The organism is Psychroserpens sp., from assembly GCF_047633235.1.
Lineage (GTDB): Bacteria > Bacteroidota > Bacteroidia > Flavobacteriales > Flavobacteriaceae > Psychroserpens.
This window is the reverse complement of record NZ_JBLIET010000024.1, coordinates 1-51,026: the sequence shown is the minus strand read 5'-3', so window position 1 is coordinate 51,026 and position 51,026 is coordinate 1. Positions and strand designations below refer to the sequence as shown.

The window sequence follows — 51,026 nt, the reverse complement described above, 5'->3', positions numbered from 1 at the left end:
ATAATCAATAAAATTGGTATTTAGTTTTCAAGGAGTATTCTCAACCTTCTTCATGAATCCCATTATCTCTCAAGGTATCGGTCATAAAATGATGTAATTCGTGCATTTGTGTCATTCCGGTTTTTTTGCCTAAGCGACCACCAAAATAGAGTGCGAGCCATATTTCAATCATGAAAAGCGTGAAAAACAATGGTAAGGTATAACTGTCGCCTAAAGATCAGTTGACATAGGTCAAAATTCCACTTCCTATAAATAATCCAGCCACAACAAAATGAAAAAACATAAATAGTGTCCAGATGGTTGGATTGGGGCCAAAAAGGCCATAAATAATGCTGCCTTTGTTCTCGTTTTGGTTAATCTCTAAGTGCAACTGAGGTGACCAATAATGCTGTTGTTATTCTGGGATTTTAATAGATATATGATTATCAATACGGGATACAATAAAATCTTTTTGAGTCGTCTCAGTATCTTCAAAAAAATCTAAAATAGAGGTATTGTTTTCCTTTAGATGAAACTTAAAACGCGGTCTTAATATGATTTTATGGGTTGAGACATTGTAATTTCATAAGAACATTTTAAATTACTGTTTTTTGATTAAACTCTCAAAAGCTACGCATTCAAACTTTTAAAAAAAAGTGTTATTGAGTTCTTTCACTACTATTTAAGGCAAAAATAATAGTGCATCCAACATATTGTTTACCTTTGCACCCGCTTACAGGATATGTAACGCAAATAAAATAAAGAAGTTATGGGTAGTATAGTTGCAATAGTTGGTCGTCCAAATGTAGGGAAATCAACTTTATTTAATCGCTTAATTCAACGTAGAGAAGCCATTGTTGACGCAGTAAGTGGTGTAACAAGAGACAGACACTATGGTAAAAGTGACTGGAACGGAAAAGAATTTTCTTTAATAGATACTGGTGGATATGTCAAAGGAAGTGATGACGTATTTGAGGCAGAAATCGATAAACAAGTAGAATTGGCTATCGATGAAGCAGATGCTATCATTTTTATGGTAGATGTTGAGACCGGTGTTACAGGAATGGATGAAGATGTCGCCCGATTACTTCGTAAAGTTGACAAACCAATATTTTTAGTTGTAAATAAAGTTGATAACGGTAAACGTAATGAAGACGCAGTAGAATTCTACGCATTGGGTCTTGGAGAATATTTTACAATTGCCAGTATTAATGGAAGCGGAACAGGAGATTTACTAGACGCTCTAGTTAAAGCTTTACCAGAAATAGAAGAAGAGGAAGAAAAAGACGATTTGCCAAGATTTGCGGTCGTTGGTCGTCCTAATGCTGGAAAATCATCATTTATTAATGCGCTAATTGGTAAAGAGCGTTACATCGTAACAGATGTTGCAGGTACAACTAGGGATTCTATAGATACGACTTATAACCGCTTCGGTTTCGAATTTAATTTAGTAGATACAGCAGGAATTAGACGTAAATCTAAGGTAAAAGAAGATTTAGAGTTCTATTCTGTAATGCGAAGTGTACGAGCTATTGAGCATTGTGACGTATGTCTTGTTATTTTAGATGCCACTCGAGGATTTGATGGTCAAGTACAAAATATATTCTGGCTAGCACAACGTAATCGTAAAGGTATCGTAGTACTTGTCAATAAATGGGATTTGGTAGAAAAGGAAACCCAGACCATGAAGGAGTATGAAAAGGTGATCAGAAAAGAAATGGAACCTTTTACAGATGTCCCAATTGTGTTTATTTCAGTATTAACTAAACAGCGTATTTATAAAGCGATTGAAACAGCTGTTGAAGTATATCAAAATAGAACTAAAAAAATCAAAACAAGTAAGCTTAACGAAGTTTTATTACCGGTTATTGAGAATTATCCACCACCAGCATATAAAGGTAAATTCGTAAAGATTAAATACATCATGCAGTTGCCTACTCCACAGCCACAGTTTGCATTCTTTTGCAACTTGCCACAGTACGTGAGAGACCCATATAAACGTTTCTTAGAGAATAATCTAAGAGAGTTGTTTGACTTTAAAGGAGTTCCTATTAGCATTTACATGCGTAAAAAATAAATATTTATTTTTATTAAACTTATTGTCTTCGGAAATGTGCCACATCCAATAGTTTGACTATTGGATGTTTGCTTTTGTGAGTATAACAACCTGTTAAAACTGAACGCGTAAGACATAATCTTACACAAGAAGACTGAGCTCAAAGACTAGGAGTGAGTGGACAATAATCCATTAAGGCTATTGAAAAAACTAAGTTTGTGCTTTTAACAGTCTTGGCCATAAAAATGATTAAACTTCTTTATACAACTTGTCTAAGAATTCTCTTTTCTAAAAGAAGGAGAGTAGTTTTAAATTTTATGAAATAATTAAGAAATTTCATACGAAAACTAAAGTATATTCGTTTTGTAATAAAACAGCACTAATCATCAATCAATCAGCTAAATGAATAAATTATTTTATGTCTTCATACTCCTAAGTGTGTCCCTTTCATTCTCACAATCCAAGACATTTAAAATTTCTGGAAAAATACTTTCCCAAGACAATAAAGAGCCTTTAGAAGCGGCAACGGTTTATTTGGAGCGCTTAAAAGATAGTAGTCTAGTAACGTATACAATTTCTGACAAAGAAGGTTTGTTTGAAATCTCAGAGGAAACTTACGACGAAAAACTCAATTTATATATAGACTATGTAGGTTATAGAACCTATTTCAAGCAGATTACAATTAACAAAGGTATCATAGATATTGGCACTATAGCCTTAAGGATTAGTAATGCTTTAGATGAAGTCGTCATAAAATCAAGATCACCAATTACCTTTAAAAAAGACACACTGGAGTTCAACGTAAAATCTTTTAAAACCAAGAAGGATGCTAACGTTGAAGATTTATTAAAGCAGTTACCTGGAGTAGAGGTGGATGAAGCAGGTAAAATCACTGTAAATGGTAAAGATGTAAGTAAAATATTAGTTAATGGGAAGCCCTTTTTTGGTGACGATCCAACAATAACGACGCGTAACCTCACAAAGGATATTATAGAGAAAGTTCAAATCACAGATACCAAAACGAAGTCTGAGGCTTTCTCAGGAGAAGAAGGCGATACAGAGAATAAAACTATTAATCTTACTATTAAAGAAGAAAATAATAAAGGCGTTTTTGGTAGGGTTTCAGGAGGTGCAGGGACAGATGAGCGTTACGAACTCGCTGGTATGGTCAACGTTTTTGATAACGATAGACGTGTAAGTGTTCTCGCTGGTGGAAATAATACCAATTCCCCAGGATTTAGTTTTGGAGAAATTCAAGAAATGTTTGGAGGTGGTTATAGTATGAGTATGAATAGTAGTGGTGCATTTACAATTGACGGTAGATCATTTGGTAATGGAGAAGGCATAACGACATCCCAAAATGTAGGTGCTAACTATGCAGATGTTCTTAGTGATAAAGTAGAAATCAATGCCGATTATTTTTACTCTGGTAGTAACTCAGATAACGAAACCATGACAGCACGTGAAAATATCTTACCAGATTCGCGATTCTTTTCAGATTCGCGATCAAAATCTTTAAGTAATGGAGAAAACCATAGTGCTAATCTTGGTTTTGATATAGAAATTGATTCTACGTTTTTAATTAATATCAATCCTTCGTTAAAATGGTCAACATCTAATAGAACGTTTTCCGAAGATGAAGAAACACGTAATGAAGATAATGAATTGACCAATCAATCTACAACGGCATCATTTTCTGAAAGCGATGCAAAGAATTTTGATAACGAATTAGATATCACAAAACGATTTGGTAATAACGGTGCATTCTTAAAGTTTAAAATAGATACCGAATATAATACAAGCGTATCCAATGATTTTTTAACCTCAGAGACTAACTTTTTAAATTCTTCAAATGAGGATATTATTCGAGATCAATTCACCGATTCTGAAAATAATAACCGCAGTTTTAATGCATCAGCAACTTACAGATTACCTCTAATAGCAAAAGAGTTATTCTTAGATTTTGAATATAACTTTAGAGACGATAATCGTACTAATTTACGAAGTACGTTTGATCGTGATGAGGTGACTAATCAATTTACCGATTTTAATCTCGATTTAAGTACAGACTTTGAGTATCAAAATAAAGAAAATTCACCATCCTTGAAATTATCATATCGTAAAGAAAAATGGTCCACCAGTTTTACGACCAAATATGTATTTAGAACACTCGAAAATAAAGACTTTTTACGACCAGAATTAGATATAAAACGAAACTTTGAGGCTATAGAATTACGCTCTTATTTTAATTACCGCTTTAGCGAGAAAGCATCTATGTACACGGGTTACTCCCTAAATAATAGACCACCAAGCTTAACACAGTTGCAACCTTTTCAAAACGTTAACAATCCTTTAAATACGATTACTGGTAATCCAAATTTAGAACCCACAAATAGTCATCGTTTGTATATGGGTTATAATGCGTTTGATTTTCAGAAAAAAACAGGAATCTATAGCTATGCAAGTGTTAATTTTAATAATAATGCGGTTGTTTCTAGAACCATTGTAAATCCAGAAACCTTAAAGAGAACAACCACCTATGCCAATGTAAATGGTAATTATGATCTCTACGGAAACATCAACTACAGCAAAACGGTTAAAACAGACTCTATTAGATCCATCAAATTTGATGCTGGAATGTCAGCCAGTTTAAACCGTAATGTGAATTTTAATAATGAAGTTCAATATAAAAGCAACGTAACATCATTAACCCCTAGTGCTGGATTGCGGTTTACCTGGAAAAAGGTGTTAGAATTAAGACCTCGTTATCGATTAACATTTACAAAAAACACCTTTGATGTTGATGCCTTTGAAGATGTAGATTTTATTAGACACGATTTAGATTTAAATTTCACAACCTATCTTCCTAAAGCTTTTGAATGGACTAATAACATCGATTTTGCATACAACCCTAATGTTGCAGCAGGATTTCAAAAGAGCGCATGGTTTTGGAATTCTACGCTTGCCTATTCATTCTTAGATGATAAAGCACTCATGACTTTGAAAGTTTATGATTTGTTGAATCAAAATACGAACGCAAGACGTCAAGCAACTCAAAACTTTATTGAAGATAGCCAGAGTACAGTATTGGAGCAGTACTTTATGTTAAGCTTTAGCTGGAAATTTAATAGTCTAGGGTCAAAAGGAGAAACAGGTCAAGGTGATATATTCTTTATGGATTAGATTTTTAGTCAACAGTCAACAGCTACTTATTTATATTAAATAGAACTAGGTAATGCTCCTGCTTTTAAAGGAGAGCACGCGTTCTCACAGAAGAGGTCGTTATTTTTAATGTTTAGTTTTGAGATCTTGATAACGTTTTTAAGCTCTAAATATCCAGTCATCAATTTTTTTTAAAACTGAGTAAAATCTAGCGCTTTTCTTCTTAGCGAAGGGAAGACAAATTCAATTCTGCTGAATTAGGAGGGTTTTGAGCCCGTCAGTGAGAACGTTTTATATTTCCGAAGAAAATATTGTAAACATTTTGAGAAATTACAAGAGATTTGAATCCTTCCGGTTTTGATTTTTTACTGAAATCAAATGTGTCTTTCTTTGAATACAGGGAAGGAATTAATTTTTGTATTTAACCTTGAGATATATTTGAGTTTCAGCTAAAGACTAAAAACCTACCAACTTCCACCAGCACCACCTCCCGAGAATCCACCACCTCCAAAGCCGCCTCCAAAACCGCCTCCTCCAAAGCCACCTCCAGAAGAACTGCCGCCTCCAAAGAGACCTCCGCCAGATCTATTGCCATAACTTCCGCGACCCATATTGCTCAAAATGATAGCATCTAAAATGCTGGTACTATTCGTTCTTTTGCCACCGCTTCCGTTATTTCCACCTCCACGTCTATTTTTAGAGATGGCAATTATAAAAATTATAAAAATGATGAACATGACTATAAAAACTCCGACCGGAAAATCACCACCAGAATTATTGGATTGTCGTGTGCCTTGGTAAGTGCCCTTTAATATTTCAAAAATAGCATCAGAACCTTTGTTGAGGCCTTGGTAATAGTCTCCTCTTTTAAATTCAGGAATTATAATATTTCTCGTGACTTCTCCTGTAATACCAGCAGTTAATTTGTCTTCAACACCATAGCCAGGAGAAATCCATATTTTACGATCTTCGCGCGCTAGTAATATAAACACACCATTATCTTCTTTAGCTTGACCAATACCCCATTCTTGAGCCCATTTAGGCGCTAAGAGCCCAATATTTTCACCTTTAGTAGTGGCGATAATAGCGATAACAATTTGAGATGAGGTCGTGTCAGAATATCGAATAAGCTTTTGCTCTAGATTGTCTTTTTCTGAAGAAGATAAGAGTTTAACATAGTCATAGACACTCGTCTGCTTCTCTGGAATAGGAGGGATGTCAAATTGAGCAGAAACTGTTTGAGCACAACATAAAAATACGAATGAAAACATCAAAAGACTCTTCATTGAACCCATCAAGTGATATGTTCTTTTTTTACTGCTCATTGCATACTGCATATTGCTCACTGTTTTATCCTTTAGAAATCTCGTTTGGTAATTCGTTTGTATCGCCATGAATCCATGGGAAATGTTTTTTTAATTGCTCACCTGCTTGTAATACGCCTTCAATGAGACCTTGTTTGAACCTATTCGCTTTAAAATGCGATTGCATAACGTCTTTTGTACTGTCCCAAAAATGAGTAGGCACAACATCATTGATGCCTTTGTCACCATAAATCACAAAGGTTTTGGTATCAATAGCGACGTAAATTAAAACACCATTTTGTTGTTTGGTGTTATCCATTTTTAAGTAATGAAAAACCTCCATAGCACGCTCAAAGGCATCAAGTTGGGATGCTCGTTCTATGTGCACACGAATCTCACCAGACGTGCTCTCTTCTGCATCGCATATCGCACCAATGATTTCTTGTTCTTCTTCTGCTGTTAAAAAGGCTTCTACTTTAGACATAATTATTTACCAAAATCAAATTCTACGTCTACAGGTTTTTCAGCGCCAGCTTCTGCATCAAAATAGGGCTTAGCATCAAATCCGAAAATTCCTGCAAAAATACTATTGGGGAATTCTTTCACATGAATATTATAGGGCTTTATGGCTTCATTGTAACGTGTACGTGCGGTTTGAATTGTGTTCTCAGTGCTTGTTAATTCATCTTGAAGTTTCAAGAAGTTTTGATTCGATTTTAAATCAGGATAACGCTCAACAGTAACTAAAAGTCTTGATAGCGCACTACTTAATCCGCCTTGCGCTTCATTGAATTGTTTCAACTGCTCTGGTGTAATATTTGAGGGGTCAATAGTGGTTTGAGTTGCTTTAGAGCGCGCTTCAATCACATCGGTTAATGTATTGCGTTCAAAATCGGCAGCTCCTTTTACAGTGTTTACTAAATTACCAATAAGATCGTTACGACGTTGATAAGATGTTTGAACGTTTCCCCATGCCTCGCCTACATTTTCGTTGAGCTGAACTGCAGTATTGTTAAATCCTTTTCCCCAAGAGTAACCAGCAATTACTAAAAGGGCTATAATAATTAAAGGAACGAGTAATTTTTTCATGATAATACAGTTTTATAGTTGTGATTTTATTTTGTTAAGTTGTGCTTTGATACCTTCTAGTTTTTCTATAATTTCAAAAGTGTCAAGAGATTGTTTTTTACCTTCTTTAAGATGAGTTTTTGCGCCTTCTAATGTGAATCCGCGTTCTTTTACCAAGTGATAAATAAACTTCAGGTTCTTAATGTCTTCTGGCGTAAACTTACGATTGCCTTTAGCATTTTTTTTTGGTTTTAAAATATCAAACTCTTTTTCCCAAAACCGAATTAAAGAGGTGTTGACGTCAAAAGCTTTAGCGACTTCGCCAATACCATAATAGCGTTTTTCCGGAATATTTATGTACATAGCTTTAGTCTAAAGATTGATTTTCTAAGGATGCTTTTTGCAGTAAAAGCGCATATTCTTCGGCAGTTAAATTTCCGTAGTAAAAATTAATAGGATTGATACGTTCTTCGTCTTTAAAGATTTCATAGTGTAAATGCGGCGCTTCAGATCGTCCAGTACTACCAACGTAACCAATGAGATCACCACGTTTCACCTTTTGGTTAGAACGCACTTCATATTTATATAAATGGGCATAAAGTGACATGTAGCCATAGCCATGGTCTATTCTAATGTGATTACCATAACCTGTAGCATTATTGTCTGCTCGTATGACTACCCCGTCACCAGTGGCATACACAGGTGTGCCTCGAGGCGCAGTAAAATCCATACCAAAGTGAAATTTCCGCACCTTAGTAAACGGGTCTGTTCTATAGCCATAACCAGAAGCCATACGCTTAAGGTCTTTATTTCTTACAGGTTGAATCGCTGGAATTGAGGATAAGAATTTCTCTTTATCTTCTGCTAAAACTGCAATTTCATCTAAGGATCGCGATTGTACTACCACCGCTTTTTGAAGTTTATCTAATCGTTTGTTGCTTTCTATAATGAGTTCTGAGTTGTCATAACCCTCATATTTTTTATAACGGTTAACACCTCCAAAACCAGCGCGACGTTGTTCCTCTGGTATTGGATTAGCTTCAAAATATAATCTATAAATAGAGTTATCACGCTCTTCTACGCTCTCTAAAGCAGCAAACGCATTGTCAACACGTTTATTTAATAACTGGTATTGTAATTCCATATTAGAAAGCTCCCGTTTTAAAGCGCGTTCTCTTGGTGATTGTATGTATTGGCTCGCAATAAAAACGAATAGAAATCCGAAAAGAGAAGAGGCTAATAAAAAAATAAATCCATACGTCACGGTTTTCCCCTTCTTACGCTCTATTTTGCGGTAAGAAAGTGTTTCTGAATCGTAATGATATTTTACTTTAGCCATATCTTAAAAAATTCTATTTTTGCAAGACTAAATAGAACGTAACACAAATATATAAATTGTTTCTCATTTATCGAATATAATAGAAACACGTTTTAATCACAATAAATGAAATATCTAACGATAACTTTAATTAAAAAAAGTTCTTGTTTTTTTAGATGTTCTATGTGACAAATGAAAAAAATAATAACAAGCACATGAAGTCTCAAGACATTCGAAATACATTTTTAAACTTCTTTGAAGAAAAAAAGCATAGCATAGTACCATCTGCACCAATGGTTTTAAAAGACGATCCAACATTAATGTTTGTCAATTCTGGTATGGCACCGTTTAAAGAATTTTTCCTCGGAAATGCGCAACCCAAGAACAGTCGTCTCACAGATACCCAAAAATGTCTTCGCGTTTCTGGTAAGCATAATGATTTGGAAGAAGTGGGCTATGATACTTACCATCATACACTTTTTGAGATGCTCGGTAACTGGAGTTTTGGGGACTACTTTAAAAAAGAAGCTATTGCTTGGGCTTGGGAGCTATTGACTGATAAATTTGGTATCGATAAAGAGATGCTTTACGTTACTGTTTTTGAAGGTAGTGATGATGCTGATCAGTTACCCATGGATCAAGAAGCTTACGATTTTTGGAAAGGTCACATTTCCGAAGATAGAATCCTTATGGGAAACAAAAACGATAACTTTTGGGAAATGGGAGATCAAGGGCCTTGTGGACCTTGTAGTGAAATTCATGTGGATATACGCTCTGCGGAAGAAAAAGCTAAAGTGGATGGAAAAACTTTAATTAATAGGGATCATCCTCAGGTTGTAGAAATCTGGAACTTGGTCTTTATGCAGTATAACCGGAAAGCAAATAAGTCTTTAGAGAACTTACCAGATAAGCATATCGATACAGGAATGGGATTTGAACGTTTATGTATGGTGATGCAAGGTGTGCAGTCTAATTATGACACCGATGTATTTACACCTATCATTCGTGAAATTGAAACCATTACAGATAAAGACTACGGGAAAAATGAAAAGATAGATATCGCCATTCGTGTGATTTCAGATCATGTTCGGGCTGTTTCGTTTTCTATTGCTGATGGTCAATTACCAAGCAATACAGGAGCTGGTTACGTCATTCGTAGAATTTTGCGTCGTGCAGTGCGTTACGGGTTTACCTTTTTAGATAAAAAGGAACCCTTTATCTATAGATTAGTAGAAGTGCTTGTAAAACAAATGGGACAAACATTCCCTGAGTTGAAAGTACAACGTCAATTGATTGAAAATGTAATTAAAGAGGAAGAAGCTTCTTTTTTGAGAACTTTAGATCAAGGATTGATTTTATTAGACCGCATCATTGAGAACTCACAAACGAAAGAAATTTCGGGAACAAAGGTATTTGAACTTAAAGATACCTATGGGTTTCCAGAGGATTTAACGGATTTGATTCTTCGCGAAAATGGATATACCTACAATCATGGAGATTTTGATAAGAAGTTAAAAGAACAGCAAGGTAGAGGAAAGGAAGCATCACAACTAAAATCTGATGATTGGACTATCCTTATTGAAGATGAAGAACAAGAGTTTATTGGATATGATACTCTAGAAGCTCAAGTTAAAATCACTAAATATAGAAAGGTCACTTCTAAAAAAGATGGTGAGTTATATCAACTGATTTTTAATAGGACACCTTTTTATGCTGAAGGAGGAGGACAAGTTGGTGACAAAGGGTATTTAGAAAATGCTCAAGGAGATGTCGTTTACATTGTGGACACCAAAAAAGAAAATAATATAGCAGTTCATTTTGCTAAAAGTTTACCGAAAAATGTCAATGACACTCAAAAAGCTTCTGTAGATGTTAAACAACGTTATAGAACAGAATGTAATCATACAGCAACACATTTATTACATCAAGCACTTCGTGATATTTTAGGAATTCATGTGGAGCAAAAAGGATCTGCGGTACATTCTAAATATTTGCGATTTGATTTCTCACATTTCGCAAAATTGACTGTTGATGAATTAAGAGACGTAGAAGATTTTGTCAATAGACGTATCTACGGCCAATTGCCATTACAAGAAAAGCGTAACATACCAATGCAACAAGCAATTGACGATGGTGCTATGGCGTTATTTGGTGAGAAATATGGTGATACAGTACGCGCAGTTCGTTTTGGACAATCTATAGAACTATGTGGAGGAACGCATGTGAAAAATACAGGTGATATCTGGCACTTTAAAATTGTATCAGAAGGTGCGGTAGCTTCAGGTATTCGTCGTATTGAAGCGATTACAAGTGATGCTGTTAAAGAGTTCTACTTTGAAAATAACAGGACGTATTTTGAAATGAGAGATCTATTGAATAATGCAAAAGAACCTGTTAAAGCACTACAAAGTTTACAGGATGAAAACGTAACTCTCAAAAAACAGATTGATGGTTTATTAAAAGATAAAGCAAAAGCTATAAAAGGGGATCTTAAAAATGAAATCACCGAAGTTAATGGCATAAATTTCTTAGCTAAGAAATTAGACTTAGATGCCTCTGGAATTAAAGATGTGTGTTTTGAATTAGGCAGTCAATTTGATAATTTATTCTTGTTGTTTGGAGCAGAAAATGACGGTAAAGCTATTTTGTCATGTTACATTTCAAAAGAATTGGTAACCAGTAAAGATCTCAATGCAGGAACTATAGTTAGAGAACTAGGTAAGCATATCCAAGGTGGTGGTGGCGGACAACCATTCTTTGCAACTGCTGGTGGGAAAAAACCTGAAGGCATTGAGGAGGCTTTGACAGCTGCTGAAGTTTATTTGGTCTAGCTAATTTATCGCAAAGACGCATAGGTGCAAAGAGCAATTAGACTTGACTTATAGAGCCGCTTTAATTGTAGCAGATAACGTTATAATTGAAATTAAATTTGTTCAAGAAATTCATCCAGTTCATCTAACCAATTATTAACATATTTTAAACGTATCAATTTTAAACTCGGATTATCAATTAATTTTAACAATCCATTAATTTGAACACGAATCAATAGAACTGCAAATAATTTAGAGGTCTTTAATATTCAGTTATAGAGTAGAGATTAGTAAACACATAAGAGTGACTCTGCATCTCTGAGTCTTTGCGAGAAATAAAAGTCAATAGATATGAACCTACAAACCAAAATACCACTAATCGCTCAACATTTTAATCAAATAGATTATAACTCAAAAGTGCTTTTGTTAGGCTCATGTTTCTCTGAAAACATTGGTGTGAAGTTCGAGTATTTTAAATTTCAGAAACTACAAAATCCGTTTGGGATCTTGTTTCATCCTTTAGCGATTGAAACCTTGATTACAAATGCTATTAATAAAAAGAGTTATACTAAAGACGCTATTTTTTTCCATAACGAGCAATGGCATTGTTATGATGCACATTCTCGTTTGAGTAACGCGTCGCAAGACCAACTACTTCAAGATTTAAATGCTACTATTACAAGTACGCATCAGTTTTTAAAAGAGGCGTCTCATGTCGTAATTACTCTGGGAACTGCTTGGGCATATCGTTTTATTGAAACAGATACGTATGTCGCCAACTGTCATAAGATTCCGCAGAAAAAATTCTTGAAAGAACTGCTTTCTGTAGATGAAATCGCAGCATCGTTGAATGCTATTATAAGTTTAGTTAAAAGTGTAAACTCTAAGGCATCCTTTATTTTTACGGTGTCACCAGTGAGACATATTAAAGACGGATTTGTTGAGAATACCCAAAGTAAATCACATCTTATTACGGCGATACACAGCGTAATTAACGACGGTTCAATGCGTACTCCCGAAGCGTATTTTCCGTCTTATGAGATAATGATGGATGAACTTCGTGATTATAGATTCTATACCGAGGATATGTTGCATCCAAATACCACTGCTGTTAATTATATTTGGGAGCGTTTTGTGGAGGTCTGGATTTTGGAAGACACACAAAATACAATGAAAGCCATTGAGGAGATTCAAATGGGATTAGCACACCTACCGTTTAATCCAAATTCTGAAGCGCATCAGGTCTTTCTAAACCGCCTGGATGATAAGAAAACCGATATAGAATCAAAGTTCTCTCACATTGCATTTTAAGTCATTTGCTCTTAGTTTAACTATTTTATGAACTTAAGTTCAGTGATTTACGCTTCGTCTTTTTTAATGACCTCTTGTCGAAAAAGTCCTATGTAGCTTAGAATTAGTTATATATTCGTATTGCTATTAATCAATTGTAAGAGAGCGTCAGTTCATTTTGTAGTCCCCAAAAGGCCCAAACAAATCTGATGCTTTTTTTGTGTCTTTAAATGAAGATTTTTAAAACTAAAAATCACGTAATTTAGATGTTTTATACCCTAACACTATCTGGAACTAAAACCGTATAATCACCATTATTTCTAATGACATCTCTAACAATAGAGGATGAAATATATGACGTTCTAGCTGCTGTTAATAAAAATACAGTTTCAATTTTTGATAATTTCCTATTGGTATGTGCTATGGCTTTTTCAAATTCAAAATCTGCTGGGTTTCTTAACCCTCTAAGTATAAAATCTGCGTCAATTTCTTTACAAAAATCAATGGTTAAACCTCTGTAAGTAACAACTTTAACTTTTGGCTCATTTTTAAAAGCATCTTCTATATATCGTTGTCGTTGTTCTAAGGAGAACATGTACTTTTTTTCGGCATTAATACCAATTGCAATGACAACTTCATCAAAAAGCTTAATACCACGTTTAATAATGTCGTAGTGACCTAAAGTGATAGGATCAAATGATCCCGGGAAAATTGCTCGTTTCATAATTTATTTTCTGCTTTCAAAGATAATTATTATTTATTTGAGGGCTTCTTCTATAGCATTCTCAAACAATTCACTCACACTAATACCAGCTGCAGCAGCTTGCTGAGGCAAAATGCTAGCAGCAGTTAAACCAGGAACTGTATTGACTTCTAATAGATGAGGTTCTCCATTTTTAAAGATGTATTCACTTCTGCTAAACCCTTTAAGTTTTAGAACGTTATATACTTTCTTAGCAAGCGTTCTCACTAGTTCTGCTTTGTCTTCACTAATTCTTGCAGGTGTAATTTCTTGAGATTTCCCAAGATATTTAGCTTCATAATCAAAAAAGTCGTTTTCTGAAACAATTTCAGTAAGGGGTAGCACAACAGTGTCACCTTTATAAGTAATAACGCCTACAGATATTTCAATGCCATCTAAAAAAGATTCAATGATAACTTCATCATCTTCTTTAAAAGCAACATCAAGCGCCTGTTGTAAGTCTTCTTTTTTATATACTTTGGAAATTCCAAAACTACTTCCAGCACGATTTGCTTTCACAAAACAAGGTAAACCCACTTTGTTGACAATAGCGTCTTCATCAATAGGATCACCTAAGTTCACAAAGTAAGACGCTGCAGTTTTAATCCCGTAAGGTTTTAGAGCACTCAAGCAATCACGTTTATTAAACGTTAGTGCTGCTTGATACATGTTACAGCTTGTATGTGCAATATTTAACAACTCAAAATAGCCTTGCATAAAGCCATCCTCTCCTGGTGAACCATGAATCGCATTGAAAACACAGTCAAAAGTAATTCGGGTGTCATTGACTAACACAGAAAAGTCATTCTTATCTATTGGGAACTCTTCATCCATATCATTAACAAAGACCCATTTATTTTTAAAAATATGGACGCGATAGGCGTTATATTTCGATTTGTCAAGGGTTTTATAGACCACTTGTCCACTTTTAAGAGAGATGTCATATTCACTAGAATATCCACCCATGATGATGGCAATATTTTTTTTCATGCTTGCTAAACTTGCTTATGCTGAATTTGTTTCAGTATTTCAGTATTTGTATTTTTGAAAACTTCAATTTCTTAAGAGTCTCATCGATTAACATCCTCAAAACTAACAATAAATTATATCTATTATCAGTTAAGCTAAAATACCAAATAAACCATAGAACTCAACTCGACTTTATCTATTTCCTAAAAAATGGTCAAAACTCGCTCATATTTCCCTTATTTTATGTGCCAGAGCGATGCTATGACTTTAAAAAATATTCTCATTTCAGCGAATTTAGACACATTTTCGGTGAAACATAAAAAGTCAAGTTGAGTTCATAATAAAAACCCTTTCGTTTTTATATATTTGCCGAACAATAAATTAATACATGAGTTTCATACAGTTTCTTAAGAGTAAGACCTTTTTCAAACAATTAGGATTAGCAGTAATTGTTTTGTTTGTCATTGTCTTTTTAACGATACAATATTTGGACTGGACGACCAATCATGGAGAATTTATAAAAGTGCCTGAATTGAAAGGGAAATCCTTAAAAACGGTAAAAATAGAATTAAACGATAATGATTTGGTGATGGAAATTCAAGATTCAGCAAATTACAACCCTAAATACCCTAAGTTTTCTGTGATTGAGCAATACCCAAAAGCGGGGGCACAGGTTAAAGAAAATAGAAAAATTTACTTGACTTTAAATCCATCAGGATATCGTAAAGTATCAGTTCCAAATATTGTGCGACGCACATTTCGTCAGGCAAAACCTACATTAGAAACCTTAGGTTTTGAAGTTGGAAGCGTTACCTATATCGATGATATAGGTAAGGAAGAAGTGATTGCTATAAAGCACAAAGGAAAAACCGTAAAAGCGGGAGATATGCTTCCACTAACGTCAAAAATTGATGTTGTTTTAGGCAACGGAAATCGAGGATCCAACTAAAGATGACTACAGAATACACAGTACCAGAAGAGAATGATGATGAGTTATACGAACATCATTCGTTTACAGCAGATAAAGGCCAAGCACCACTTCGCATAGACAAATATTTGATGAATCGTATCGAGAATGCGACCCGAAATAAAATTCAGGCAGCAGCCAAAGATGGCAGTATTTATGTTAATGACGTCCAAGTAAAGCAGAATTATAAGGTGAAGCCTTTAGATACCATTCGTGTGCTCTTTGAGCATCCACCTTATGAGAATTTATTGACACCAGAGGATATTCCTTTAGATATTGTATATGAAGATGATGCCCTTTTAGTGCTTAATAAACCTCCAGGGATGGTCGTTCATCCAGGACATGGTAACTATTCAGGAACCTTGATTAACGCCTTGATTTTTCATTTTGACAATTTGCCTAATAATTCTAGTGAGCGTCCAGGATTAGTACATCGTATTGATAAAGATACGTCAGGATTACTAGTTGTTGCCAAAACGGAACACGCAATGACGCATCTCGCAAAACAGTTTTTTAATAAAACCAGTGAGCGAGAATATGTGGCGATTGTTTGGGGGAATATGGAGGATGACGAAGGTCGAATAGAAGGTCATATTGGTCGTCATCCAAAGAACAGATTACAGAATACCGTTTTTGAAGGTGAGGATGCAGATGAGAAAGGAAAACAAGCGGTGACGCACTATAAAGTTATTGAACGTTTAGGTTATGTCACTCTGGTCACTTGTAAATTAGAAACTGGTCGCACGCATCAAATTCGTGTCCATATGAAATATATTGGTCACACCCTTTTTAATGATGAACGTTATGGAGGTGAACGTATTTTAAAAGGAACTACATTTACAAAATATAAGCAGTTTGTGGACAACTGTTTCAAGATTTTACCAAGACAAGCATTACATGCTAAAACCTTAGGATTTGTGCATCCAACATCTGGTGAGCACATGAGTTTTGATTCGCCAGTTCCAGCAGATATGCAAGAGTGTATTGATAAGTGGAGACATTATGCAACACACATGCAGTAAAAGCAATGCCTGCGAAGACAGGAATCTTTAATTCGTAAAGGTAAGGGCCTTATGGTTTTTAGGGCGTTACCTTTTGCTCATGCCTACAAGGTTTGAAAGAAACCTCGCAGGATCGCAAAACGTCAGGCTCTCTCTACTCGCTTCCCGATAAAAATCGGGTGAGCTCAAACAGACTGTTCCATCCTTAACGCAAGTCTTAGCCTTTTCTATAACTTTTGGTTATTATCTCATAGAAACATTTAAAATAAATGAGTTGACAATTTTATTATTCTATTGTAACTTTACATTTGAGATGATGTTTAACACTTAATAACATACCTGCTTTTGTAGGTAACAACTATGAAACTCGTATTATCACCAGCAAAATCACTAGACTACGACAGTAAATTGCCAACGACAAAAACGACAGAGTCTTGCTTTCTAAATGAATCACAACGTATTAATAAACTGTTGAAAAAAGAGTCGCCAAAACAATTATCTAAGCTCATGAAGATTTCAGATAATTTGGCGCAACTTAATTACGATCGTAACCAACAATGGACAGTGCCTTTTACAAAAGAGAATGCCAGGCAAGCTATCTACGCCTTTAGTGGTGACGTATATCGAGGATTAGATGCTTATTCTATTGATAATAAGAAATTGGATAAAGTTCAAGATACGGTGCGAATCCTATCAGGACTCTACGGACTTTTAAAACCATTGGATCTTATCCAGCCGTATCGATTAGAAATGGGAACCAAATTTCCAGTTGGTAGAAATAAAAATCTATATGAATTCTGGAAACAACAAGTTACTCAAGCCTTAAACGATGAGTTAGAAGACGATGAGTTGTTTTTAAATTTGGCAAGTCAAGAGTATTTCAAGGCTATTGACACCAAAGTTCTAAAAGTGCCAGTTGTAGATATTAAGTTTCAAGAATTAAAAAATGGGCAATATAAAACCATTGCTATTTTTTCAAAATTAGCACGAGGTTTAATGACAAGATATGTGATTGATACGAACGCTAAGACTATAGAAGATATCAAAGGTTTTAATCATGATAACTATCGCTATACTGAGAATTTATCGAGCGACAAAGAACTTGTGTTTACAAGATAGTAAGGTGAGATTATAAGGTTTTTTTACCTGGCTTTATTTTGTCTTCGGTTTTAGGACGTTTTTTAATTCGACGTCGCTTAACTCCGAAGCTGCCAATATTTATTTTTCCTCGTTTTGATTTTTTGTCTCCTTTTCCCATCAAAAAGTGGTTTTTTGTTCCCGCGAAAACCAGAAACTATTTTATGTTTAATTTAAAACCTTAAGATAACTAAAATATTTTAGTAGTTAATTCTATAGTTAACAGATGTCTCAGGTATAGACTTAACAAAGAATTATTAAAACTTTTTCTTGAGTCTCTCCATCTAGAGTAGCCAATATATCAATTAGTAAGAATGTATTTTGCAAACAACTAAAAACAAGTGACCCAAGCTGTAATACATTTGACTCTAGAGTGGTGATTAGTTACATTTTTTTGAAGTACTCTTGTTTAAAAATATCTATAAATAAACACCAAGCGACTTAGGAAGTCTCGAATAATTATACTTCCTGCACTGTATTATACGATGGCTTTTCATTTTGAATTAAATCGTTAATGGCATCCCAAAGCTCAATTCTTTTTTCTAAAGATTTCTTGGCAGTAGTTAACACTTCATTCCATTTTACATCATCATCTCCGCATAGTATTGCAACCATTTTGAGTGAGAGAGGTCCATGTTCATCTCCATCTAGTTCAATATGACGCTCCAAGTAATATTTTAATTTGCTGTAAGACTTATTTTTAGAGTCCGAATTTTTAAGAATTTCTATAAACATGTCAGGAATGACATCTTCTCTCCCAAACGTAAATGCAGAAGCGATAAGATGCGGTTTATTTGTGTCAATAATTGAAAATGAAAATTTAACAAAATTAGCAACTCTTCTGTCAATATTGATTTCATTTAGCGAATATTCGATTGAATTTTCGGATTTTATAAGTTTTATAAACTTATTTATTTCATTAGTATCTGCATTAGTTTGCAACATGGCATCCAAGTACATTTCAAAATGACTTTTAGGTTCGCCTATTTCGTTAAGATCACTTTCTTCACCTTGAACGATTTCATTTATAAATCTTGATAATGTTGGGTTTTTTGGTGGTGTCCAAGGTGTTTTTACGGTTGTTAAATTTATTTGAAGATTTTTTAAAAGTGACATAAAATCCCATACTGCAAATACATGACTTTCCATAAAGGTTTTTATGTCCTCTATACTATTTAAATTTTCATAAAGTTTATGATTTTGCAATTGATTTCTTAATCCAGAAATCTCGTTTTCTATGTATTGTATTCTATTCATTCCGTTTTTTTAATGGCCTATAATGTGCTGAGATATCTGCGGTTTCAATGGTTGATATATAAGCTTTGCAAAGGTCAGTGTTTTATCGCAAATGTGATATATGTAAGGCCATATATTTTAATTATTTAACGTTTGCAGTCTTTTGTAATAGAGTAATTAGTTTCAAGTGATAATGTGAGTGCTCATTGATGTCATTGAGCCTACTAAAGTAGTTGTCGTATTTAACATCTTCAAAATCGCTCTAGATCACCTCTTCAGTCAAGAGAGCTATTTATTGTTCTAAAATTTGAGCATCATTTAAAATGGTATTTGGAGCGTTTTTTCAATCTACTTCTGGTTGGTTCTCGAGGTTTAAACAAGTCTAGTTATCACCAAAAAAAACAAAACTCGTATCGGCGCGGCTAAATGTTTTGAAATACTCATAGGGTAAAAAACACAAAATAAATATGACTATAAAGTTAGAATTCATACATTTATAAATGAAAGAAGATTTCTTACACTACTTATGGTTACATAAAAAGTTGGATGTACTCCACTTAAAAACAACACATCATGAGTGTTTAGAAATCCTAAGTGTAGGACAGCATAACCATAATTCTGGTCCAGACTTTTTTAATGGTCAAATTAGAATTGGGGAACAACTTTGGGCTGGTAATATTGAGATCCATATAAAATCTAGCGATTGGTTTGTGCATGGTCACGAACAAGACTCTGCTTATGATAATGTGATTTTGCATGTTGTTTATGAACACGATACAGATATTTTTAGACATGATAATTCTACAATCCCAACTTTAGAACTCAAAAATTTTATTGATAGTTCATTACTGGACAACTATTACAAGTTGTTTTCTTCAAAAAAGAAATGGATTAATTGTGAAAAAGATTTCCCTGATGTAGATGAATTCACACTCAAAAACTGGCAAGAACGGTTATATTTTGAACGATTAGAACGAAAATCTAAAACCATTGAAGGCTTATTAAAAGTATCAAAAAACGATTGGGAAGCTGTATTTTTTAAACTACTGGCTAAAAACTTTGGACTTAAAGTCAATGGTGCCTCTTTTGCTAGCATAGCTAATTCCATAGAGTTCTCTACAGTGAGAAAATCAAGTTCTAAATTAGAGCAATTGGAAGCCTTGGTTTTTGGTCAGGCTGGATTACTAGAAAAAGATAGTAATACGAGTTATTATGAGACGCTTCAGGAAGAATATAAATTTTTAAAACAAAAGTTTCAGTTGAACACTCAAGGTGTCGTCGACGTGCGATTTTTTAGATTGCGACCTCCAAACTTTCCGACGATACGTTTATCACAACTAGCAAATTTGTACCATAAGGAGCAGCAGTTGTTTTCAAAAGTGATTTCCGCAGAAAACCTGTCTGATATTTATACCCTTTTTGAAGTATGCCCCTCATCATTTTGGAAAACGCACTACACCTTTGATAAAGAATCTAAGCAGAGTAGTAAAAAAGTGACTAAAGCATTTGTGGACTTATTATTAATAAATACGATTTTACCTATCAAATTCTGCTATGCCAAACAAAATGGAGAAGCTATTGATGAAACGATATTGGAGATTATAAATGCAGTAGCTGCTGAGAAAAATTCTATAATAAATGGTTTTAACCAATTGAAACAAAAACCTAAATCTGCTTTAGAATCACAAGCCTTCGTCCAATTAAAAACAGAGTATTGCGACAAAAATAAATGTTTGCAATGTGCTGTTGGGAACGTATTGTTAACAAAATAAATTTTAACTTGCCGTGTGAAATTATTTTATCAAATACTTTACTATTTTCAAAAACGTGGTTACTACGTTTGTCAGCGTATTGCAGACCGTTTTGGAATTAGAGCAAAAATTGTAAGAACATCATTTATGTACCTCACGTTTGTTACTCTGGGGTTTGGTTTTGCCTTATACTTATTCTTCGCATTCTGGATAAAAATAAAAGATATTGTCTATACAAAACGCTCATCTGTTTTTGACCTGTAACCTATGAATCCATTAATTAAATTTTTTAGAAAGAAGATTTATACTGCAGTTTTTCTCTTAGTCTTCTTGCTTTTTATTGGTGTTTTAGGTTTTAAAATCATGTCCAATTATACTTGGGTTGATGCGATTTATATGACTGTAATTACTATTACCACTGTAGGTTTTGGAGAAGTACAGCCCTTAGATGATAATGCCAAAATATTTACGATATTCTTAATTTTGACTAGCGTTATAATCTTAGGGTATGCCATTACTGTCATTACCGAATATATTTTAAGCAAAAACAATTTTGAAGAACTAAAACAAAGAAAGATGCAAAAGAAAATTGACGGTTTTAAAGATCACATCATTATTTGTGGCTATGGAAGAAATGGGAAACAAGCCGCGAAAAAATTATTAGCTTATAATAAGTCTTTTGTTGTGGTTGAAAGGGACAAAGAAATCATAGAGAAGTTTCAAAATGAGATGGTACCTTTTGTTTTAGGAAATGCTAATGAGGATGAGGTTCTTTTACAAGCAGGTATTGAGCGTGCGAGTACTCTTATTTCTGCATTACCAAATGACGCAGATAATTTGTTTGTCGTGCTTTCTGCAAGACAAATTAATAGTAAATTAAATATCATAAGTCGCGCTTCTCAAGAAACGTCTTATAAAAAATTAAAATTGGCAGGAGCTAATAATGTTATTTTACCAGATAGAATTGGAGGTGATCACATGGCTTCCTTAGTTGTAGTTCCAGATTTAATTGAGTTTATTGATAATTTGTCTATCGTAGGGAAGTCTAACATCAATATTGAGCAAATCCCAGTTGAGAAATTGTATGATGCTACAAATGCTAAAACGATTAGGGACTTAGATCTTCGCAGAAAAACAGGATGTAATGTTATTGGTTATAAGAGCAGTAACGGTGAATACATCGTTAATCCTGAAGCTGATTTAGAATTAGCGCCTAATTCAAAAATAATTGTTCTGGGAAGACCTGAACAAATTCAGAAGCTTAATTCTGTTTACAATATCACGTAGTCAAATTTTGTTTTAACAGCAGATGTTTCAACAACTCGCTTTTTTTTAGCACCTTGCCCTATTGATTTAAAATATACTAACTAATATAATTTTTATGAAGAAAGGTCTACTTTCAATTTTCACACTTATTTTACCCATTTTAACATTCGCACAAGAATCAACCTCAAAGATTAGTATGGATGAGCGCATTGAAGCATGGTTTAAACCGGTTTCAGACGTCGTATCTTCTATTGTTTTTTACCCAATAAGTATTGTTGGTAGAGATGTTCCAATAGTTATAATTATTTTATTGTTAGGAGCCCTATATTTTACGATCTATAATAGATTTGCAAACTTTAGATTATTAGGAGTTGCTATAAGAGCAACTCGCGGGAAATACGACGAAATTGATCATCACGTTGCCGAAACAGTTGCTGGTGATTCAACGCCTAATGATGATGGAGATTCTTTTGAAACCATACAAAAAGAGGACGTCATTGGTGAAGTCACACATTTTCAAGCTTTAACCGCAGCCTTGTCCGCAACAGTTGGTTTAGGTAACATTGCTGGTGTGTCTGTAGCCATTGCAGTTGGAGGTCCAGGGGCAACAATTTGGATGATTCTGGCTGGATTGTTAGGTATGTCATCAAAATTAGTTGAAGCAACTTTAGGTGTTAAGTATCGTGAAGTGGGTGAAGATGGGAAAATTTATGGAGGTCCCATGTATTATTTAACAAAAGGACTTAAAGAAAAAGGACTTGGCGTTTTAGGTAAAATATTGGCTGTATTTTTTGCTATTATGGTAGTTGGTGGTTCATTTGGTGGGGGGAATATGTTCCAGGCAAATCAAGCTGCTGCACAATTTAAAATTTTAGCAAATACAACTTCGGGTTCTGCAGGATTTTGGTTTGGAGTAGTTTTGGCTGCTTTAGTAGGATTAGTCATCATAGGAGGTATAAAAAGGATTGGTAAAGTAACAGAAAAAGTAGTTCCTTTTATGGCTATCATTTTTGTAGGCGCTTCACTCGTTATTATATTTATGAATTTTTCATTAATTCCCGATGCTGTTTTAGAAATTTGGGATGGTGCTTTTAAGGCGGATTCGGCTTTAGGGGGTATAATTGGAGTTATGATTGTTGGGTTTCAACGAGCCGCATTTTCTAACGAAGCGGGAGTTGGATCAGCATCTATAGCTCATGCTGCTGTAAAAACAAGATTCCCAGCAAGTGAAGGTATTGTAGCATCTATTGGGCCTTTTATTGATACAGTTGTTATTTGCACCATGACAGCTTTGGTGATTATAATAGTAAATTTAAAGAACAGTTTATTCGCTTATGGTGATGTTGTTAGTAAAGAAGTATTATTAAATTCTAATGGAGAACGTATTGGAGGTGTCGATTTAACCTCATTGGCATTTGAGACAGCTATTCCAAATTTCTCTATAGTATTAACAGTTGCAGTTATTTTATTTGCCTTTTCAAGTATGTTATCTTGGTCCTATTATGGATTACAAGGTTGGACGTATTTATTTGGAAGAGGTAAGTTTGCTGATATAGTTTTTAAATCATTATTTTTAATTATGGCTGTTGTTGGAGCTTCTTCTAGTTTAGGTTCTGTTATCGATTTTTCTGATGCTATGATATTCGCTATGGTATTCCCAAATATTATCGGATTATTAATTTTAGCTCCAAAAGTGAAGAAAGAAATAAAACGCTATTTAATAGCTATAGGTCATACTAAAAAAGAATGATTTTAGTTAATCCTTTGTTGATTAGTTATCATGAAACGTTATAAATAGAACGTTACGTTTACTTAAAAAACCAACCTATATTATCCCGAAAAAGAATATTTTTTTTCGGGATAATATAGGTTGGTTTTTTGATGTTCTTTCTTGCGAAACGCCATTGGAATTAATTTTACTTGTAAGAGATGCTTTATTTTTTATATATTGCTCTACTAATTTTAAAAAATTAATTAATAAATAATCTTATGAAGAAAATTCTTCTTTCATTTGTTGCTTTCGCATTACCTATATTAATCGTTGCTCAAGATTCTGAAAAGGGTATTGACGAGGTTATTGATGAGAAATTTGGTGACGCTACAGGATGGTTTGTAGAACTTATATTTTATCAAATCCCATTTACAGACACTGTAAGTGTGTATTGGGTGTTGTTTCCGCTAATCTTAGGAGCCTTATATTTTACCGTCTATTTCAATTTTATCAATTTTAGAGGTTTTTTTACATCTGTAAATATTGTAAGGGGAAAGTATGATGAGTTAGATCATCATGAGTCTTTAATAGGTGCAGGAGATTCTACACCAGGGGGAGATGCTATAGAAACAATAGCTATAGAAGGGCACGAAGGAGAAGTTTCACATTTTCAAGCGTTGACAGCTGCTTTGTCAGCAACTGTGGGTTTAGGTAACATTGCAGGAGTTGCAATTGCAGTCTCTATTGGTGGGGCTGGGGCAACATTTTGGATGATTGTAGCAGGATTTCTTGGTATGGCATCTAAATTTGTAGAATGTACGCTTGGTGTAAAATATAGAGATATCGCAGAAGATGGAACCGTTTACGGCGGCCCCATGTATTACCTTACTAAAGGACTTAAAGAAAAAGGACTTGGTGGTCTAGGCAAAGTATTGGCAGTCTTATTCGCCATTTTTGTGATTGGTGGTTCATTTGGAGGGGGGAATATGTTCCAAGTAAATCAAGCATTCCAATTGGTTGAAAATATAACAGGTGGTGAGCAGTCCTTTTTACACGGATATGGTTGGGCATTTGGTTTAGTGATGGCAATACTTGTGGGTATTGTAATTATTGGAGGTATTAAAAAAATAGCCAAAGTAACAGATAAAATTGTACCATTTATGGTGGCAATTTATGTGGCAGCATCATTATTCGTAATCTTCGCAAAATACGATATGATAGGAAGTGCTTTTGCGGCAATCTGGAATGGTGCTTTTAGTCCAGAAGGAATTGCAGGTGGTGCTGTAGGAGTTTTAATTCAAGGATTTAGACGTGCTGCATTTTCAAACGAAGCAGGTATTGGTTCGGCTTCTATTGCGCATTCTGCGGTAAAAACAAAATATGCAGCAAGTGAGGGGATGGTGGCATTATTAGAACCATTTATTGATACGGTTGTGGTTTGTACTATGACAGCTTTAGTTTTGATTATTACGGGTTCTTTATCAGGAGCAGGTCCTTCAAATGATGCAGAAGCAATTTTAATGACTTCAGGAGCATTTGGAAGTGTAATAAGTTGGTTTCCTTATGTCTTAACGGTTGCAGTAGTGTTATTTGCTTTTAGTTCTATGATCTCTTGGTCTTACTACGGTTTTCAAGGATGGACTTACCTTTTTGGAAGAAGTAAAAAGACAGAATATACATATAAAGTAATTTTCTGCGTGTTCGTTATAATTGGAGCAGCTGCAAGTTTAGATTCGGTAATTGGATTCTCAGATGCAATGGTATTCGCGATGATGGTTCCCAATATGGTTGGTTTGATTCTCTTGGCTCCTAAAGTGAAAGAAGAACTAAACAGGTATATGGCAGTAATTAAAGCTAATAAGTCATAAATTAAAATAATGAATTTTAAATCCCACTTCTGGTTTACAAGAAAACAGAGAAGTGGGATTTTTTTGTTGTTACTCCTTATATTGGCAGTGCAATGCATCTATTATTTTGTTGATTTTTATTCGGAAGAGTTTGATGTTAATACACAGGATATCTTTAAATTTCAAGCAGAGATAGATTCTCTGCGTTTAGAGAAATTAGAAGCTTCAAAACCAGTGATATTTCCTTTTAATCCAAATTATATTACCGATTTTAAAGGCTATTCAATCGGAATGTCTAATGAAGAAATTGACCGACTTCACCTGTTTAGAGAGACCAATAAATGGGTCAATTCCTCGAAAGACTTTCAGAGAGTAACCAAAATATCAGATTCGCTTTTAGCTGAAATATCGCCTTACTTTAAATTTCCAGACTGGGTGACTAATCCTAAAACTAAAACAAACTATGTCAATAATTATTCAAATAATGCGACACCTAAGACCTTTGCTCAAAAACAAGACTTAAATACAGCAAGTGCAGCTCAACTCAAACGTATTTATGGTATAGGAGAAAAGCTATCTGAACGCATCGTTGCGTATAGAACAAAATATGGAGATTTTGTTGCAGATGTTCAGCTTCAAGAAGTGTATGGCTTATCAGCAGAAGTTATTGAACGTGCATTAAACGAGTTTACAGTTAAAACAGCAAAATCGATTGTAAAAATCAATATAAACAAGGCTACCCTCGATCAATTGGTGACTATAAAGTACATTGATTACGAGATTGCCCATAATATCATAGAGCAAAGAACACTTAGAGAGGGTTTCAAGACCTTAGACGAATTAACAAAAGTTAAAGGTTTTCCTATTAAAAAAAGTGAGATAATTAGGTTATATTTGACAATCGATTAGATATAAAAAAATAATAATTTATGAGTAGTAGATATTTCACTGAAGAACACGAATTATTTAGACAAAGTTTAAAAGATTTCCTGCAGAAGGAAGTTGTTCCCCATATTGAAAAATGGGAAAAAACGGGTCATATAGAACGTTTTATTTGGAAGAAATTTGGTGAAATGGGTTTCTTTGGTATTGCATATCCTGAGGAATATGGAGGAATGGATCTCGATTTATTTTATACAGTGATCTTACTTGAGGAATTACAGAAAGTGAATTCTGGTGGGTTCGCAGCTGCAATTTGGGCACATGCCTATTTAGCAATGACTCACCTTAATAAAGAAGGTGATGACGCTATCAAACAAAAATACCTAGCACCAAGTATCACTGGAGATAAAATAGGTTGTCTCTGTATTACAGAACCATTTGGTGGTAGTGACGTTGCAGGAATGAGAACAACTGCAGTTAAAAAAGGAGATACATATGTGATTAATGGTTCAAAAACATTTATTACAAATGGAGTGTATAGTGATTATCTAGTGGTTTGTGCAAAAACAAATCCTGAGCTTGGTAATAAAGGGATTAGCATATTTGTAATGGATCGCGAGACACCAGGAGTTTCCGCTACAAAACTTGATAAATTAGGTTGGAGAGCTTCAGATACGGGTGAGATTGCATTTGATAATGTAATCATTCCTGCGTCTAACTTAATGGGTGAGGAAAATAAGGGCTTCCCTTACATCATGCAACATTTCGCTTTAGAGCGATTAATCATGGGAATCAATGCGCACGCTCGTGCGGAATTTGCTTTAGATTATGCTCAAAAATATATGAGCGAACGTCAAGCGTTTGGGAAAACTATCGATAAATTCCAAGCCTTAAGACATACGTTTGCAGATTGCTACGCAGACATGTTGATGTGTAAAGAATTCAATTATGCTATCGCAGATCGTCTTAATAATGGTGAATATGTGGTTAAAGAAGCTACAATTTCTAAATTGCGTTCAACAAAAATGTCAGATGAGGTAATCTACCAGTGTCTTCAGTTTTTAGGAGGTTATGGCTATATGGAGGAGTATCCTCTTGCAAGATTGGCTCGTGATAGTAGATTGGGCCCAATTGGTGGTGGAACATCAGAGATTTTACGTGAAATAATAGCGAAGATGGTATTAGATAATAAAGATTATAAGCCTGCAACCTGATTTTATTCTTCGGAAAAATAACAACCAAACTGTTCCCTCGTAAATTAAAAGAACACTTAGTATGGTAATGAAATATATCAAAAATGGTTTAGGGGTAACGATATTACTTTTATCATTTGGCGCAGCATCACAAATTGAAATCACAAATAAAATTCTCGATTTCTCAATGCTTGCACCAATAGAGAGTGCCAGTATCTATGTTAAAAACACAACAATTGGTACGGTAAGTAATTCTGATGGTAAGTTTATATTACAAGTTCCTCAGGAATTTGCAAAAGATACTTTAATCATTTCCTCTATTGGTTATAAAAGTTATAAGATTCCTGTAATAGAATTTGATAACAGTTTAGATATTTATTTAGAAGAGGATGTAGCCTCACTTGATGAGATTATTCTAATTGCAGAAATACGTCCCAAAACAGGAAATGATATTGTGCTCAAAGCTATTGAGAAGTTAGCTATCAATTTGCCTGATTCTGCGTATATACAAAAAGGATTTTTACGCCATAAAGAACGAAACAAAGTCGAGTTTAAATGGCTTATAGAAAGTGCGATAACCGTATATGATTCTGGCTTCGCAGCCAACTCTAGTGACTATTTAAAAATCAATGTCGATCAGGTTAGAAAAAGTTACGACCTTAGAGATATAGATAGTATTTTTAATTATGTGGCTTATAATAACCAGAATGCAAAGCGCAGTAGACTAAAGGTTAAAGACGTAAAACGTAGTCAATTGTCAACAGCGCAATTAGAGAAAGCTATAAAGTGGAATGATACTAGAGTTAACGGACTTCAAAATATATTTCAAGGAAAATTAAACTTGCTGAGAAATTCAATAGATGCTAAGGCGCTTTTTGGTGAGGACATTTTAGAAAAACACCATTTTGATTTAGACACCATATTAGTTGATAATGATAGAAAGATTTATAAAATTAAAATTTCAGAAAGCACAAAATTAGTAGACTTAGAGACTAAAGGCATTTTTAACGCAGGATATGAGGCTAAAGGTTGGTTATACGTGTATTATGATAATTACGCAATTAAAAAGATAGAGTATGAACTCGTGGCGGCTTCTCAAGCACAAAAGGTACGAAGTAAACGTTTATTTGATACTCAGGTAAATCACAAATTAGTGATGACTTACATAGAATACCAAGATAAGATGTATCCCAATTATATCTATTACGAAACTCCAAAACTCGTCAATGTTGGTTTTAAAACGGATCAAAAAGTAAGTGATGAAGAAAAGGAACGTTACAATAAAGAAGAACGTTATTACTACACAGTTCAAGAAATTCTATTTTCTGAAATAATTCTAGATAAAGAGATCATCAAAATGAAACTCGATGGTGAATGGGATATGGATATCTTCTCTCCCAAGCCCTATAATAAAGCATTCTGGAAAAATTATAATGTGCTTTTAGAAAGTGAAGAGGACGAAAAATTGATTCAGGATCTAAGCCAAAGGGCTTCTTTATTTAGAGACTAGATTAAAACTTTAAAAAAAGAAGTTGGGTATTTTAAATTACTTTTTATATTTGCAGCCTTAAAAAATCTAAAAGAGAGGAGGTTAAGGACTATGTTAATAATTCCAATACAATCAGGAGAGAATATAGATAGAGCGTTAAACCGCTATAAACGCAAGTTTGTGAAGACGACGGTTAAAAGCCAGTTGCTAGAACGTAAACAATTTACAAAACGGTCTATAGCACGCAGAGCGCAAGTTAAAAAAGCTCAATATGCTCAAGATCTTAGAGATCAAGAAGCCGTATAAGTATTGCTTTTCTTAATTATTAATCCTGCTTATTCAAGTAGGATTTTTTTTGCTCGATACTCAAGTCGCTATTGAAAAAGGTTGTACTTTTAAATTTACACTAAACTCAAGTAATAAATAAAATCTTACTTCGGAAATTATATCACATGTCTTTTAGAGCGTTCTCAGATTATCTCTTGCTAGAGAAAAACTATTCACCACTAACGCTAAAGGCGTACTTAGCGGATTTACAGGCATTTCAAAAATTTATAGTTTTAGAATTTCAAGAGAACACTATAAACGATGTGAACTACCAGCAAATAAGAAATTGGATTGTAAGTCTCGTTGAAAGTGGTGTCTCCAACCGAAGCATCAACAGAAAAACATCTTCTCTTAATACCTATTATAAATTTCTTCTAAAAATTAATACAATTACGGTAAACCCTTTGAATAAGCATAAAGCTTTAAAAGTCAGCAAGAAAATTCAAGTGCCATTTTCCGAAGGAGAATTGCACCAAGTTTTAGATGAACTTAATTCGGTAACAGATTTTGAAGGCTTAAGAAACCGTTTGATTATTGAATTGTTTTATGCAACGGGAATACGCAGAATAGAACTAGTGGAGCTCAGGCTTTCGGATGTTGATATGTCCAATAGAACATTGAAAGTTTTGGGTAAGCGAAATAAAGAAAGACTAATCCCTTTGTTAGATTCTGTTATAAAAACAATAGAGACATATTTAGGGCAAAGAAATAACTTAGAAATTATTATAGATGATTCTTGTTTGTTTTTAACTAAAAAAGGGGTTAAAATTTATGAAACTCTTGTTTACAGAATTATAAATGACTACTTTAGTAAGGTATCTACGAAAGTAAAAAGAAGTCCGCATATATTGAGGCACTCATTTGCGACTCACTTACTTAATCAAGGTGCAAATTTAAACGCTGTAAAAGAACTTCTCGGACACTCAAGTTTAGCAGCAACTCAAATCTATACACATAATAGTATAGCAGAACTGAAAAAAGTGTACACAAATACACATCCAAGAAGTAAAAAGTAATATTGTCTAACCTATAAAAGATCGAATATGAAGGTAAACACTCAAGCTGTGAATTTTAACGCAGATAAAAAGCTAATTGACTTTATTCAAAATCGTATGGATAAATTAGATATGTTTTATGACAAGGTCATACAATCTGATGTGTTTTTGAAAGTTGAAAACACTAGTGATAAGGAAAATAAAATTTTTGAGGCGCGCGTAGAAGTACCTGGAGATAGTTTTATTGTAAAAAAACAATGTAAAACATTTGAAGAAGGGGCAGATATGGCAGTTTCATCGTTAGAAAGGCAGTTAAAACGTAGAAAAGAAAAATTAAGAACACATATGTGATAATTTTTTTGAAAAAATGTTTTGAATAAATAAATAAATCTTTACATTTGCAGTCCGTTAGAAATAGCGGACTTTTTTTATAGCCTAAAAGTTATATAAAAGCCGATGTAGCTCAGCTGGCTAGAGCAGCTGATTTGTAATCAGCAGGTCGTGGGTTCGAGTCCCTCCATCGGCTCTTAAAAAGTCTAAGAAAAACGAAAGTTGTTTTTAGCAAAAGTTCTTTAAAATTGGGGAGATACTCAAGCGGCCAACGAGGGCAGACTGTAAATCTGCTGACTACGTCTTCGCAGGTTCGAATCCTGCTCTCCCCACAATTTATTTTTAATATGCAGCAGTTAAGAGTTCGCTTTTGTCATATTGCTTTTAAAAATTAATTGGATTGGATTTCCAATCCAAGATTGCCGAGTAAAGCGAGGTAATTCATATCAATAAAATAATTTGAAAGAGGTTTAATTCAAGTTTGTGTTAATATGAACTTAGCTAATCGGGATCATTTGAAATATTGAAACCTTTAATTCGTAAAACAGTTAAAAAATGCGAGAGTAGCTCAGTTGGTAGAGCGTCAGCCTTCCAAGCTGAATGTCGCCAGTTCGAACCTGGTCTCTCGCTCTAACTAAGTTAGCTTTTTGTTGATTTAGTTTTAAGTAGACGTTTCTGTTTAGCTTACCAAATTTAAAGCCGGTGTAGCTCAGGGGTAGAGCGTTTCCTTGGTAAGGAAGAGGTCACGAGTTCAATTCTCGTCATTGGCTCTTTTTTCTAATAAATAATTAAATTGAATACTAATATAAATAAGATTAAATAAATTAAACATGGCAAAGGCAACTTTCGATCGTTCAAAACCACACCTTAACATAGGTACAATTGGACATGTAGATCACGGTAAAACAACTTTAACTGCTGCTATTACTAAAGTATTAGCTGATGCAGGTTTTTCAGAAGCAAGATCATTCGATCAGATTGATAACGCTCCAGAAGAAAAAGAAAGAGGTATAACAATTAATACTTCACATGTTGAATATGCAACAGCAAATCGTCATTACGCTCACGTTGACTGTCCAGGTCACGCCGATTACGTAAAGAACATGGTTACTGGTGCTGCTCAAATGGATGGTGCTATTTTAGTTGTTGCTGCAACTGATGGTCCTATGCCACAAACTCGCGAGCACATCTTACTTGGTCGCCAGGTAGGTATTCCTCGTATGGTTGTATTCATGAATAAAGTGGATATGGTAGATGATGAAGAGTTATTAGAATTAGTAGAAATGGAAATTAGAGAGTTGTTATCATTCTATGAATATGATGGTGATAATGGTCCTGTAATTGCTGGTTCTGCTTTAGGTGCGCTTAATGGTGAACAAAAATGGGTAGATACAGTATTGGAATTAATGGAGTCTGTTGATTCTTGGATTGAAGAGCCGGTACGTGATATGGATAAGCCATTCTTAATGCCAATTGAGGATGTGTTTTCAATTACAGGTCGTGGAACTGTTGCTACAGGACGTATTGAGACAGGAGTAGGTAATACAGGTGATCCAGTTGAGATTATTGGTATGGGTGCTGAGAAATTAACATCTACTATTACTGGTATTGAAATGTTCCGTCAAATCCTTAATAGGGGTGAGGCTGGAGATAATGCTGGTATCTTATTAAGAGGTATTGAGAAGAGTCAAATCTCAAGAGGTATGGTTATTACTAAGCCAGGATCTGTTACTCCACACGCTAAATTTAAAGCTGAGGTATATGTACTTAAGAAAGAAGAAGGTGGACGTCATACTCCATTCCATAATAACTATCGTCCACAGTTCTACGTTCGTACAACTGATGTAACTGGAAACATTATGCTTCCTGACGGAGTTGAGATGGTAATGCCTGGAGATAACCTTACAATTACTGTTGATCTAATTCAAGCAATTGCAATGAACGTCGGTTTACGTTTCGCAATTAGAGAAGGTGGTAGAACAGTAGGAGCAGGTCAGGTTACTGAAATTTTAGACTAAATATTTATTAAATAAATAGTAATTAAGGTGTCTTGTTTTTGCAAGATGCCTTGATTAATATTTACGGGTTTAGCTCAGTTGGTAGAGCACTGGTCTCCAAAACCAGGTGTCGGGAGTTCGAGTCTCTCAACCCGTGCAAACAAGAAATCAGATGGCAGGAATTGTAAATTATATAAAAGAATCTTTTGGCGAGTTAAAGAATAACGTATCATGGCCAACATGGTCTGAAGCTCAAAGTTTAACCGTGTTAGTAGCTGTATTCTCAATCATTTTCTCTTTAGCTATTTGGGGAGTTGATACTGTTTTTAGTAAGGTTATTAAGGCATACTTTAATTTAATATAACTAATAATATAACAGAGAGTATGTCTGAGACTAGCGTAAATAAAAAGTGGTATGTTGTTAGAGCTGTAAGTGGTCAGGAAAACAAAATCAAGGCTTATATAGAAAATGAAATTTCTAGATTAGGTTTAGAGGATTTTGTTGATCAAGTCTTAGTTCCAACAGAGAAAGTTATCCAAATTCGTAATGGTAAGAAAATAAATAAAGAACGTGTTTATTTTCCGGGTTATATTATGATTCAGGCTAACTTAAGTGGAGAGGTTCCTCATATTATTAAATCCATTACTAATGTAATTGGTTTTTTAGGGGAGACTAAAGGGGGAGATCCTGTGCCACTAAGACAAACTGAGGTTAATAGAATGCTAGGTAAGGTAGATGAGTTATCTGTTGAAGCAGATTCCAATATGGCAATACCTTATACTATAGGAGAGACAGTTAAGGTAATTGATGGTCCATTTAATGGGTTTGATGGTACTGTTGAAAAGATAAATGAAGAAAAGCGTAAACTTGAGGTAATGGTGAAAATTTTCGGAAGAAAAACGCCGTTAGAATTAAGTTATATGCAAGTAGATAAAGTATAATAATCGTTACACACATAGAAAGTATTTCTTTTTTGCTTCCACAATAAAGATGTACAAAATTAAAATTTTCAAAATGGCAAAAGAATTAGGTAAAGTAGTTAAATTACAAGTTCGGGGAGGTGCTGCGAATCCGTCGCCACCGGTTGGACCCGCTTTAGGAGCTGCTGGAGTTAATATTATGGAATTTTGTAAGCAATTCAACGCTAGAACTCAGGACAAACCTGGTAAAGTTCTTCCTGTTGTGATTTCAGTTTACAAAGACAAGTCTTTCGACTTTGTTATCAAAACTCCTCCAGCTGCGGTACAATTAATGGAAGCGGCCAAAGTAAAAAAAGGATCTGGTGAACCGAACAGAAAGAAAGTAGCGAAAGTAACTTGGGATCAAGTTAAAGCTATAGCAGAAGATAAAATGCAAGATTTAAATGCATTTAATATTGGATCTGCAATGAAGATGGTTGCAGGAACTGCAAGATCAATGGGAATCACAGTTAAAGGTGGTGAGTCACCTAACTAAAAATTTTTGAAATGGCAATTACAAAAAAACAAAAAGAGTCTAGAGCTAAAGTTGAGAAGAATAAATTATATTCTGTCAAAGAAGCGACAGTTCTATTAAAAGAGATTACGTATACAAAATTTGACGCCTCTGTAGATTTAGCAGTACGACTTGGAGTAGATCCACGTAAAGCTAATCAGATGGTAAGAGGAGTTGTTTCTCTTCCACATGGAACAGGTAAAGATATGAAAGTCCTTGCCTTAGTTACTCCAGATAAAGAAGAGGAAGCTAGAGCAGCAGGAGCTGACTACGTAGGATTAGATGAGTACCTAGAAAAAATCAAAAATGGCTGGACAGATGTTGACGTTATTGTTACTATGCCAGCTATCATGGGGAAATTAGGTCCATTAGGTAGAGTATTAGGTCCAAGAGGGCTAATGCCAAACCCAAAGACAGGAACAGTTACTATGGATGTTGCGAAAGCAGTAGCAGAAGTTAAAGCTGGTAAAATTGATTTCAAAGTTGATAAAACAGGAATTGTACATGCTCCAATAGGAAAAGCATCATTTAGTGCTGATAAATTAGAGGAGAATGCTATGGAATTGTTAACCACTTTGAATAAATTGAAACCAACTGCTTCAAAAGGTGTTTACATGAAAAGTGTTTTCATGTCTAGTACAATGAGTCCTAGTATAGCAATTGATGTTAAATTCGCATAAGTAGTTAAATCTTTATTATTATGACAAGAGAAGAAAAATCACAAGTAATTGAAGAGTTAACTGCTCAATTAGCAGATAATGCAAATATTTATTTAGCAGATATCTCAGGATTAAACGCAGGTAATACTTCAGACTTACGTCGTGCTTGTTACAAAGCAAACGTACAATTAAGCGTAGTAAAAAATACATTATTAATTAAAGCGATGGAGGCTTCTGATAGAGATTTCGGAGAACTTCCAACGGTTTTAAAAGGTAATACTTCAGTAATGTATTCTGAAACTGGTAATGCTCCAGCTAAAGTAATTAAGAACTTCCGTAAAAAATCTGATAAGCCTTTGCTTAAAGGTGCTTTTATTGAAGAAGCTGTATACATTGGCGATGATCAATTAGACATGTTAGTAGATATCAAGTCTAAAGAAGAATTGATTGGAGATATCATTGGATTATTACAATCACCAGCTAAGAATGTTATTGCAGCACTTAAATCAGGTGGTGGAACATTAGCGGGTATTATCAAAACATTATCTGAAAGAGAAGGATAATCAAGCAAGTACGCACTTAAACAAATTATATTTTATTAAAATTATTAAAATTATTAAAACGGTAGAAAAATGGCAGATTTAAAAGATTTCGCAGAGCAATTAGTTAACTTAACAGTAAAAGAAGTTAATGAATTAGCTACAATATTAAAAGACGAGTACGGTATCGAACCAGCAGCAGCTGCAGCAGTAATGCAAGCAGGTCCTGGAGCAGCAGATGCAGTAGAAGAGCAAACTGAATTTGATGTAATCCTTAAGGCCGCAGGTGGTTCTAAATTAGCAGTTGTAAAGTTAGTTAAAGAATTAACTGGTTTGGGATTAAAAGAAGCTAAAGGTTTAGTTGATGATGCACCAAGTGCAATCAAAGAAGGTGTTGCTAAAGACGAAGCTGAAGCTTTAAGAGCTCAGTTAGAAGAAGCAGGAGCAGAGGTTGAAGTTAAGTAAACTTAGCAAACCTACAAATTACGGTTTAGGTCTTTCGATATAGTCGAAATGATCTAAACCCTTTTGTGTATTAAAAAAACACATAAATAAACTAGTTAATTTTTTAATCAAAAAAGCGTTCATCGATGTTAGCAAATACAGCTGAAAGATTAAATTTCTCTTCCATAGTAAACAGAACTGAGTATCCAGATTTCTTGGATATTCAAATTAAATCCTTCCAGGATTTTTTCCAGTTAGAGACAAAATCAGAGCAAAGAGGAAATGAAGGGTTGTATAACACCTTTATGGAAAACTTTCCAATTACGGATACACGTAATCAATTCGTTCTAGAATTTTTGGATTATTTTATTGATCCACCTAGATATTCAATTGAAGAATGTATAGAAAGAGGGCTTACGTATAGTGTGCCTTTAAAAGCACGTCTAAAGTTGTATTGTACAGATCCTGAGCATGAGGATTTTGAGACAATTGTTCAAGATGTTTACTTAGGGACTATACCTTATATGACACCAAGTGGTACGTTTTGTATCAATGGTGCAGAACGTGTAGTTGTTTCTCAGTTACATAGATCTCCAGGTGTATTCTTTAGTCAATCATTTCACGCAAATGGTACTAAGTTGTACTCTGCTAGAGTTATTCCTTTCAAAGGTTCTTGGATAGAATTTGCTACTGATATTAATCAGGTAATGTATGCTTACATTGATAGAAAGAAAAAGTTACCAGTCACAACATTATTCAGAGCTATTGGTTTTGAACGTGATAAAGATATATTAGAGATTTTTGATCTTGCAGAAGAAGTTAAAGTGTCTAAATCTGGACTTAAAAAAGTTATCGATCGCAAACTTGCCGCTCGTGTATTGAATACATGGCATGAAGATTTCGTTGATGAAGATACAGGAGAAGTGGTCTCTATCGAGCGTAACGAAATTGTATTAGACCGTGATACCGTTATAGATAAGGATAATATTGAAGAAATTCTTGAAGCAGGTGTAAAAACAATTTTATTACACAAAGAAACATCTCAACAAGGAGATTACGCTATTATTCATAATACATTACAAAAAGATCCAACAAATTCTGAAAAAGAAGCTGTTGAACATATTTATCGTCAACTACGTAATGCTGAGCCGCCAGATGAGGAAACAGCACGTGGTATTATTGACAAATTATTCTTCTCAGACCAGCGTTACTCTTTAGGTGAGGTAGGTCGTTATAGAATGAATAAAAAATTACAGTTAGATATCGGTATGGATAAGCAAGTGCTTACCAAAGAAGATATCATAACAATTATCAAATATTTAATTGAGTTAATCAATTCTAAAGCAGAGATTGATGATATTGATCACTTATCTAACCGTCGTGTACGTACAGTTGGTGAGCAATTATCTTCTCAGTTTGGTGTTGGTTTAGCGCGTATGGCACGAACGATTCGTGAGCGTATGAACGTTCGTGATAACGAGGTGTTTACACCAATTGATTTAATTAATGCTAAGACATTATCTTCAGTTATTAATTCGTTTTTTGGTACAAATCAATTATCGCAGTTCATGGATCAAACCAATCCATTGGCAGAGATTACACACAAACGTCGCCTATCGGCTCTAGGACCTGGAGGTTTATCGAGAGAAAGAGCAGGTTTTGAGGTTCGTGATGTTCACTATACACACTACGGAAGACTTTGTCCAATTGAAACTCCTGAGGGACCAAACATTGGATTGATATCTTCGCTATCTGTTTATGCTAAAGTTAATTCAATGGGATTCATTGAAACACCTTATAGAAAATCGGAAAATGGCGTGGTTGATATTAAGAACGCACCAGTTTATTTAAGTGCAGAAGAAGAGGAAGACATGTTAATCGCCCAGGCGAATATTCGTGTTGATGAAAACGGAAAAATTCTTGAAGACAAGATTATTGCGCGTCAGGAAGGTGACTTTCCAGTTATTGATCCGATAAATGTAAATTATACAGATGTTGCACCAAACCAGATTGCATCTATTTCGGCGTCGTTGATTCCGTTCTTAGAGCATGATGATGCCAATCGTGCATTGATGGGTTCTAACATGATGCGTCAAGCGGTACCTTTATTGCGTCCCCAAGCACCTATTGTAGGAACAGGGTTAGAGCGTCAGGTTGCTCAAGATTCTAGAGTCTTGATTAATGCTGAAGGTAATGGAGTTGTGGAGTATGTCGATGCTAATGAAATTACCATAAAGTACGAGCGTTCTGAAGAAGCTGCAATGGTGAGTTTTGAAAGTGATACCAAAACATATCCATTGGTTAAGTTTAGAAAAACTAACCAAGGTACCTCTATTAACTTAAAGCCGATTGTTGAGAAAGGGGATATGGTTAAAAAAGGTCAAGTACTATGCCAAGGCTATGCTACTGAAAAAGGCGAATTAGCATTAGGTCGTAACATGAAAGTGGCATTTATGCCTTGGAAGGGTTACAACTTTGAGGATGCAATTGTAATTTCAGAAAAAGTAGTTCGTGATGATATATTCACATCTATTCATATTGATGAGTATTCATTGGATGTTAGAGATACTAAATTAGGTAACGAAGAATTAACTAACGATATTCCTAACGTTTCAGAAGAGGCTACTAAAGACCTTGATGAAAACGGTATGATTAGAATTGGTGCAGAGATTAAGCCAGGTGATATCCTTATTGGTAAGATTACACCAAAGGGAGAATCTGATCCTACACCTGAAGAAAAGTTATTACGTGCCATTTTTGGTGATAAAGCTGGTGATGTAAAAGATGCATCTTTAAAAGCATCTCCTTCATTACATGGTGTTGTTATTGAGAAAAAATTATTTTCAAGAGCAATTAAAGATAAACGTAAGAGAGCAAAAGATAAAGAGGATATTGAAGCATTAGAAAATATCTATTACAAAAAGTTTGATGATTTACAAGTCGTTCTAGTTGAAAAATTATTCGCACTTGTCAATGGTAAAACTGCTCAAGGTATTTATAATGACTTAAGTGAAGAAATCATTCCGAAGGGAAAGAAATATACCCTTAAGATGTTAAATTCAGTTGATGACTATGCGCATTTAACTTCGGGAGTTTGGACTACAGACAATCACTTAAATTCGTTAGTTGCAGATTTAATTCACAACTATAAGATTAAGGAAAATGATCTTCAAGGATCATTACGACGTGAAAAGTTTACAATTTCTGTAGGTGATGAGTTACCAGCAGGTATTATCAAATTAGCTAAAGTTTATGTTGCTAAAAAACGTAAATTAAAAGTCGGTGATAAAATGGCAGGACGTCACGGTAACAAAGGTATTGTTGCTCGTATCGTTCGTCAAGAGGATATGCCATTCTTAGAGGATGGAACGCCTGTTGATATTGTATTAAATCCTTTAGGTGTACCATCTCGTATGAACATCGGTCAGATTTATGAAACTGTTCTTGGTTGGGCTGGACAAAAATTAGGGCGTACGTATGCGACTCCAATTTTTGATGGTGCAACATTAGATCAAATCAACGAGTTTACAGATGAAGCAGGTGTGCCAAGATTTGGTCATACATACTTATATGATGGTGGAACAGGAGACCGTTTTGATCAACCAGCAACCGTAGGTGTTATTTATATGATTAAGTTAGGTCACATGATTGATGACAAAATGCACGCACGTTCAATTGGACCATACTCACTAATTACGCAACAACCATTAGGTGGTAAAGCACAATTTGGTGGTCAACGTTTTGGAGAGATGGAAGTTTGGGCACTTGAGGCTTATGGAGCGTCAGCTACATTGCGTGAGATCTTAACAGTAAAATCTGATGATGTTGTTGGTAGAGCTAAAACTTACGAGGCTATCGTAAAGGGAGAGCCAATGCCAGAACCAGGACTACCTGAATCTTTCAACGTACTTATGCACGAATTGAAGGGATTAGGATTAGATATTAGATTGGAGGAATAATTTCGAAGAAAATGTTCGATTTACGTTGAACAGTTTTTGGGTTGTTCAACGTAAAAAAACCAATTAAAAAATAAATTAAATAATTGTTAGTACCATAAAAAATGGCAAGAAGACAAGATAAGAATACAATTCAGAAATTTAGCAAAATTTCTATTGGTTTAGCATCTCCAGAGTCTGTTTTAGGAGCATCTCGTGGTGAAGTTTTAAAACCAGAAACTATTAATTATCGAACACACAAACCAGAACGTGATGGTTTATTCTGTGAGCGTATTTTTGGCCCTGTAAAGGATTTTGAATGTGCTTGTGGTAAATATAAAAGAATACGTTATAAAGGCATTGTTTGTGACCGTTGTGGTGTTGAAGTAACAGAAAAGAAAGTACGTCGTGATAGAGTAGGACACATCAACCTTGTTGTGCCAGTTGCTCATATCTGGTACTTCCGTTCGTTACCAAATAAAATTGGTTACTTACTCGGTCTACCATCTAAGCGTTTAGATATGATTATCTACTACGAACGTTATGTGGTTATTCAACCAGGTGAAGCCAAAAATGTTGAGGGAGAGCCTTTACAGAAGCTAGATTTCCTTACAGAAGAAGAGTATCTAAATATAATGGAAGGTATTCCTCAGGAAAACAGACATTTAGACGATAAAGATCCTAGTAAGTTTATTGCAAAAATGGGAGCTGAGTGTTTAATCGATTTATTATCAAGAATCGACTTAAATGAATTATCATTTGAATTACGTCACAAAGCAAATACAGAAACTTCTAAACAACGTAAGACTGAAGCGTTAAAGCGTTTACAAGTTGTTGAAGCATTTAGAGATTCTAATAAAAATAGAGAGAATAGACCAGAGTGGATGATCATGAAGGCCATTCCAATTATCCCACCAGAATTAAGACCTTTAGTGCCTTTAGATGGTGGACGTTTTGCAACTTCAGATTTAAATGATCTTTATCGTCGTGTTATTATTCGTAATAACCGTTTAAAGCGTTTGGTTGAAATCAAGGCTCCAGAAGTTATTTTACGTAACGAGAAACGTATGTTACAAGAATCTGTAGATTCATTATTTGATAACACACGTAAAGCTTCTGCAGTTAAAACAGATTCTAACAGGCCATTAAAATCATTATCAGATTCACTTAAAGGTAAGCAAGGACGTTTTCGTCAAAACTTACTAGGTAAGCGTGTTGATTATTCTGCGCGTTCTGTAATTGTTGTTGGACCAGAATTAAAATTATTTGAATGTGGTTTGCCAAAAGATATGGCAGCAGAACTTTACAAACCGTTCGTTATTAGAAAACTAATAGAAAGAGGTATTGTAAAAACTGTAAAATCTGCAAAGAAAATTATAGATAGAAAAGAGCCTGTTGTTTGGGATATTTTAGAGAATGTCCTTAAAGGGCATCCAGTATTACTAAACCGTGCACCTACATTACACAGACTTGGTATTCAAGCATTCCAACCAAAGTTAATTGAGGGGAAAGCAATTCAGTTACACCCATTAGTGTGTACTGCATTTAATGCCGATTTTGATGGTGATCAAATGGCGGTTCACTTGCCATTGGGACCTGAAGCTATTTTGGAGTGTCAATTATTAATGTTGGCATCTCATAATATCTTAAATCCAGCAAATGGTTCTCCAGTAACTGTACCATCACAGGATATGGTACTTGGTCTTTATTATATGACTAAGCACAGAATATCTACAGATGATTATAAAGTTATAGGTGAAGGCTTAACATTCTATTCTCCAAAGGAAGTAATTATTGCTTACAATGAGAAGAAAGTAGAATTGAATGCAGGTATCAAGGTAAGAACCCAAGATTTTAATGAATTAGGAGAGTTAACTTCTCAAATTATAGAAACAACTGTAGGTCGTGTGCTTTTTAACGAAAAAGTTCCAGCAGCAGCAGGTTATATTAATGAGGTATTAACTAAGAAATCATTAAGAGAAATTATTCATGGTATTCTTAAAAAGACGAGTGTGCCGGAAACAGCTGCGTTTCTAGATGAAATTAAAACTCAAGGATATAAGTTTGCATTCCAAGGTGGTTTATCATTTAGTTTAGGTGATATTATTATTCCTTCGGAGAAGCAAGGAATGATTGACAAGGCTAATACTTTAGTTGATGGTATTAAGAGTAATTATAACATGGGTTTAATTACTAATAACGAACGTTATAACCAAGTTATTGATATCTGGACATCAACAAATGCTGAATTGACTGAATTGTCTATGAAGCGTATTCGTGAAGATCAACAAGGTTTCAACTCGGTGTTTATGATGCTTGATTCTGGAGCTCGTGGATCTAAGGAACAAATACGTCAGTTAACCGGTATGCGTGGATTAATGGCTAAACCTAAGAAGTCTAATGCAGGTGGTGGTGAAATTATTGAAAATCCAATTCTTTCTAACTTTAAGGAAGGTCTTTCAATTTTGGATTACTTTATCTCTACTCACGGTGCACGTAAAGGTCTTGCCGATACAGCACTTAAAACTGCCGATGCGGGTTATTTAACACGTCGTTTAGTTGATGTGTCTCAAGATGTTATTATCTATACTGAAGATTGTGGAACATTAAGAGGTATTGAAGTTAAGCCATTAAAGAAGAATGAAGAAGTAATAGAAACTCTTGAGGCTAGAATTGTAGGTCGTACTTCATTAAATGATGTGTTTGATCCAATTACTGAAGAGTTATTAGTTGAAGCAGGTGGTCATATTCATGACGATATAGCTAAACGTATTCAAGCATCTCCTTTGGATGCAGTAGAAGTACGTTCAGCATTAACTTGTGAGGCTAAAAAAGGTATTTGTTCAAAATGTTACGGTCGTAATTTAGCGACAGGTAAAATGGTACAAAGGGGAGAAGCTGTTGGTGTAGTTGCTGCACAATCAATTGGTGAGCCTGGTACACAGCTTACACTTCGTACATTCCACGTAGGTGGTGTTGCGGGTAACATTTCCGAAGAAAATAAATTAGCAATTAAGTTTGATGGTATCGCAGAGATCGACGAACTTAAAACTGTTAAGAGTACTGATAAAGAAGGGAAAGATACGAGTGTTGTTATATCTAGAACTTCAGAATTAAGATTAGTAGATGCTAAAACAGGAATCACATTAAGTACAAACAACATCCCTTACGGATCTTTCATCTATGTTAAACCAGGGGATAAAGTGAAAGCAGGTGCTGTAATTTGCGAATGGGATCCATATAACGGTGTGATTATTTCAGAATTTGCTGGTAAAGTAAGGTATGAAAATATCGAGCAAGGTATCACTTATCAAGTGGAAATTGATGAACAGACTGGATTTCAAGAGAAAGTAATTTCAGAGTCTAGAAACAAGAAATTGATTCCTACGCTTATTGTTGAGGATGGTAAAGGCGAAGCAATTCGTTCGTACAACTTACCAGTAGGTGCACACATAATGATTGATGATGGAGAGAAAATTAAGATTGGTAAAGTCTTAGTTAAGATTCCTCGTAAGTCTTCTAAAGCTGGTGATATTACAGGTGGTTTACCTCGTGTAACAGAATTATTTGAAGCGCGTAACCCTTCTAATCCTGCTGTAGTAAGTGCGATTGACGGTGTTGTTTCCTTCGGAAAAATTAAAAGAGGTAACCGTGAGATTATCATTGAGTCTAAACTTGGTGAGGTGAAGAAATACTTAGTAAAATTATCTAATCAAATTCTTGTTCAAGAAAATGATTATGTAAAAGCTTGTATGCCTTTGTCCGACGGTTCTATCACGCCTAATGATATTTTAAATATTAAAGGTCCTGCTGCAGTTCAGCAGTATTTAGTAAATGAAGTACAAGAAGTATATCGTTTACAAGGTGTGAAGATTAATGATAAGCATTTTGAGGTTGTTGTAAGACAGATGATGCGTAAAGTAAGAATCATCGATTCTGGAGATACTATCTTCTTAGAAGATCAATTGGTGCACAAAGCAGATTTCATTGAAGAGAATGATAAAATTTTCGGATTGAAAGTTGTTGAAGAAGTTGGAGATTCTCAAAACTTGAAATTAGGTCAAGTATTGACGTCAAGAGAGTTAAGAGATGAAAACTCAATACTTCGTAGAGAGGATAAGGCATTGGTGACTGCTCGCGAAGCGCAACCAGCAACAGCAACTCCAATTTTACAAGGTATTACAAGAGCATCGTTACAGACCAAATCATTTATATCTGCAGCATCGTTCCAAGAGACTACAAAAGTTCTTAACGAAGCCGCGGTAAATGGTAAGATTGATGATCTTGAAGGATTGAAAGAAAATGTAATTGTTGGTCATAGAATACCAGCAGGAACAGGTGTTAGAAAGTTTGATAACATCATTGTAGGTTCTAAAGCAGAATTCAATGAAATGATGAAAGCTAAAGAAGAGATGAATTATAATTAAATGAGACTTGTATGTCATAAGCCGAAGGTGAACTGAAATACAATAGTCGAATTTATTTCAATGAATGTTGGGATCTCATTAGAGAATTAGAAACCTATTTGGTAAATCTCTTGAAATAAAATAAAAGCCTTCTTGTAATTACTACTAGAGGGCTTTTTTAATAAAATGAAATAAATCATATTTCCGTTTCTACGGAAATATCTAATAAAGAATTTCCTGCAATGCTTTAAAAATCTTGTAGGTATTTAAAACGTGTAATAAGACTTCCAACCAAGTTGGAAGCGTAAATAACTTTACGATGGCAGAAGAAAATAAAAATAAAAAACCAGGAATAAATATTGAGCTAGATGAAAAAATAGCAGAAGGTATGTATTCCAATCTGGCTATAATAAATCATTCAGTTTCAGAGTTTGTAGTGGATTTTGTGAGCATTATGCCAGGAACTCCAAAGAGCAAAGTGAAGTCAAGAATTATCTTGACGCCACAACACGCTAAACGGTTATTAAAAGCATTAGGTGATAATGTTAGCCGATTTGAAAAGGCACACGGTGAAATTAAAGACTACGAGCAACCACCAATTCCATTAAATTTTGGACCAACAGGTCAGGCTTAAATAAAAATCCCTTTGAAGAATTCAAGGGGATTTTTGTTTGTGTTCTATCCCACAGTAATTCTGGAATACATTAAATTCATGTTTTAAAAAAAAACGGTATTATAAATACCTCTTTAATACAAAATGAAAATTGTTCAATACGAATTACGGTATCACCTTTTAATAGGTCTAATTTTTTTTTAGTTTTTTTACAAATATCAATAGCACATTGTGAATATAAATTTACTATTTCAACTGAAATATGCTATTTAAGCAACTTCTTTATTGACGTGAAATTGTAATGCACCAGAAGGACATTTTTTCACTTGTGCGATGATTTTCTTTGTTGAAGCACCTTCTAAGTCTATCCATGGTATAACAGTTTGACGAAATACATTGGAAAGTTCTTTCGCACAGCGCTCAGCGTTAATGCATTCACAAGGGTTGTAGGTAACAGTAATATCATTATTACTGAAAACATTGGGAGTAGTTTTCATAAGTAGATCAATTTTGGGGTTTAATCTGATTTAATTTATAAAGTAATGGCATTAATAAAACTATTTAAACGTTTAAATGTATGAAAACATCGATTAAAAACAAAATTTATTAAGATTATTAGATGAACAGTATTATATTATTAATCAAATTCTGAAGTAGAATGGAATTTTATACTCTTATACTTCTGTTGTGTCATTTGCAATGAAAATGGCGAATCTGCTAAAAACACAAGTTGTCCTCGTTTATCTTTGGCCAAAAAACGTTGCTTAACTCTCAAGAACTCTTTGTATTCTTCGCTCTTTTTGTCATCGGTTTCAATCCAACTAGCTTTGTGAACATTAAGGTTCTCATAAATGCATTTTGCGCCATATTCGTGTTCTAAACGGTATTGAATTACTTCATACTGCAGTGCACCAACGGTTCCAATAACCTTTCTTCCATTGAGTTCTAATGTAAATAACTGAGCAACACCTTCATCCATTAATTGATCGATACCTTTATTTAATTGTTTAGATTTTAATGGATCTGCATTATTGATGTATCTAAAATGTTCTGGTGAAAAACTAGGGACTCCTTTATAGTTGAGAATTTCACCTTCAGTAAGTGTATCTCCAATTTTAAAGTTTCCGGTGTCTTGCAACCCTACAATATCTCCTGGATATGAGATGTCCACAATTTCCTTCTTTTCTGCAAAAAAAGCATTCGGACTTGAGAATTTTAGTTTTTTATTGTGCCTAACATGGAGATACTGCGTATTTCTTTTAAATTCTCCCGAGACTACTTTTATAAAAGCTAACCTGTTTCTGTGATTAGGATCCATATTAGCATGAATTTTAAATACAAATCCAGTAAATTTATCTTCATCTGGTCTTACTAAGCGTTCTTCACTATTTTTTGGTCTTGGTTTAGGAGCTATCTCTACAAAACAGTCTAATAATTCCCGTACACCAAAATTATTTAAAGCAGATCCAAAAAATACAGGTTGTAATTCACCATTCAAGTACTCCTCTTTATTAAATTGAGGATAAATACCATCAACCAATTCTATTTCATCTCTTAGCGTTTGTGCGGCTTTCTCTCCTATTAATTTATCGAGTTCAGGGGATATTAAATCATTGATTTCGATGGTTTCTTCAATATCTTTTCTGCTATCTCCACTAAATAGGTTGAGATTTTTTTCCCAGATATTATAAATTCCTTTAAAGTCATAACCCATCCCAATAGGAAAACTTAGTGGAACAACACGTAAACCTAGTTTTTGTTCAATTTCATCTAGGAGGTCAAAGGCATCTTTACCTTCACGGTCCATTTTATTAATGAAAATAATCATTGGGATGTTTCGCATTCTACAAACTTCAACAAGTTTTTCGGTCTGTTCCTCAACACCTTTAGCCACATCAATAACTACAATAACACTGTCGACAGCGGTAAGTGTTCTAAACGTATCCTCAGCAAAATCCTTGTGACCAGGAGTATCAAGAATATTAATTTTTATGCCATTATATTCAAATGCAAGCACAGATGTTGCTACAGAGATTCCACGCTGACGTTCAATTTCCATAAAATCACTCGTTGCACCTTTCTTTATTTTGTTGCTTTTTACAGCGCCAGCTTCTTGAATTGCACCCCCAAAAAGTAGCAGTTTTTCAGTCAAGGTGGTTTTTCCAGCATCGGGATGAGAGATAATTCCGAAGGTGCGGCGCCTGTTGATTTCTTTAATAAAATTCATAGTCTATTTTCGTGAATACAAATATAATTTTTATTAATACATTTATAATTAAAACCCAATTTATAATTGTTGTGTTTATAGAATTGAATGTGACGTCTGCGTAAGACAAGTGTCTTACGTTATATGGCGTAAGTTTTTTATGACTGTATGTTTATTATAATCAAAATCTTACATGATTTATTTCGTATAAAACTCTTTGAATCTAAAATAATAGTGTAGATTAGTACTTAATCGATTATAGCAAGCATTTGGTCGATTAAAAATATGTTAATAAGATTTGATACTTCTAATTAATAAGTATTATTTTTGAACTAAGATTAATAGCAATATTTGTGATTGACCCAAATTATAGCCTCTACGTGTACTCTAATTCTATAGATTAGAGCTTTTGTTGTAGTAAGCGTTTTTTGGTAGAATTTATTGCGTTGTGTGTTATTAATTTATGTGGATAATAATTTAGACGATATAAATAATTTTACCTTAATATAATATGGAAATCTTTACTCGATTCTCTTTTAAAAAGAAGTTTTCATTTGCATTGCTTGTAATGACAACTTGTCAAACTTTTTTGTTTGCTCAATGCCCCGTTCCCGAGGCAGATGGTACTTATAATCCTAAAGATGATATAATCATCACATCGTATCACCAAAGTATTGCGAAAACTCCAGATGGATTAATTACCTGGGGGGAGAATATGGATTTTGATGGTGGAAATGTTGACGTTATTCAAGAAATTTCAGTTGCAAATGGATACAATTTTACAGGATCAATTGTGCAATATGCCGTTTCTGGAAACTCTGGAGGGCAAGCTTTCTTATTAACCACTACAAATTTATATGTTTGGGGGCAAGTTGATGAAGTTGTTAATTCTGATTTTGTGAGTGGCACAACATTTGCTCCAATGGCTTTGCCAGTAGGTGTTCTTCCAACTGATGTATCCGATTTATACGCGACCTCAAATGTTTTTGCTATAAATACAACTGCAGGAGAAGTATGGGTAGCGTCTAGAGAAACTAGGGTAAACGGTAATACATCTACAGATGCAACTATTTGGCAACAAGTACAAACATCTGCAGGAGTTCCCATAACAGATGTTTTTCATGTTACGGGTAGTGATGTTGCTTTGTATGCAATTCAAAATGATGGAGATATATATGCATGGGGAGAAAATGTACATTTAGCTGATGGTAATGCTTCATCAGACTACGATTATGCCACTTTAGTTACAGCGCCAGTTTCAACTCCAACGTATATTACTGCGTTTTATAATGATCAATTAGACGAGCATGGTGTTTTAGCTTTAGGTACTGACAGAAGAATGTACGGTGTAGGATATAATACATCTCAAAAATTAATTAATGAAACCACAACTGCTGTTTTAAATTGGGTGACAATTGATGATTCTTTAGGCAATCCTATTGAAAAAGTATTACAAATATCATCTAATCAATCTTCTGAACAGTGGGCAAGTGCTGGTGCAATTACCGAAGGTGCTACACCAGCATCAAAAAGAATACTGCTTACTTGGGGTTCAAACGATCAAGGGGCTATTGGTCAAGGAGCGGATGCCACAACGGAGTATCCTGCAATTCCTGGTGGTTATACGGTTGATGATGATGACGCCGTTTATGTAAGTACAGGAGGTCATGCTACAACGATATATAATAGAGATACGAAAACGATTTGTTTTACAGGACATGTTATTGATGGAAGTACAGGAGGGCTCACAGGGTCAACTGCGACAGCTTTTGAGTGTATAACAATAGTTAATTTTGATGTCTGTGGGGTAAATACGTGTTCGGTCGATTCTATAGTGTCATCTAATGAATCGGTTTGTAATGATAATGGAACATCTTTAAATTCAACAGATGATTTTTTTACTGCGGATATTACAGTAGAATTTTTAGATATACCTCCTACGGGTACCTTAGAATTAACGGGAGACGGAACAGGTTCTATTTCAGTTTCAGGATTAATATCACCTTATACTTTTAATAGTGTTGTATTGCCTGCGAATGGAAGTGCTATTTCAATTACAGCAACATTCTCAGATGATTTTGCATGTGTCTTTACCAATTCAAATATTTTCACAGCTCCAGTCTCTTGTAGTTTTGATATCTCCGCAGAAGATGATGATTTCAGCGCAATACCAATTGATTCAGCATCAGGCGGAACAACGGCCAGCGTGTTTAATAATAATGGTAATGGAACCGATACGGTAGATGGTGTAGACGCTACTGATAGCAACATTTCAGACAATATAAGTATTACCAATGACGGAGGATTAACTGGAGCCTCAATTAGTACAGACGGAACAATTAATATTCCAATGGGAACGGCAACAGGACCGTATACTGTTGAGTATACGATCTGTTTAGATAGAGCTTCAACAATTTGTGAAACTGCAAATGTGACTATAACAGTTATAAATTCTTGTACCGATGGTGCAATTTTAGGCACAGCAACAGCGAATGATCCAGATGCAGATGGGATTAATAATGTGTGTGATCTTGATGATGATAATGATGGTATTTTAGATATTTCAGAGTGTACGGTTACACCAGCTTCCGACGCGGATTCTGTTGATGCGTCATCATCAGGTCTTTTAAACCAAAATTTTGCCATTGGATCAGATAACATATATGGAAGTATAGATAGTGTAACGGATCAACTTATCATTGATTTAGGAGTCATAGTAGATCCTGACGTGATCATTGAAATAGAATCGCTTGTAACAGTTAATTTACATGTTATGGGTGTAGAGCAATCACTTGATAATACAGTTTATAATAATTTGGAAACTTTTAATTTTTCCAATATTTCTACTGAAATAATACAAAACTATACGGTAACAAGCTCAACGCGATACATTAGGATTACAATGGCGACTGACGCTGGGTCTGGTAGGTTACAAATTGATAATGTAAGTTATCAAGCATTTTGTGGCGGAGATACTGATGGAGATGGTACACCAGATTATTTAGACACAGATAGTGATAATGATGGTTGTAGTGATGTAGTGGAAGCAGGGCATATAGATGACGGTACGGGACAAGTAGACGGTACTGGTTTTGATGGCAATGGTCAAGTAACGGGAGCAGCGACTGCTTACACAGGAAATAATACTAATGTAACGACCGCTACTCAAGTCAATGTGGACGCAACAGCATTAATCACCCAGACAGTTACAGAGGGTAATAGTACAACATTTACAATTACATCTGCTACAGCTGTAAATACAACAACATTTTCAGCAGGTGTTCCAGATTATACATTGACTCCAGGTCCAGCATCAGATTCTTCAGTTGATATAGACTACCAATGGCAAGAGAATGGAGTAGATTTAACAGATACAGGTGTTTATTCAGGAACTAATACAATTACACTCGCAATATCTAACGTAACAGGATTAGATGGTAATGTATATAACTTAGTGATCACTCACCGTGATAATGATTGTCTTATCATACAAAATAGTGCTACATTAAATGTAGTTGCACCATCAGCCGATGTTTCAATCACGAAGACCTTAATAGATAGTAGTCCATATGCACCAGGAGATACAGTAACCTATACCTTAGTTGTATCTAATTTAGGTCCAGACACAGCAACGAATGTAGAAGTGACAGATGTACCGAGTAACTTAACAATTACAGGAGTCACAGGAGCAGGATGTACATCATTCCCTTGCACCATAGGCAGCATTGCATCAGGAGCAGCGAACGCTGTCACGATTACCGTAACAGCAACTATAGATGCCTCAGGAAACTTTAGTAATACAGCTAGTGTAAGTGCCGATGAGATAGACCCTGTATCAACTAATAATATAGATGACGGAACAGATGGAAATAATGATGGCACAGCAGCACCAGTAGCCGATGTTTCAATCACGAAGACCTTAA

42 protein-coding genes and 5 tRNA genes are annotated in these 51,026 nt (G+C 34.7%); 35 read left to right on the top strand and 12 right to left on the bottom strand.

Going from position 1 to position 51,026, the window contains the following annotated elements:
- Positions 1–40 precede the first annotated feature (40 nt).
- Positions 41–172: a hypothetical protein gene (locus ACJAZK_RS09550; protein ID WP_415223739.1), complete on the bottom strand. Its 132-nt coding sequence runs from the start codon at positions 170–172 to the stop codon at positions 41–43.
- Positions 173–748: 576 nt separating this feature from the next.
- Here ACJAZK_RS09550 and der point away from each other — a divergent pair.
- Together der and ACJAZK_RS09540 are read left to right on the top strand one after the other, a co-directional pair.
- Positions 749–2,056, top strand: coding sequence for a ribosome biogenesis GTPase Der (der, locus tag ACJAZK_RS09545; protein WP_415223738.1), 1,308 nt, complete (start codon positions 749–751; stop codon positions 2,054–2,056).
- 381 nt (positions 2,057–2,437) lie between these two features.
- Positions 2,438–5,218, top strand: coding sequence for an outer membrane beta-barrel protein (locus tag ACJAZK_RS09540; RefSeq protein ID WP_415223737.1), 2,781 nt, complete (start codon positions 2,438–2,440; stop codon positions 5,216–5,218).
- Between the two features lie 443 nt (positions 5,219–5,661).
- Here the strand turns inward: ACJAZK_RS09540 and ACJAZK_RS09535 are convergent, their stop codons facing one another.
- Genes ACJAZK_RS09535 through ACJAZK_RS09515 form a run of 5 tightly spaced genes read right to left on the bottom strand, consistent with a single transcriptional unit; the run spans position 5,662 to position 8,908 of the window.
- Positions 5,662–6,522, bottom strand: a complete 861-nt coding sequence (locus ACJAZK_RS09535) for a TPM domain-containing protein (protein WP_415223736.1) — start codon at positions 6,520–6,522, stop codon at positions 5,662–5,664.
- A 25-nt stretch (positions 6,523–6,547) separates the two neighbouring features.
- Positions 6,548–6,985, bottom strand: coding sequence for a TPM domain-containing protein (locus ACJAZK_RS09530; RefSeq protein WP_415223735.1), 438 nt, complete (start codon positions 6,983–6,985; stop codon positions 6,548–6,550).
- Positions 6,986–6,987: 2 nt separating this feature from the next.
- Positions 6,988–7,590, bottom strand: coding sequence for a LemA family protein (locus ACJAZK_RS09525; RefSeq protein WP_415223734.1), 603 nt, complete (start codon positions 7,588–7,590; stop codon positions 6,988–6,990).
- Positions 7,591–7,602: 12 nt separating this feature from the next.
- Positions 7,603–7,932: a MerR family transcriptional regulator gene (locus ACJAZK_RS09520; RefSeq protein ID WP_415223733.1), complete on the bottom strand. Its 330-nt coding sequence runs from the start codon at positions 7,930–7,932 to the stop codon at positions 7,603–7,605.
- A 4-nt stretch (positions 7,933–7,936) separates the two neighbouring features.
- Entirely contained in the window at positions 7,937–8,908 is a 972-nt protein-coding gene (locus tag ACJAZK_RS09515) for a M23 family metallopeptidase (RefSeq protein ID WP_415223732.1), read from the bottom strand.
- A 194-nt stretch (positions 8,909–9,102) separates the two neighbouring features.
- Here ACJAZK_RS09515 and alaS point away from each other — a divergent pair, with 194 nt between their 5' ends.
- The 3 genes from alaS to ACJAZK_RS09500 all read left to right on the top strand — a co-directional run bounded on the left by alaS (position 9,103) and on the right by ACJAZK_RS09500 (position 13,008).
- Positions 9,103–11,718, top strand: a complete 2,616-nt coding sequence (gene alaS, locus ACJAZK_RS09510) for an alanine--tRNA ligase (protein ID WP_415223731.1) — start codon at positions 9,103–9,105, stop codon at positions 11,716–11,718.
- A 43-nt stretch (positions 11,719–11,761) separates the two neighbouring features.
- Positions 11,762–11,857 carry a hypothetical protein gene (locus ACJAZK_RS09505; protein ID WP_415223730.1) on the top strand — a complete coding sequence of 32 codons (96 nt, stop codon included), beginning with the start codon at positions 11,762–11,764 and terminating at the stop codon, positions 11,855–11,857.
- A gap of 191 nt (positions 11,858–12,048) precedes the next feature.
- On the top strand, positions 12,049–13,008 hold the full coding sequence (locus ACJAZK_RS09500; protein ID WP_415223729.1) for a GSCFA domain-containing protein: 960 nt from the start codon (positions 12,049–12,051) through the stop codon (positions 13,006–13,008).
- A gap of 250 nt (positions 13,009–13,258) precedes the next feature.
- Here the strand turns inward: ACJAZK_RS09500 and coaD are convergent, their stop codons facing one another.
- Positions 13,259–13,711, bottom strand: coding sequence for a pantetheine-phosphate adenylyltransferase (gene coaD, locus ACJAZK_RS09495; protein WP_415223728.1), 453 nt, complete (start codon positions 13,709–13,711; stop codon positions 13,259–13,261).
- A 33-nt stretch (positions 13,712–13,744) separates the two neighbouring features.
- The gene (locus ACJAZK_RS09490; protein ID WP_415223727.1) at positions 13,745–14,719 is read right to left on the bottom strand and encodes a D-alanine--D-alanine ligase; all 975 of its coding nucleotides are present in this window, start codon (positions 14,717–14,719) and stop codon (positions 13,745–13,747) included.
- A 367-nt stretch (positions 14,720–15,086) separates the two neighbouring features.
- Between ACJAZK_RS09490 and ACJAZK_RS09485 the strand changes: the two genes are divergently transcribed.
- The 3 genes from ACJAZK_RS09485 to yaaA all read left to right on the top strand — a co-directional run bounded on the left by ACJAZK_RS09485 (position 15,087) and on the right by yaaA (position 17,785).
- Positions 15,087–15,647 (top strand): PASTA domain-containing protein, encoded by a 561-nt coding sequence (locus ACJAZK_RS09485; RefSeq protein ID WP_415223726.1) that lies wholly within the window; start codon positions 15,087–15,089, stop codon positions 15,645–15,647.
- 2 nt (positions 15,648–15,649) lie between these two features.
- Positions 15,650–16,687, top strand: coding sequence for an RluA family pseudouridine synthase (locus ACJAZK_RS09480; protein WP_415223725.1), 1,038 nt, complete (start codon positions 15,650–15,652; stop codon positions 16,685–16,687).
- Positions 16,688–17,026: 339 nt separating this feature from the next.
- Positions 17,027–17,785, top strand: a complete 759-nt coding sequence (yaaA, locus tag ACJAZK_RS09475; protein WP_415223724.1) for a peroxide stress protein YaaA — start codon at positions 17,027–17,029, stop codon at positions 17,783–17,785.
- A 10-nt stretch (positions 17,786–17,795) separates the two neighbouring features.
- On the opposite strand, the gene ACJAZK_RS09470 is transcribed toward yaaA, so the two are convergent.
- Positions 17,796–17,924, bottom strand: coding sequence for a 30S ribosomal protein THX (locus tag ACJAZK_RS09470; protein WP_084142328.1), 129 nt, complete (start codon positions 17,922–17,924; stop codon positions 17,796–17,798).
- Positions 17,925–18,262: 338 nt separating this feature from the next.
- Positions 18,263–19,060, bottom strand: coding sequence for a DUF3050 domain-containing protein (locus tag ACJAZK_RS09465; protein ID WP_415223723.1), 798 nt, complete (start codon positions 19,058–19,060; stop codon positions 18,263–18,265).
- 479 nt (positions 19,061–19,539) lie between these two features.
- On the opposite strand from ACJAZK_RS09465, the gene ACJAZK_RS09460 reads away from it, so the two are divergent.
- The 26 genes from ACJAZK_RS09460 (at position 19,540) to ACJAZK_RS09335 (ending at position 44,918) form a co-directional block, all read left to right on the top strand.
- Positions 19,540–20,811, top strand: a complete 1,272-nt coding sequence (locus tag ACJAZK_RS09460) for a DUF2851 family protein (protein WP_415223722.1) — start codon at positions 19,540–19,542, stop codon at positions 20,809–20,811.
- A gap of 15 nt (positions 20,812–20,826) precedes the next feature.
- A complete protein-coding gene (locus tag ACJAZK_RS09455) occupies positions 20,827–21,054 on the top strand; it encodes a PspC domain-containing protein (RefSeq protein WP_415223721.1) in 228 nt (75 codons plus the stop codon).
- Between the two features lie 3 nt (positions 21,055–21,057).
- Entirely contained in the window at positions 21,058–22,077 is a 1,020-nt protein-coding gene (locus tag ACJAZK_RS09450; RefSeq protein WP_415223720.1) for a potassium channel family protein, read from the top strand.
- A 94-nt stretch (positions 22,078–22,171) separates the two neighbouring features.
- Positions 22,172–23,806 (top strand): alanine/glycine:cation symporter family protein, encoded by a 1,635-nt coding sequence (locus ACJAZK_RS09445; RefSeq protein WP_415223719.1) that lies wholly within the window; start codon positions 22,172–22,174, stop codon positions 23,804–23,806.
- Between the two features lie 239 nt (positions 23,807–24,045).
- Positions 24,046–25,635 carry an alanine/glycine:cation symporter family protein gene (locus ACJAZK_RS09440; protein WP_415223718.1) on the top strand — a complete coding sequence of 530 codons (1,590 nt, stop codon included), beginning with the start codon at positions 24,046–24,048 and terminating at the stop codon, positions 25,633–25,635.
- 9 nt (positions 25,636–25,644) lie between these two features.
- The gene (locus ACJAZK_RS09435; protein ID WP_415223717.1) at positions 25,645–26,523 is read left to right on the top strand and encodes a ComEA family DNA-binding protein; all 879 of its coding nucleotides are present in this window, start codon (positions 25,645–25,647) and stop codon (positions 26,521–26,523) included.
- A 20-nt stretch (positions 26,524–26,543) separates the two neighbouring features.
- Positions 26,544–27,710, top strand: a complete 1,167-nt coding sequence (locus ACJAZK_RS09430) for an acyl-CoA dehydrogenase family protein (protein ID WP_415223716.1) — start codon at positions 26,544–26,546, stop codon at positions 27,708–27,710.
- Positions 27,711–27,777: 67 nt separating this feature from the next.
- On the top strand, positions 27,778–29,199 hold the full coding sequence (locus ACJAZK_RS09425) for a carboxypeptidase-like regulatory domain-containing protein (RefSeq protein ID WP_415223715.1): 1,422 nt from the start codon (positions 27,778–27,780) through the stop codon (positions 29,197–29,199).
- A 90-nt stretch (positions 29,200–29,289) separates the two neighbouring features.
- Positions 29,290–29,484, top strand: coding sequence for a 30S ribosomal protein S21 (gene rpsU / locus ACJAZK_RS09420; protein ID WP_415223714.1), 195 nt, complete (start codon positions 29,290–29,292; stop codon positions 29,482–29,484).
- 146 nt (positions 29,485–29,630) lie between these two features.
- The gene (locus ACJAZK_RS09415; RefSeq protein WP_415223713.1) at positions 29,631–30,521 is read left to right on the top strand and encodes a tyrosine-type recombinase/integrase; all 891 of its coding nucleotides are present in this window, start codon (positions 29,631–29,633) and stop codon (positions 30,519–30,521) included.
- A gap of 27 nt (positions 30,522–30,548) precedes the next feature.
- Positions 30,549–30,851: a ribosome hibernation-promoting factor, HPF/YfiA family gene (gene hpf / locus ACJAZK_RS09410; RefSeq protein ID WP_028872915.1), complete on the top strand. Its 303-nt coding sequence runs from the start codon at positions 30,549–30,551 to the stop codon at positions 30,849–30,851.
- A gap of 101 nt (positions 30,852–30,952) precedes the next feature.
- Positions 30,953–31,026, top strand: a tRNA-Thr gene (locus tag ACJAZK_RS09405).
- 54 nt (positions 31,027–31,080) lie between these two features.
- Positions 31,081–31,162 (top strand) — tRNA-Tyr (locus ACJAZK_RS09400).
- Between the two features lie 225 nt (positions 31,163–31,387).
- Positions 31,388–31,460: transfer RNA gene (locus ACJAZK_RS09395), tRNA-Gly, on the top strand.
- Between the two features lie 68 nt (positions 31,461–31,528).
- A tRNA-Thr gene (locus tag ACJAZK_RS09390) sits at positions 31,529–31,600 on the top strand.
- Between the two features lie 60 nt (positions 31,601–31,660).
- Complete coding sequence (gene tuf, locus ACJAZK_RS09385) at positions 31,661–32,848, top strand: elongation factor Tu (RefSeq protein ID WP_415223712.1); 1,188 nt, start codon at positions 31,661–31,663, stop codon at positions 32,846–32,848.
- Between the two features lie 63 nt (positions 32,849–32,911).
- A tRNA-Trp gene (locus ACJAZK_RS09380) sits at positions 32,912–32,984 on the top strand.
- A 15-nt stretch (positions 32,985–32,999) separates the two neighbouring features.
- Complete coding sequence (gene secE / locus ACJAZK_RS09375) at positions 33,000–33,191, top strand: preprotein translocase subunit SecE (RefSeq protein WP_028872917.1); 192 nt, start codon at positions 33,000–33,002, stop codon at positions 33,189–33,191.
- Between the two features lie 20 nt (positions 33,192–33,211).
- On the top strand, positions 33,212–33,769 hold the full coding sequence (nusG, locus tag ACJAZK_RS09370; RefSeq protein WP_415223711.1) for a transcription termination/antitermination protein NusG: 558 nt from the start codon (positions 33,212–33,214) through the stop codon (positions 33,767–33,769).
- Positions 33,770–33,842: 73 nt separating this feature from the next.
- Positions 33,843–34,283, top strand: coding sequence for a 50S ribosomal protein L11 (gene rplK / locus ACJAZK_RS09365; RefSeq protein ID WP_028872919.1), 441 nt, complete (start codon positions 33,843–33,845; stop codon positions 34,281–34,283).
- Positions 34,284–34,294: 11 nt separating this feature from the next.
- On the top strand, positions 34,295–34,981 hold the full coding sequence (gene rplA, locus ACJAZK_RS09360; protein WP_028872920.1) for a 50S ribosomal protein L1: 687 nt from the start codon (positions 34,295–34,297) through the stop codon (positions 34,979–34,981).
- A 20-nt stretch (positions 34,982–35,001) separates the two neighbouring features.
- Positions 35,002–35,523: a 50S ribosomal protein L10 gene (gene rplJ, locus ACJAZK_RS09355; RefSeq protein ID WP_028872921.1), complete on the top strand. Its 522-nt coding sequence runs from the start codon at positions 35,002–35,004 to the stop codon at positions 35,521–35,523.
- A gap of 69 nt (positions 35,524–35,592) precedes the next feature.
- Positions 35,593–35,964, top strand: a complete 372-nt coding sequence (gene rplL / locus ACJAZK_RS09350) for a 50S ribosomal protein L7/L12 (protein ID WP_028872922.1) — start codon at positions 35,593–35,595, stop codon at positions 35,962–35,964.
- 125 nt (positions 35,965–36,089) lie between these two features.
- Positions 36,090–39,902, top strand: a complete 3,813-nt coding sequence (gene rpoB, locus ACJAZK_RS09345; protein ID WP_415223710.1) for a DNA-directed RNA polymerase subunit beta — start codon at positions 36,090–36,092, stop codon at positions 39,900–39,902.
- A 101-nt stretch (positions 39,903–40,003) separates the two neighbouring features.
- Entirely contained in the window at positions 40,004–44,305 is a 4,302-nt protein-coding gene (rpoC, locus tag ACJAZK_RS09340) for a DNA-directed RNA polymerase subunit beta' (RefSeq protein ID WP_415223709.1), read from the top strand.
- A gap of 298 nt (positions 44,306–44,603) precedes the next feature.
- Positions 44,604–44,918, top strand: coding sequence for a DUF3467 domain-containing protein (locus ACJAZK_RS09335; protein WP_415223708.1), 315 nt, complete (start codon positions 44,604–44,606; stop codon positions 44,916–44,918).
- Positions 44,919–45,166: 248 nt separating this feature from the next.
- Here ACJAZK_RS09335 and ACJAZK_RS09330 read toward each other — a convergent pair whose 3' ends face one another.
- Together ACJAZK_RS09330 and ACJAZK_RS09325 are read right to left on the bottom strand one after the other, a co-directional pair.
- Complete coding sequence (locus ACJAZK_RS09330) at positions 45,167–45,394, bottom strand: (4Fe-4S)-binding protein (RefSeq protein ID WP_415223707.1); 228 nt, start codon at positions 45,392–45,394, stop codon at positions 45,167–45,169.
- A gap of 140 nt (positions 45,395–45,534) precedes the next feature.
- Positions 45,535–47,124 carry a peptide chain release factor 3 gene (locus ACJAZK_RS09325; RefSeq protein WP_415223706.1) on the bottom strand — a complete coding sequence of 530 codons (1,590 nt, stop codon included), beginning with the start codon at positions 47,122–47,124 and terminating at the stop codon, positions 45,535–45,537.
- A gap of 490 nt (positions 47,125–47,614) precedes the next feature.
- Here ACJAZK_RS09325 and ACJAZK_RS09320 point away from each other — a divergent pair.
- Positions 47,615–51,026, top strand: a 3,412-nt coding sequence (locus ACJAZK_RS09320) for a hypothetical protein (protein WP_415223705.1), incomplete at its 3' end; no start/stop codon positions are given.

Excerpts from the sequence above, each read along its gene's own strand:
- rplJ (WP_028872921.1), top strand. The coding sequence starts at position 35,002 with ATGACAAGAGAAGAAAAATCACAAGTAATTGAAGAGTTAACTGCTCAA.
- nusG (WP_415223711.1), top strand. The coding sequence starts at position 33,212 with ATGTCTGAGACTAGCGTAAATAAAAAGTGGTATGTTGTTAGAGCTGTA.
- ACJAZK_RS09460 (WP_415223722.1), top strand. The coding sequence starts at position 19,540 with ATGAAAGAAGATTTCTTACACTACTTATGGTTACATAAAAAGTTGGAT.
- ACJAZK_RS09465 (WP_415223723.1), bottom strand. The coding sequence starts at position 19,060 with ATGAATAGAATACAATACATAGAAAACGAGATTTCTGGATTAAGAAAT.
- ACJAZK_RS09540 (WP_415223737.1), top strand. The coding sequence starts at position 2,438 with ATGAATAAATTATTTTATGTCTTCATACTCCTAAGTGTGTCCCTTTCA.
- secE (WP_028872917.1), top strand. The coding sequence starts at position 33,000 with ATGGCAGGAATTGTAAATTATATAAAAGAATCTTTTGGCGAGTTAAAG.
- ACJAZK_RS09440 (WP_415223718.1), top strand. The coding sequence starts at position 24,046 with ATGAAGAAAATTCTTCTTTCATTTGTTGCTTTCGCATTACCTATATTA.
- ACJAZK_RS09430 (WP_415223716.1), top strand. The coding sequence starts at position 26,544 with ATGAGTAGTAGATATTTCACTGAAGAACACGAATTATTTAGACAAAGT.
- rpoC (WP_415223709.1), top strand. The coding sequence starts at position 40,004 with ATGGCAAGAAGACAAGATAAGAATACAATTCAGAAATTTAGCAAAATT.
- alaS (WP_415223731.1), top strand. The coding sequence starts at position 9,103 with ATGAAGTCTCAAGACATTCGAAATACATTTTTAAACTTCTTTGAAGAA.
- ACJAZK_RS09470 (WP_084142328.1), bottom strand. The coding sequence starts at position 17,924 with ATGGGAAAAGGAGACAAAAAATCAAAACGAGGAAAAATAAATATTGGC.
- tuf (WP_415223712.1), top strand. The coding sequence starts at position 31,661 with ATGGCAAAGGCAACTTTCGATCGTTCAAAACCACACCTTAACATAGGT.
- ACJAZK_RS09325 (WP_415223706.1), bottom strand. The coding sequence starts at position 47,124 with ATGAATTTTATTAAAGAAATCAACAGGCGCCGCACCTTCGGAATTATC.
- der (WP_415223738.1), top strand. The coding sequence starts at position 749 with ATGGGTAGTATAGTTGCAATAGTTGGTCGTCCAAATGTAGGGAAATCA.
- rplK (WP_028872919.1), top strand. The coding sequence starts at position 33,843 with ATGGCAAAAGAATTAGGTAAAGTAGTTAAATTACAAGTTCGGGGAGGT.
- ACJAZK_RS09500 (WP_415223729.1), top strand. The coding sequence starts at position 12,049 with ATGAACCTACAAACCAAAATACCACTAATCGCTCAACATTTTAATCAA.
- ACJAZK_RS09480 (WP_415223725.1), top strand. The coding sequence starts at position 15,650 with ATGACTACAGAATACACAGTACCAGAAGAGAATGATGATGAGTTATAC.
- ACJAZK_RS09335 (WP_415223708.1), top strand. The coding sequence starts at position 44,604 with ATGGCAGAAGAAAATAAAAATAAAAAACCAGGAATAAATATTGAGCTA.
- ACJAZK_RS09550 (WP_415223739.1), bottom strand. The coding sequence starts at position 172 with ATGATTGAAATATGGCTCGCACTCTATTTTGGTGGTCGCTTAGGCAAA.
- ACJAZK_RS09490 (WP_415223727.1), bottom strand. The coding sequence starts at position 14,719 with ATGAAAAAAAATATTGCCATCATCATGGGTGGATATTCTAGTGAATAT.
- ACJAZK_RS09520 (WP_415223733.1), bottom strand. The coding sequence starts at position 7,932 with ATGTACATAAATATTCCGGAAAAACGCTATTATGGTATTGGCGAAGTC.
- coaD (WP_415223728.1), bottom strand. The coding sequence starts at position 13,711 with ATGAAACGAGCAATTTTCCCGGGATCATTTGATCCTATCACTTTAGGT.
- ACJAZK_RS09525 (WP_415223734.1), bottom strand. The coding sequence starts at position 7,590 with ATGAAAAAATTACTCGTTCCTTTAATTATTATAGCCCTTTTAGTAATT.
- ACJAZK_RS09450 (WP_415223720.1), top strand. The coding sequence starts at position 21,058 with ATGAATCCATTAATTAAATTTTTTAGAAAGAAGATTTATACTGCAGTT.
- ACJAZK_RS09530 (WP_415223735.1), bottom strand. The coding sequence starts at position 6,985 with ATGTCTAAAGTAGAAGCCTTTTTAACAGCAGAAGAAGAACAAGAAATC.
- rpsU (WP_415223714.1), top strand. The coding sequence starts at position 29,290 with ATGTTAATAATTCCAATACAATCAGGAGAGAATATAGATAGAGCGTTA.
- ACJAZK_RS09445 (WP_415223719.1), top strand. The coding sequence starts at position 22,172 with ATGAAGAAAGGTCTACTTTCAATTTTCACACTTATTTTACCCATTTTA.
- hpf (WP_028872915.1), top strand. The coding sequence starts at position 30,549 with ATGAAGGTAAACACTCAAGCTGTGAATTTTAACGCAGATAAAAAGCTA.
- ACJAZK_RS09535 (WP_415223736.1), bottom strand. The coding sequence starts at position 6,522 with ATGAGCAGTAAAAAAAGAACATATCACTTGATGGGTTCAATGAAGAGT.
- rplA (WP_028872920.1), top strand. The coding sequence starts at position 34,295 with ATGGCAATTACAAAAAAACAAAAAGAGTCTAGAGCTAAAGTTGAGAAG.
- ACJAZK_RS09485 (WP_415223726.1), top strand. The coding sequence starts at position 15,087 with ATGAGTTTCATACAGTTTCTTAAGAGTAAGACCTTTTTCAAACAATTA.
- ACJAZK_RS09515 (WP_415223732.1), bottom strand. The coding sequence starts at position 8,908 with ATGGCTAAAGTAAAATATCATTACGATTCAGAAACACTTTCTTACCGC.
- ACJAZK_RS09435 (WP_415223717.1), top strand. The coding sequence starts at position 25,645 with ATGAATTTTAAATCCCACTTCTGGTTTACAAGAAAACAGAGAAGTGGG.
- ACJAZK_RS09415 (WP_415223713.1), top strand. The coding sequence starts at position 29,631 with ATGTCTTTTAGAGCGTTCTCAGATTATCTCTTGCTAGAGAAAAACTAT.
- ACJAZK_RS09330 (WP_415223707.1), bottom strand. The coding sequence starts at position 45,394 with ATGAAAACTACTCCCAATGTTTTCAGTAATAATGATATTACTGTTACC.
- yaaA (WP_415223724.1), top strand. The coding sequence starts at position 17,027 with ATGAAACTCGTATTATCACCAGCAAAATCACTAGACTACGACAGTAAA.
- rpoB (WP_415223710.1), top strand. The coding sequence starts at position 36,090 with ATGTTAGCAAATACAGCTGAAAGATTAAATTTCTCTTCCATAGTAAAC.
- ACJAZK_RS09425 (WP_415223715.1), top strand. The coding sequence starts at position 27,778 with ATGAAATATATCAAAAATGGTTTAGGGGTAACGATATTACTTTTATCA.
- rplL (WP_028872922.1), top strand. The coding sequence starts at position 35,593 with ATGGCAGATTTAAAAGATTTCGCAGAGCAATTAGTTAACTTAACAGTA.